The organism is Streptomyces phyllanthi (genome assembly GCF_009377205.1).
GTDB lineage: Bacteria > Actinomycetota > Actinomycetes > Streptomycetales > Streptomycetaceae > Streptomyces > Streptomyces phyllanthi.
Window position 1 is genome coordinate 1 of the sequence record NZ_VJZE01000022.1, and the last position, 43,512, is coordinate 43,512.

The 43,512-nt window shown below is 69.7% G+C and carries 32 protein-coding genes and 13 pseudogenes; 31 read left to right on the forward strand and 14 right to left on the reverse strand.

The features are described 5' to 3' along the window. Positions 1-30 precede the first annotated feature (30 nt). Positions 31-1,263, forward strand: a complete 1,233-nt coding sequence (locus FNH04_RS05765) for a DUF1015 family protein (RefSeq protein ID WP_152780970.1) — start codon at positions 31-33, stop codon at positions 1,261-1,263. Positions 1,264-1,310: 47 nt separating this feature from the next. Next, a pseudogene (locus FNH04_RS49325) lies at positions 1,311-1,601 on the forward strand (transposase); the annotation flags it as partial. An 81-nt stretch (positions 1,602-1,682) separates the two neighbouring features. Here the strand turns inward: FNH04_RS49325 and FNH04_RS05775 are convergent. After that, entirely contained in the window at positions 1,683-2,381 is a 699-nt protein-coding gene (locus FNH04_RS05775) for an HNH endonuclease family protein (RefSeq protein ID WP_228031171.1), read from the reverse strand. A gap of 155 nt (positions 2,382-2,536) precedes the next feature. Further along, positions 2,537-2,842, reverse strand: a pseudogene (locus FNH04_RS05780) (CorA family divalent cation transporter); the annotation flags it as partial. On the opposite strand from FNH04_RS05780, the pseudogene FNH04_RS05785 reads away from it, so the two are divergent. Both FNH04_RS05785 and FNH04_RS05790 read left to right on the forward strand, forming a co-directional pair. Further along, positions 2,833-3,264: pseudogene (locus FNH04_RS05785) on the forward strand (transporter associated domain-containing protein); the annotation flags it as partial. The pseudogenes FNH04_RS05780 and FNH04_RS05785 sit on opposite strands and share 10 nt — an antisense overlap. A gap of 442 nt (positions 3,265-3,706) precedes the next feature. Beyond that, positions 3,707-4,123: a hypothetical protein gene (locus tag FNH04_RS05790; RefSeq protein ID WP_152780974.1), complete on the forward strand. Its 417-nt coding sequence runs from the start codon at positions 3,707-3,709 to the stop codon at positions 4,121-4,123. Between the two features lie 10 nt (positions 4,124-4,133). Here FNH04_RS05790 and FNH04_RS05795 read toward each other — a convergent pair whose 3' ends face one another. Next, positions 4,134-5,099 carry a helix-turn-helix transcriptional regulator gene (locus tag FNH04_RS05795; RefSeq protein WP_322722634.1) on the reverse strand — a complete coding sequence of 322 codons (966 nt, stop codon included), beginning with the start codon at positions 5,097-5,099 and terminating at the stop codon, positions 4,134-4,136. A gap of 93 nt (positions 5,100-5,192) precedes the next feature. Between FNH04_RS05795 and FNH04_RS05800 the strand changes: the two genes are divergently transcribed. The 6 genes and pseudogenes from FNH04_RS05800 to FNH04_RS05825 all read left to right on the forward strand — a co-directional run. Then, positions 5,193-5,558, forward strand: a complete 366-nt coding sequence (locus FNH04_RS05800) for a VOC family protein (RefSeq protein WP_152780976.1) — start codon at positions 5,193-5,195, stop codon at positions 5,556-5,558. A 255-nt stretch (positions 5,559-5,813) separates the two neighbouring features. Then, on the forward strand, positions 5,814-5,936 hold the full coding sequence (locus FNH04_RS48550) for a hypothetical protein (RefSeq protein WP_265580006.1): 123 nt from the start codon (positions 5,814-5,816) through the stop codon (positions 5,934-5,936). 303 nt (positions 5,937-6,239) lie between these two features. After that, positions 6,240-6,728, forward strand: a complete 489-nt coding sequence (locus FNH04_RS05805) for a hypothetical protein (RefSeq protein WP_228031172.1) — start codon at positions 6,240-6,242, stop codon at positions 6,726-6,728. A 469-nt stretch (positions 6,729-7,197) separates the two neighbouring features. After that, on the forward strand, positions 7,198-7,608 hold the full coding sequence (locus FNH04_RS47385) for a hypothetical protein (protein WP_228031173.1): 411 nt from the start codon (positions 7,198-7,200) through the stop codon (positions 7,606-7,608). Positions 7,609-8,178: 570 nt separating this feature from the next. Beyond that, positions 8,179-8,823 carry a Mu transposase domain-containing protein gene (locus FNH04_RS05820; protein WP_228031174.1) on the forward strand — a complete coding sequence of 215 codons (645 nt, stop codon included), beginning with the start codon at positions 8,179-8,181 and terminating at the stop codon, positions 8,821-8,823. A gap of 25 nt (positions 8,824-8,848) precedes the next feature. Continuing rightward, positions 8,849-9,208: pseudogene (locus tag FNH04_RS05825) on the forward strand (ATP-binding protein); the annotation flags it as partial. A gap of 21 nt (positions 9,209-9,229) precedes the next feature. On the opposite strand, the gene FNH04_RS05830 reads toward FNH04_RS05825, so the two are convergent. After that, positions 9,230-9,619, reverse strand: a complete 390-nt coding sequence (locus FNH04_RS05830) for a DUF6069 family protein (RefSeq protein WP_322722635.1) — start codon at positions 9,617-9,619, stop codon at positions 9,230-9,232. Continuing rightward, a complete protein-coding gene (locus FNH04_RS05835; RefSeq protein WP_152780978.1) occupies positions 9,616-10,227 on the reverse strand; it encodes a TetR/AcrR family transcriptional regulator in 612 nt (203 codons plus the stop codon). Before FNH04_RS05835 ends, FNH04_RS05830 begins: the two co-directional genes overlap by 4 nt. A gap of 348 nt (positions 10,228-10,575) precedes the next feature. Here FNH04_RS05835 and FNH04_RS47390 point away from each other — a divergent pair. Both FNH04_RS47390 and FNH04_RS47395 read left to right on the forward strand, forming a co-directional pair. After that, positions 10,576-11,226, forward strand: a pseudogene (locus FNH04_RS47390) (ISL3 family transposase); the annotation flags it as partial. Between the two features lie 220 nt (positions 11,227-11,446). Beyond that, the gene (locus FNH04_RS47395; RefSeq protein ID WP_228031175.1) at positions 11,447-12,139 is read left to right on the forward strand and encodes a transposase; all 693 of its coding nucleotides are present in this window, start codon (positions 11,447-11,449) and stop codon (positions 12,137-12,139) included. 9 nt (positions 12,140-12,148) lie between these two features. Here the strand turns inward: FNH04_RS47395 and FNH04_RS05845 are convergent, their stop codons facing one another. After that, the gene (locus FNH04_RS05845) at positions 12,149-12,427 is read right to left on the reverse strand and encodes a hypothetical protein (protein ID WP_194236569.1); all 279 of its coding nucleotides are present in this window, start codon (positions 12,425-12,427) and stop codon (positions 12,149-12,151) included. Between the two features lie 125 nt (positions 12,428-12,552). Here FNH04_RS05845 and FNH04_RS05850 point away from each other — a divergent pair. After that, positions 12,553-12,828: pseudogene (locus FNH04_RS05850) on the forward strand (Tn3 family transposase); the annotation flags it as partial. 55 nt (positions 12,829-12,883) lie between these two features. On the opposite strand, the gene FNH04_RS05855 reads toward FNH04_RS05850, so the two are convergent. Both FNH04_RS05855 and FNH04_RS05860 read right to left on the reverse strand, forming a co-directional pair. Then, positions 12,884-14,104: an MFS transporter gene (locus FNH04_RS05855; RefSeq protein WP_152780982.1), complete on the reverse strand. Its 1,221-nt coding sequence runs from the start codon at positions 14,102-14,104 to the stop codon at positions 12,884-12,886. Between the two features lie 143 nt (positions 14,105-14,247). Continuing rightward, positions 14,248-15,221, reverse strand: a pseudogene (locus FNH04_RS05860) (tyrosine-type recombinase/integrase). Between the two features lie 85 nt (positions 15,222-15,306). On the opposite strand from FNH04_RS05860, the pseudogene FNH04_RS05865 reads away from it, so the two are divergent. Next, a pseudogene (locus FNH04_RS05865) lies at positions 15,307-15,957 on the forward strand (CBS domain-containing protein); the annotation flags it as partial. Positions 15,958-16,252: 295 nt separating this feature from the next. Here the strand turns inward: FNH04_RS05865 and FNH04_RS05870 are convergent. Then, positions 16,253-17,311 carry a PucR family transcriptional regulator gene (locus FNH04_RS05870; protein ID WP_322722636.1) on the reverse strand — a complete coding sequence of 353 codons (1,059 nt, stop codon included), beginning with the start codon at positions 17,309-17,311 and terminating at the stop codon, positions 16,253-16,255. 254 nt (positions 17,312-17,565) lie between these two features. Here FNH04_RS05870 and FNH04_RS05875 point away from each other — a divergent pair, with 254 nt between their 5' ends. The 7 genes and pseudogenes from FNH04_RS05875 to FNH04_RS05915 all read left to right on the forward strand — a co-directional run bounded on the left by FNH04_RS05875 (position 17,566) and on the right by FNH04_RS05915 (position 26,437). Further along, positions 17,566-18,057 (forward strand): hypothetical protein, encoded by a 492-nt coding sequence (locus FNH04_RS05875; protein ID WP_152780986.1) that lies wholly within the window; start codon positions 17,566-17,568, stop codon positions 18,055-18,057. A gap of 133 nt (positions 18,058-18,190) precedes the next feature. Next, positions 18,191-18,886 (forward strand): annotated as a pseudogene (locus FNH04_RS05880) (flotillin family protein); the annotation flags it as partial. Positions 18,887-19,035: 149 nt separating this feature from the next. After that, a pseudogene (locus tag FNH04_RS05885) lies at positions 19,036-20,072 on the forward strand (DNA repair ATPase); the annotation flags it as partial. A gap of 877 nt (positions 20,073-20,949) precedes the next feature. Further along, positions 20,950-22,080 carry a site-2 protease family protein gene (locus tag FNH04_RS05895; protein ID WP_152781030.1) on the forward strand — a complete coding sequence of 377 codons (1,131 nt, stop codon included), beginning with the start codon at positions 20,950-20,952 and terminating at the stop codon, positions 22,078-22,080. Positions 22,081-22,239: 159 nt separating this feature from the next. Next, positions 22,240-24,189: a potassium channel family protein gene (locus tag FNH04_RS05900; RefSeq protein ID WP_228031176.1), complete on the forward strand. Its 1,950-nt coding sequence runs from the start codon at positions 22,240-22,242 to the stop codon at positions 24,187-24,189. 415 nt (positions 24,190-24,604) lie between these two features. Further along, positions 24,605-24,964 (forward strand): hypothetical protein, encoded by a 360-nt coding sequence (locus FNH04_RS05910; RefSeq protein WP_152780991.1) that lies wholly within the window; start codon positions 24,605-24,607, stop codon positions 24,962-24,964. A 162-nt stretch (positions 24,965-25,126) separates the two neighbouring features. Then, entirely contained in the window at positions 25,127-26,437 is a 1,311-nt protein-coding gene (locus FNH04_RS05915; RefSeq protein WP_152780993.1) for a hypothetical protein, read from the forward strand. 157 nt (positions 26,438-26,594) lie between these two features. Here FNH04_RS05915 and FNH04_RS05920 read toward each other — a convergent pair. Further along, positions 26,595-27,554, reverse strand: a pseudogene (locus FNH04_RS05920) (Na+/H+ antiporter NhaA); the annotation flags it as partial. Positions 27,555-27,756: 202 nt separating this feature from the next. Between FNH04_RS05920 and FNH04_RS48555 the strand changes: the two are divergent. The 10 genes and pseudogenes from FNH04_RS48555 to FNH04_RS05970 form a co-directional block, all read left to right on the forward strand. Next, a pseudogene (locus FNH04_RS48555) lies at positions 27,757-27,992 on the forward strand (NAD-binding protein); the annotation flags it as partial. A 105-nt stretch (positions 27,993-28,097) separates the two neighbouring features. Next, positions 28,098-28,343 (forward strand): cation:proton antiporter regulatory subunit, encoded by a 246-nt coding sequence (locus tag FNH04_RS47405; protein ID WP_228031177.1) that lies wholly within the window; start codon positions 28,098-28,100, stop codon positions 28,341-28,343. Positions 28,344-28,703: 360 nt separating this feature from the next. After that, complete coding sequence (kdpF, locus tag FNH04_RS05935) at positions 28,704-28,793, forward strand: K(+)-transporting ATPase subunit F (protein WP_016434100.1); 90 nt, start codon at positions 28,704-28,706, stop codon at positions 28,791-28,793. Positions 28,794-28,801: 8 nt separating this feature from the next. Next, positions 28,802-30,502: a potassium-transporting ATPase subunit KdpA gene (gene kdpA, locus FNH04_RS05940; RefSeq protein ID WP_152780997.1), complete on the forward strand. Its 1,701-nt coding sequence runs from the start codon at positions 28,802-28,804 to the stop codon at positions 30,500-30,502. Continuing rightward, positions 30,499-32,637, forward strand: a complete 2,139-nt coding sequence (kdpB, locus tag FNH04_RS05945; RefSeq protein ID WP_152780999.1) for a potassium-transporting ATPase subunit KdpB — start codon at positions 30,499-30,501, stop codon at positions 32,635-32,637. The genes kdpA and kdpB overlap by 4 nt, the downstream gene beginning before the upstream one ends. Before the next feature lie 5 nt (positions 32,638-32,642). Continuing rightward, positions 32,643-33,254: a potassium-transporting ATPase subunit KdpC gene (gene kdpC, locus FNH04_RS05950; protein WP_152781001.1), complete on the forward strand. Its 612-nt coding sequence runs from the start codon at positions 32,643-32,645 to the stop codon at positions 33,252-33,254. Positions 33,255-33,375: 121 nt separating this feature from the next. Then, positions 33,376-34,059 (forward strand): response regulator, encoded by a 684-nt coding sequence (locus tag FNH04_RS05955; protein ID WP_152781003.1) that lies wholly within the window; start codon positions 33,376-33,378, stop codon positions 34,057-34,059. 78 nt (positions 34,060-34,137) lie between these two features. Continuing rightward, entirely contained in the window at positions 34,138-36,690 is a 2,553-nt protein-coding gene (locus tag FNH04_RS05960; RefSeq protein ID WP_152781005.1) for a sensor histidine kinase, read from the forward strand. A gap of 613 nt (positions 36,691-37,303) precedes the next feature. Further along, the gene (gene ctaD, locus FNH04_RS05965) at positions 37,304-39,031 is read left to right on the forward strand and encodes an aa3-type cytochrome oxidase subunit I (protein ID WP_386573763.1); all 1,728 of its coding nucleotides are present in this window, start codon (positions 37,304-37,306) and stop codon (positions 39,029-39,031) included. 3 nt (positions 39,032-39,034) lie between these two features. Beyond that, entirely contained in the window at positions 39,035-39,595 is a 561-nt protein-coding gene (locus FNH04_RS05970; RefSeq protein ID WP_322722637.1) for a hypothetical protein, read from the forward strand. Between the two features lie 127 nt (positions 39,596-39,722). Here the strand turns inward: FNH04_RS05970 and FNH04_RS05975 are convergent. The 4 genes and pseudogenes from FNH04_RS05975 to FNH04_RS05990 all read right to left on the reverse strand — a co-directional run. Further along, a pseudogene (locus FNH04_RS05975) lies at positions 39,723-39,890 on the reverse strand (short-chain dehydrogenase); the annotation flags it as partial. A gap of 199 nt (positions 39,891-40,089) precedes the next feature. Beyond that, positions 40,090-41,703: an oleate hydratase gene (locus FNH04_RS05980; protein WP_322722638.1), complete on the reverse strand. Its 1,614-nt coding sequence runs from the start codon at positions 41,701-41,703 to the stop codon at positions 40,090-40,092. A 157-nt stretch (positions 41,704-41,860) separates the two neighbouring features. Continuing rightward, the gene (locus tag FNH04_RS05985) at positions 41,861-42,232 is read right to left on the reverse strand and encodes a hypothetical protein (protein WP_152781012.1); all 372 of its coding nucleotides are present in this window, start codon (positions 42,230-42,232) and stop codon (positions 41,861-41,863) included. A 32-nt stretch (positions 42,233-42,264) separates the two neighbouring features. Continuing rightward, complete coding sequence (locus tag FNH04_RS05990) at positions 42,265-43,479, reverse strand: globin domain-containing protein (protein ID WP_152781014.1); 1,215 nt, start codon at positions 43,477-43,479, stop codon at positions 42,265-42,267. Positions 43,480-43,512: the final 33 nt, after the last annotated feature.

A 43,512-nucleotide genomic window follows, 5' to 3' on the forward strand; every position in this document is an offset into this window, starting at 1 on the left:
TGCCGGACCGCGCCTCAAGAGGAGTGATCAATGCCCACCCCTGCCGTTCCGGGACAGCAACCGACACCGCTGCGGCTCCGCTCCTTTCGAGCGGTGCGCTACGACGAGGACCGTGTCGGTGACCTGTCCCGTCTTCTGGCCCCACCCCACGACGAACTCAGCCTGGAACAGGTACGAGCTCTGCGCGCCCACCCTCACCACATCGCCCGCCTGATCCACACCCACGAGCCGCGGGCCACCGCCCGCCACCTGCGACGCTGGCTCAACCGCGGCGTCCTCCGGCGGGACGAGCGGCCCGCCGTCTACGTCTACCAGCAGCAACGGGGCGCCCGAATCCTGCAGCGCGGCCTGATCGGCGACCTCGTGCTGCCGCCTCAAGGAGGCAACGCCGAAGGCGTGTTACTGCCCCACGAAGGCGTGTCTCCCCACGTGGTGCGGCAGCGCGCCGCGCACATGTCCGGTCTGCGCGCCCAGTTGGAGCCGCTGCTGCTGACGTACCGCGGTACGGAGTCGACGGCGGCACAGGTCATGGAGCACGTCACCCGCCGCACGCCGACGGCGGTCGCCCGGCTCGGGGACATCACCCACACGCTATGGGCCTGCCACGACGAGGAGGAGGCCTCGCTGGTGACCAGCGGCCTGCCCCGGGGCGGAGCCCTCATCGCGGACGGCCACCATCGATACGCCGCCCTCCGGCACCTGGGCGCGAAGCCCGGGGGCTTCTGGGGGAGCAGCCTCGCGCTTCTGGTCGACACCGTCACGTATCCTCTCCGGCTCTCCGCGATCCACCGGGTCATACCCGGGCTCGACCCGGAGAAGGCGGCCTCCGTGGCGGCCGAGGTGGCCCGCGTCCGGCCCCTGCCCGAAGGACCACGACCACCTTGCCCGGGCGAGCTCGTCCTCGCCGGCGCGGGACAGGCGTGGACGGTCACCGACCCCCAGCCCGAGGCGCTGCGCGAAGCCCTGGCCACCCACCCACCCGAGTGGGCCACGCTCCCCGCCGCCGTCAGCGACCACCTGCTGCTGGCCGACGCCTGGTCGGTGACTGATCTGCCAGGCGCTGTGCGGTACGTCCACAACGCCGGCAGGGCGGTCGAGGACGTGGCCACGCCCGGCAATGGCGTCGCCCTCCTGCTACCCCCGATCACGGAGGACCAAGTGCGCGAACTGGCCGGTGCCGGAGTGCTGCTGCCCCGCAAGTCCACCTCGTTCGGTCCGAAGCCGGCGGCGGGGCTGGCGCTTCGCGTCCTGGATCCGCAGTGAACCGCCCCGGGTGAAGTGGAGACTCGATTCCATGTAGGGATTGAGCCATGGCACGACCCTCCCGTTACCCGCTTGAGCTGCGCCGTCGCGCGGTGCGCATGGTCGCCGAAGTCCGCGGTGACTACCCGAACGAGACAGCCGCTTTGCAGGCGGTCGCGGACAAGCTCGACATCGGTTCCCGCGAGACGCTGCGGAACTGGGTGAAGCAGCACGACATCGACGCGGGGACACGTCCGGGGACGACGACGGAGGAGCCTGCCCAGCTCAAGGCGTTGAAGAAGGAGAACGCCGAGCTGAAGCGGGCGAACGAGATCCTTAAGGGCGCGGCGAGCGGGCTCAACGAACACTGGATGACTTCCGGTCGCGCCGCCGGGTCCGGGAGGCCGCAGTCGCTGCCGCACCGCGGGTGGTCCCGGCCGTCAGGGGCAGGTGTCCAGCATGGAGTTCAGCGCGGCCTTCTCCTTCTCGGTGACCGAGAGCCCGTAGGTGAACTTCACATGGGTCCAAGCCCTGCTGTACACGCAGTGGTAGGCGGCGTTCGGCGGGACCCACTGGTCGGGAGACTTATTCCCTTTGGACCAGTTGGCATGGGTTGAGACGGCGAGGAGTTGCGTGGTGGAGAGGTCGTTGGCGAACTTGTGGCGCCGTGCCGGGCTCCACTTGTCCGCTCCCGAGCGCCATGCGTTGGCCAGCGGCACGACGTGATCGACGTGAACCTCTGAGGCGGTGGTGAGGATCCGGTCGTCGTAGGGGCTGTGCCAGTGCTGTGATGCCGTCCGGGCGCGCGTGTCCGGGCTCACGGCCTTGGCGTCGCGACGGAGCACGGCTTCCTGGATTTTGGGCCAGCGGTTCTCGGCGGCCCAGTGCTCGAACTTGTCTCTGCTGTAGCCCTCCAGTGGGTGCGGAGCCTCGACGGTGAGGGCCGCGAGCTCCTTGCGGACCACCTCGGCAGGTGGCGGCTCAGGGACTACTTGCGGCAGGTCGGACAGTGAGGTCGAGTGTGGTGCGGGAGGTTGGAGCAGGGCCACGGCCAGTGCGACCGGGATGGGAAGGAACGCAGCAGCCAAGGCGCAGGTCACGGCGAGGCGGCTTGACGGCATGATGCGGAATGTGCTCATACAGCGATTTTTATACCCTTCCTGTCAATCAGTCCCCGTGGCTCACTCGAAGTGATGAAAAGCCATGAAAGCTGAACAATGGTGCAGTGGTGAGAAGTGGTAGGTCGATGCGTCGAGGCCGAACACCGGGACCCTGGGCCGCGGTCGTGGTCTGGTCAGAGGCAGTTGTGACGCTTGAAGGCGATGTAGATGCCTCCGGAGATCGCCGCCATCAGCGAGATGGCGAACGGGTAGCCGAAAATCCAGTGCAGCTCGGGGATGTTGTCGAAGTTCATGCCGTAGATCGCCCCTACCAGCGTCGGTGCGAGCAGAACGGGGTCGACACGCTCACTGGTCTGACTGACGTGGTCGGCCACGTCGCGAAGATATCGCTGGAGTTCCTCACTCGCGTCGCGGTGGGCGAACTCGGCCATCAGTTCCTTGAGCGCGCTGACAAGTGGGCGGGTCGCGTGCTGGAACTCTCGTACCGGAGACACCGCCCGTCGACCGACTCCATGTGCGGTTGCGCAACAAGTCCACCATGGCCGTCGTCATCGATGAGTACGGCGCCACTGCCGGAGTCGTGACCGTCGAGGACATCGTCGGTGAGGTCCGCGACGAACACGACCGGGAGGAGCAACCCGAGCTGGTGCTCACCGGTCTTTCCCCCGACGGCCGGACGGGATGGGACGTGGATGGGGGTGTGCGCCTGGACCAGCTCACGCACGTGATCGGCCTGACAGCTCCGGACGGGCCGTACGAGACAGTCGCAGGCCTGATCGCCACCCGCCTGGAGCGCATCCCCGTCGAGGGAGACACCGTCCACATCGATGGCTGGGAGCTGACCGTGCTCGGCATCGACCACCACCGGGCGGACCGCGTCCGCATCACCGCTCCACCCCCGGTCGCCGACGAACGAGGAAGGCGTCCGATGACCACCATCCAGCTGGCTGATCGGCGCGCTCACCCTGCTGACCAACCTTCTTCGTCGGTGCCGAGCGAGAGAAGCGGGCCCGCACCGTACTGTGGGGCCTGGAACACCTCACCGCGGTGCTGGCCACCGCCCAGCTCGGCATCACCGTCTCGTCGCTGCGCGTTCGCCGGGCTGGTTGGTGCTTTGACCTGGGGTGATTGAGCGTCAGAGCCTTCGCGGGTCGTTATTGTCGATCTTCGGAGAGCTGTTGTGGCGGTCGAGTTCCTGACGGATGAGCAGGCGGTTATCTGGACCTTTCTGGTTCACCAACCGTGCTGAACTGGCCTCTTACGTGGCTGACGGTGTCAGCTTCGTCTCCGTAGAGTTGTCCACTACGGGAGCCGACACCGCACGAAAGGGAGGATCCGCCTGCATGACGACCCAACCGTCTGAACGCACCCTCACCTACGCAGAAGATCTGAGGCCCGAGGACGTCCGGGCTCTGGAGACGTTCCTCAACGCACAGCTGGGACGGGTGTACGAAGAGGTCGGCGAGACGGGTGAGACGTCCTTCGCCATGCGGTCTCTGCTCCGCCTGGTCTGCGACTCGGCCGGGCTCCTGCACGAGCTGCTCGTGGTGGAGCGGCCCGAGAGGTGGCAGCGGGCCACAATCGTGCGCGAGTGGCAGCGGCTACGCAGTACGGCCCATGAGTTCAACCACTGCGAGGGCTACGTCCATGGGCGCTGGTGGAACCAGGTACGACACTTCAACGCCTCCGACGAGACCGCGGAACAGGACCGGATCCGCCTGTTCGCCGATGCCGGGCCATACCCCGAAACCGGACACTAGCTGTTGCGGGTCAGGACGTTGGTGACGGCGCATAGTGGTGGGCAAGATTGGTGGCGAGGTCGCGGAGGTGAGCCCTGGCTTCGGTGGGGCCGTGCACAGTGATGGCGCTCCCGAACGGCAGTAGTGCTCGCACGTCCTCCAGATGCAGGAAGCGGATCGTTACCTTGCGGCCGGTGGCGGATTCCTCATGGTCGTCCCAGACGAGTCGTAGGCCAAAGATCCGTTGCGCCCGCTCGATCTGGGTCTGGTCGATGGTGGCGCTGACCTCTATCGCGTGGTTGTGTTCCCACTGATCAATGAGCGCTGCAGCGACGGTGGCCAGGGTCTGGCTCTCGCGGATCCGTCGTGGCTGGTCGGCTTCTTTCCACGTCGTGATGCGTTCGAGTCGGTACATCCGTGGCACTCGGGCGCAGTCGGCGACGAGGTACCAGATGCCGGCCTTGGCGAGCAGCCCGTAGGGATCCACGACCAGGTCGCGTGGGCCTGACTCGCGTGGGCTGTCGTACTCGATCCGTAGCCGGCGACCTCGCCGCACTGCGCCGATCAGCGAAGCCGGAGTCGTGCCGAAAGCTCGTGCCTGACGCCAGGGACGGCTGTCCACGTGCACTACGTCGGTGAGCGGCAGGAGCTCATGAACTCGACGTGGCTGTGTAGCGGCGATCTTGGAGAGCGCGCGCCGGCTTTCGACCGATGCGTTGAGCTCCGCACGTTGCTTCTCATCCAGCCCGGTGAGCGACAGATGATCACGCTCGCCCGGTGTGAGTCGCGTGAGGTCGAGTCCGGATCCGGGCAGCATGGTCACGCCTCCGAGGCGGCCCCGGTGTGCGGTCACCGGCAGACCGGCGTCGCGGAGCCAGTTCAGATCTCGGGTGATGGTTCGAAGGGACACCCCGAGCGCTGAGGCGAGCTCCTGTGTGGTCACGGCATCCCTCGATGTGAGGAGCAGCATCAGGGCGAAGAAGCGATCCGGGGTCACCCACCAATTTTCTCAGCGAATTGCGACACGATGCGGCGCATATCCCGGTCAGGCTGGTGGATGCGTACCTACGACCTGTGAGAAGGAACAACCATGACCAGATCCGTCGTGTCCATCGTCTACGTGAACGACGCTCCCACCGCAGCTCGTTTCTACGGCGACCTCCTCGGCATGAGCCCCTCGTTCGAGACTTCGGGATACATCACCTTCGACCTCGGGCCAGGCGCTGACCTCGGTGTGTGGTCCGGCCAGTTCGAGGATCTGTCACCGGACGTCCCGCGCACCAGTGAGGTGTGCCTGGCCATCGGCGGTGGACCCGACGAGGTCAACGCGATCTTTGAGCAGTGGAAGTCCAAGGGGGTCACGATCCTGCGGGAGCCTCATGATGCGGGGTTCGGGCTGACCTTCGTCGCAGCCGATCCTGACGGGAACCGTATCCGCGTCGCACCGCGGGGCTGAAAGGCCGCAATGCGGCAGGCGCGCACGGTAGGTGTCGCGCCTGCCGTCGTCCGACGTTATCTAGGGTGCAGAGACATTCCGCGCAGGTCAGGCACCCTGATCTGGTGTCAGGCAAGTAAGGCAAGTGCGGCTTGGCATGGTCCGGGAGGGTGTTTCGACCGAGACAACGGTCCGCGCCTCCGGGCTAGTCTCCGGCGTGCCCATTCCGGCCGCCCTTTTGGAGTCCTCATGCCGCCCACACCCGACCGCACTCACGTGATCGTCACCGCCGGCCTTTCGGCCGTCGTCGCAGGCCTGGCCGTTGTCATTGCCCCTGAACTGCTGCCGGTGCTAGCCCTGGCCGTCACCGTGTTCGCGGTGATGATCTCCCTGCTGTAGGTGCGCTCCGGGCGGTCGCGCCGACTACGAACGCGTCGTAGTCATCAGCCGGGAAACCCAGATCCGCGCGAGGCCCGCCAGGCCCCCTAGCCGGAGGCAGCAGCAACAGGGAGGCCCGTGGGTCACATCGTCACCAACGTGCCGAACATGCCTGAACACCCCGCTGATACCTGTCAGGCAGGGTCTTGTCGGCGGTCAAGGAATTTCCCAGTTGTGAGGGGTTGAGCGTCACGGAATTCCTCACCCTCACGGTCACGAGTCCCCATGGGGATGGCGGTCGCGGGGAGTTGAGAGACTCCCGGTATGGGATCTTGGGGAACCTTGGGGCCGGCATTGTTGTCTCTGGCCGGTGTCGCACTCGGCGCCGGCGGGTCGATCTTCGGCCAGTACCTCGTGTCGCGAGCGAGTACCCGGCAGCTCGAAGTACAGGAATCAGCCGCGCACCGTGCAGAGTTGAAGAACGCGGTCCTGAAGTTCCTCGGCATTGCGTCGCAGGTGGAGAAGGCAGCGCTCACTCGCCTGGTCAGTGATGGCACGCCAGACGATGCGGTGCTCGACCGACTCGTCGATGACCTGTGGCTCGCACAGGCGGAGATCGACCTGGCGGCCAGGAGTGAGCCCCTGCGAGGCTCTGCCTATCGCTATGCGTTTTCCCTGGTGCAGGCAGCCCAGGGCGAGATAGCAGACTCCTCTGCGCTGCGCGGGCCGCAGGCGCAGTTCATGGACGCCGCGTATGACGACATGTGGCCCGGCCAGCGGCGGGCAACCGGGGATTCGGTCGCACCTCGGTGAGGCGGACAGAGGGATTCCGCATGTCGGGCGGTTTGAGCGCCATGTGGGCATTCATGAAGATTCCTCCTGATTGACCATGGGTAGCGCGGAGGTCGGGATCGAGGGACCTGGTCGTCGCGGAGCTGCTCATGTTCCTCGTCCCGTGGTTCTGATGGCCGATGGGCAGCCCGGATGGCGAGGAGAACGTTCGTCGTGGTCGACATCACCGAGATCTACGTCCACTGGTACGCAGGCCGCTCGAAGAGCGCGCTGGCCGCGTCGCTGGGGGTGGACCGCAAGACCGTCAGGAAGTACCTGGCCCCGGCGGAGGGGTCCGGGATCACCCCGGGCGGCCCGCCGATGAGCGAGGCCGACTGGGCCGGGCTGATCGAGGGCTGGTTCCCCCGGCCTCGTCGACAGGAGACTGCGGCAGGTCACCTGGTCCGACATCGACGAACACCGCGACTACATCAAGGACTTGCTGGGGACCGTGACGGTCTCCACGATCCACCAGCGGCTGCGGGACGAGCACAAACTCGCGTGGACCGAGGCGCACGTCGCGGCCTTCCGCGCACGCATGCAGCCTGGGGCGGACTACCTGGTCGCTCGCCGCCCTCGTCTGGGCATCGTGCTCGCGCGCACGGAGCCGGAACTGCACCTGCGGTTCATGGAGACCGCCCGCACGCTTGGCTTTCGCGACACCGTGGCCATGACGCAGTTCAACCTGTTGGCGCACTTCATCGCGCTGTTCGGCAGGCAGCCACACGAGCTGCAGCAAAGCGACTGGGACGAGGGACGTCGCAACTGCTGGAAGCAGCTCGCCGCATCCCAAACCGTGGCGTCAAGGCTCTGTCGACCGCCTTGTTCAACCTGGAAGCGACCCTGTTCCACTGCGAGTTGAGCGACCAGCTGCCTCGCCGACGCTCGCCGGACCGCGCCGACATGCGGGCCCGAGAATGGGGCCGTGTCCCAACTGGGATGGCGGACACGATGCAGCACTACCTGGGGCAGATCGCCGGAACGATGCGGCCGGGCACCGTGAAGAACGCCGAGCTGACGCTGCGGGAGTTCGCCCTGCTGATCGCTGCCGAAGACACGGGCGTCACCTGCGTCGCCGAGCTGAGGCGAGGGCACATCAAACGCTACCGGCAGTGGCTGCTGGAGCGTCCGGCCGCCCGCGGTGGCCCGCTACATCGGCACACCGTCCGTGACCGCCTCAGCAAGCTCCGCGGCTTCTTCCACCGCCTGGACGCGTGGGATGCTCCCGACCGTCCACCCCGCCAGCTGATCTTCGACAGTGACTTCCCGATCGCGGAAGAGCCGCTGCCCCGCATCCTCGACGACGCCGCGGCCGCCAAGCTGCTGGCCGCCGCCCGCCAAGACCCCGATCCGTTCGCCCGGCCGGCCATCGAGATCCTCGCCCGGACCGGGATGCGTCGCAGCGAGATGCTCGGCCCGGTCCAGGTCGCGGGTGGACCGCTACGGGCAGGTCAGTGTCCGTACCAACCGCTACTCGGTGCCGGTGCGGCTGATCGGACGGCGAGTGCGGGTCTTGCTGCACGCCTCCGAAGTGGTCATCTACGACGGCCGCGTGGAGGTTGCCCGGCACGAGCGCCTGGTCGCCAAGGGCGCCGTCCGGCTGGAGCGCGACCACTACCTGGAGGCCCTGGTGCGCAAGCCCGGCGCCCTGCCCGGGGCGACGGCGCTGGAACAGGCCCGCGCGGCAGGCAAGTCCACCCCGGTTCACGACGCCTGGTGGGAAGCGGTCCGCAAGGCTCACGGCGACGCCGAGGGAACCCGCGCGTTGATCGATGTCCTGCTGCTGCACCGGCACATGACGCACGATCACGTGGCGGTCGGCATCGCCGCCGCCCTGAAGGCCGGCGCTCTGACCGCGGACGTGGTCGCGCTGGAGGCCCGCAAGGCCGCCGACGCCGACCACCCCACCGCGGACGGCCCGCCGGATGACCCGCAGCCGTCGCCGGTGGCGTCGCTGACCGTCCGGCGGCTGGCCCGGCTGCCTGCCGACACCCGGCCGCTGCCGTCGCTGGCCGCCTACGACGCGCTGCTTCGACACCCTCCGCCCACCGCTCGTCAGAAGGGAGAACAGCCGTGACCGTCCAACGCCACCGCGGGCTGACAAGTACGTCCTGGCCACCAAGCTCGTCAACGAACTCGTCGAAGCCGCCGACGACAAGCAGCTGACCAAGATTGTCGCCCGTTACGGCCGCGTGGACCTTCTCGCCATAGACGAGCTGGGCTACATGGAACTGGACCGCCGCGGCGCCGAACTGCTGTTCCAAGTCCTGACCGAGCGGGAGCAGAAAGCCTCCGTGGCCATCGCCTCGAACGAATCGTTCGGAGGCTGGACGAAGACTTTCACCGACCCCCGGCTCTGCGCGGCAATCGTGGACCGGCTCACCTTCGGCGGCAACATCATCGAGACCGGCACCGACTCCTACCGCCTTGCCCATACCAAGAACCAGCAGGGCAGCGGCTAACCGCACACACGAGAACCCGGATTACCGGCCCGGGACCGCCCCTACCAGCCCCGGGATCAGCACCGCCGCCACCGCCAGGTGCATCAGAGCGAGGGAGATCCGGGTGCCGCCGTCCATGCCGTCGCCGATGAACGGCAGGAAGGACACGGCCAGTACGGCGCCGGCGACCCCGGTCCAGATGGCGCGGGCGCGCCCCGCCCCGAACCGTTCCAGGGCGGCCAGCAGTCCCCAGCCGGAGAGCGAGGCGAGCAGTGCGACGACCGCCACGGGCACGGCGCCGATGTCGAGCGTCTGCTCGCCGTCGGCGATCCGCAGCCGGTGCCCCAGCAGTGGGTCCGCGACCAGCCACACCAGGACCGGGGCCAGGACGGCCAGGGCCGTAACCCCCAGGCGCCTGCTCCGCGCGCTCACTTGGCGCCCCCCGAGAGCGCCCCGTGCAGGAAGACCTCCACCAGCTCCTGCGGGGTCAGGTCGGGCTCGTCCTCCGTACGCGGCTGGGTGAAGAGCAGTCCGAAGAAGAGGGCCGCAATCTGCTCCGGCGGTCGGCGCAGGGCGGCCTTGTCGGGCTCCAGCAGCTCCGCGAGGGCCGCGCGGATACGGGTCGTCGACTCGTCGCGGCCGGCGCCGCGCACCGTGCCGGGGTGCTTGCCGCCGCGATGCCCCAGCGAGCCGGCGATCGCGCCCATCCTGGACATGTGCGCCTGCAGCGCCTCGGCCGCCTCCGCGAGCCGGTCGGGCAGCGGCTGGGATACGTCGATCGCGTCGAGCTCGCGGACCGCGTGCTCAGGGGAGAGCGCCTCGGCCATGCACGCCTGCAGCAGCTCGTCCTTGTCGGCGAAGACCCGGAAGATCGTGCCCTCGCCGATGCCCGCGGCGCGGGCGATCTTCGCGGTCGTCACCGCGGCGCCGTACTCGGCGATCAGCGGGATCGCGGTCTGGATGATCATTTCGCGGCGCTGCTCCGGTGACATGCCAGGGGCGCGGCGGCGGGTGGTCTGGTTCTCCTTAGGTGCTGTCATGACCGCGAGAATACGGAGTGAGTACTCACTCCGTCAATGAGTGAGTACTCACTCCGCTCGCTTTTCCTGCACTCGGCTGCTTGTCGATGGCAGCCCACCAAGATCACAACTACGGCTGGAGTACTTAAACCACACCCCGCGACGCGACGGTGGGGCCAAAATACGGGTCTGGCACAAGTTCCGTGCGTCGGTGACGCCTTGTAATTGTTGATCTTCCTTCGTGTGGTGTGCAAGTCGCCTCGAAATCGTTCCTCGTACGGGTGACACGGCGGACATTCGGTGGCCGTGAACGAGGTGCGGTCCTATTTGCAGGAGTTGTTGTTCCCATCGGTCTCCGGCGTCGCCGTCGTGGCCGTCCATGCGGACGGCGCGGCGATACACGTCGAGGCCCGGTGCACGCCCACCGGGGCCGCCTGCCCTGACTGCGCCCACTGGACGGAACGCGTTCACAGCTCCTACCTGCGGTTTCCCGCAGACCTGCCCGCTGCCGGACGGAGCGCGCAACTCGCGTTGCGGGTCCGGCGGTTCTTCTGCACGGCCACGGCATGCGGTCGGCGAACGTTCGTGGAGCAGGTGCCGGGGCTGACCCGCCGCTACGGCCGGGTCACCGAGCGGCTACGGCAGACGATGAGTGCGATCGGGCTGGCCCTGGCCGGCCGGGCCGGTGCCCGTCTCGCCCAGGTCATGGGTATCGCGACCAGCCGCACCACGCTGCTGCGCCGGGTGATGGACCTGCCCGACCCGGCCGCGACGCAGCCCCGCGCCGTCGGCGTGGACGACTTCGCGCTCCGACGCGGTCACGTCTACGGAACGGTCGTGATCGACGCCGAGACCCACCAGGTCCTCGACCTGCTGCCCGAGCGCGACGCCGCCACCCTCGCCCCGTGGCTCGCGGCCCATCCCGGAATCGAGGTTATCTGCCGCGACCGCGCGGGCGCCTACGCCGAGGCGGCCAACACCGCCGCACCCCAGGCCCTCCAGGTCGCCGACCGGTTCCATCTCTGGCAGAACCTCACCTCCGCGGTCGAGAAAACCGTCGCCGACCACCGCTCCTGCCTGCGCGACCTGCCGCCACCCCACCCGGAACCCGAAGCCCGCATGGGAGACGCCCGCCGAGGCGGCACCCGGCCAGGACGCCGAAACGGACGACCCGACCGGCAAGTTCGCCGAACGGGCCCGCGCCCACCACGCCCTCGTCCACGATCTCCTCGCCCAGGGCATGGGCATCCGCCACATTGCCCGCCATCTGGGCTGGGGACGGCACACCGTCCAGCGGTACGCCCGCGCCGCCCGCTGGCAGGACATGGTCAAGGGCCGCAAGCGTCAACTCCCCAGCAAACTCGATCCGTTCAAGCCCTACCTAGCCCAACGTTGGGCCGAAACCGACGGAAAGGTGACCATCCTCGATCTTCACCGAGAGATCACCGCACGCGGCTTCCGCGGCCACTACTCCACCGTCCGCGACTGGGCCCGGCGCGACTTGCCCCGGCAGGAAGGCTTCACACCCGCCCCGCCACCGCCGTCGGTACGGAAGGTGACCGGCTGGCTCACCCGGCACCCCGCCACCCTCACCGAGGAGGAGAAGCTGCACCGCAAGGCCGTACTCGACCACTGCCCGGAACTGGCGTCCGCAGCTGAGCTGACCGGCTCGTTCGCGGAGATGCTCACGACACTCAGCGGCTCCGGCCTGCCCGCATGGATCATCGAGGCCACAGAGGCCAACCTGCCCGGCATTAGCAGCTTTGCGGCCGGCCTGAACAGCGACCTTGAGGCGGTGACCGCCGGACTGACCACCGACTGGAACTCCGGCCCGGTCGAAGGAGCCGTCAACCGGATCAAGATGCTCAAACGGCAGATGTTCGGCCGCGCAGGCTTTGGCCTCCTGCGCAAGCGGGTCCTGCTTGCCTCCTGAAGATCCCGGTCAGACCGCGTCCTCCACGAGCCCGAAGTCGTCCGGAAACTCTTCCAGAAACGCTCGCCGAGACGGATCGGCCTCCTCGCGCGCCATAGTGCCCAGCAGGTCGAGGAACTCGTCCCGCTGTTCACGCGACAGGTTGCTCACGATGTAGGCGACGCCCTCCAGGACCTTGACGGCATCATCCGGATCCATTTGCTCGTCTTCACAGCCGTCGATGAACCAGAGAACATCCACCAGGGCCTCGGCCAGGGCCCGCGTCAGGGAGGGGTATGCAGCAGGCATTGAGACGATCTCCCGGCAAGGCGGCGAACAAGGTCTGGCCATCTCATCACATGCCGCTGATGTCACGGCCAGTGACCGCCGCACGAAACTTGTGCCAGACCCCAACTCACGCTGTCGAAACCACCGGCCAGCTCTATCAGCGCTACCAGGACGGCATGGAGGACCAGATCGGCGCCTTGGGCCTGGTCCTGAACGCCCTCGTACTGTTCAACACCCGCTACATGGACGCCGCCCTCACTCAGCTCCGCGCCGACGGCTTCGACGTCCGCGACGAGGACGTCGCCCGCCTCTCCCCGTTCGTCCGCCACCACATCAACGTGCTGGGCCGGTACTCCTTCCAGCTCCCCGATCTGCCCGGCGGAATGCGGCCCCTCCGTGCCCTGGACGCTGTCGACGAGTAGCGAGACGCGGCGGGCGCGTCTGGCCGCGCCCGCCGCTCGCACCGTCGTGGGAACTCTATGCGTTGGCCGCCTGGACGCGGACGGCTCGGGCGCGGACCACGAAGGGCCGGGAGAAGACGGTGATGGCGATGGAGACGGCGGCCACAAAGGTGATGGCCGTGCCAGAAGTGAACTGCTGGGCAATGCCGCCAGCGATCGCGGCTCCGATACTTTGCCACGTCATCCGGCCAGCGGACTCAACTCCCTGGACCTGGCCACGGACCGGATCAGGGGTCAGCTCCAGAAGCTGCTCCTGGAGCGGCAGGGTGGCAGCGAAGCCGGCACTGGCGATGAACACCGCTGCTGTCGCCACCAGCACGGGCGGGTGGACGGCGAACAGCAGGTAGGGGCCGGCGAGCAGCAGTCGCAGGGCGAATGCGTAGCGGCGCCGCTGCTCGGCGCTGAACAGCCGCCCGACCGCAAGGTCACCGAGGAGCATGCCTGCCGATCCGGCGGCCAGGAAGACGCCGGCGTGATGGGGGGCGTAGGAGATGAACAGGGCCTCGCAGCCAACGATCAGGCCATTGGGGACCCACAGGTTCAGCAGCAGCGCGCGTTGGCCGGAGTGGGAGAAAAGCTCGATGTTCGTCGTCCAGGTCTGGCGCAGTCCAGGGCGACGGGTCAGACGGATCGAGCGTTCCCGGACCGTCACCGCCACAATGATCAATCCACCGCCGGTCAGGGCTGTCGCGACGGCGAAGACCTCCTGCGGGCTCAGGTACCGCAGCAGTACGGCGCCGATGGCATAGCAGAGAATGGCCATGCCTCCCGAGGTGATATTCATCAGCGAACGTGCCAGTGCATAGGCGGAGGTCGGCACCACCTCGGCGAGCAGCCCCATCCGTGTGCCCGTTCCCAGGGACTGGAAGAATCCCAGTACAAGGAGCAGACCGAACCGGGCGGCGAGCGGCAGCCCTGGAACCGCCTGTGCGGCAACACCTGCGAGCGAGACGCACTGGAGCGCGACGAGGGTCCGGCGAGGACGGCTTCCGTCCGCGACCGACATCAGTGTCAGCGCACCGAGTACCGTCGCGAAGGTGGCGCCGTACATGCTCACAGCGGTCAGGAACGGGGACTTGGTCTGCTGGTTGACCAGTGTGCCGAGCGCGAAGCCCGACATGGTGCTCGCGGCGACCGTCAGTGTGAAGCTGGCGTACAGGCCGACGAATTCACGGTTGCGGAGCAGGTCACGGTAGGTGGTGGGAGGTTTGCCGGAGGCAGATGTGTCAGAAGGCATGAAAAAAGCCTTCGCGCGCACCCAACTTGGGGCGCCGAAGGCCGACTGGTGGATTATAGCAAGTGCCCCAGTCCCACCACGGCCCGTATCGGACCGGGGAGACTCAGACGCGGATACGCACCGGTCTCGGCAGCACCGCACGTTCACCGGCGGCTGTCGCCAGGTGCGAGCAGACTGGTCAACTCCGAGATCGCCTCGGGGGACGGCTTGAAGTAGCGGCGCACGTTCTCCGGCTTCTTGTGCCTCGACTTCGCCATCAGCGTCAGCAGGGAGGCGCCCTGCTCGCCCAGGTGGGTCAGGGCGGAATGACGGTACTCGTGCAGGTCCCAGCCCGTCCCCGGCCCGCGCACGGCGGTGTGCTCGTCGAGCAGGGCGCGGGCCTGGCCATAGGAGAGTCGGGCCAGGCCGGTGTCCGGGCACACGTCGCGCGGGCTGACCACCTTCCCCGGGCAGGGGCGGCGATGGGTGACGAACACCGGCCCCCGGATACGGCCGCGCAGCAGCCGGGGCAAGAGCCGTGCGGTGCCGGCGTCCCAGTAGACGGTCTCCAACACGAAGTCCTCGCGCGCCTGCCCGCGGCGGCGGGCCTTGCTCCGGGCACCCTTGGCCTTCACCGGGCACCGGCGGGCGGCGAGGTCCAGGTCCTCGATGTTCACGCCGAGGATCTCCTCCGCGCGGGCGGCGGTCTCGTAGAGCATCCGCCACAGCGTCTTCTCCCGCAGATGGACCTCGCGCCGGGCGACGAGCCGGTCCAAGCCATCTTCGAGCGGGCCGGGATCTCGGAGTCGGGTACCGCCAGTCGCTTCGTCCAGGCCGGGACCGCCGGGCCGTCGTAGCCGTACTCCGCGCACCAGCCCAGCCAGGAGAGCACCGCCGCCCGGCGGGCGTTCCAGGTGTTGACCGCCGCAGTGCCCCACAGCAGTTCCAGGGCTTCGCCGATCTCGTCGTCTGCGACCGACCCGAGCGGGCGGGCCTCCCCGATCTGCTCGGCGGTCTTGCCGACGCCGGTCGAGTAGCTGCGGGCGGTGTTCGGGTTGCGGAGCGAGTCGAGGAAGGCGTCGGCCGCCGCACGGACGGTCAACGCCTTCCCGACCGGCAGCTGTACGGCGGTGGGCACCACTTCCCCCTTGCCGCAGATAACAGGGCCGCTTCACGTACGACCCGGAGAACGTCACCGCAGGTGACGAACCAAGCTCCCGCAGGCGCTGGCTGCGCCTGTCCAGACCTCACTCCTACTGGCGCCCGCGTTGGTGACTCTCACTCAGGCGCTGCAGCCGGTCGTCTTCGGCATCAACGCGTTCGCCAATGTTCTCCTGCGACTGCTCAAGGTCGAGACCAGGGACCATGTGGCCGTCGTCTTCACGGACGACCAACTCGCCCGCCTGGTGGAGGACTCCACCAAGGCCGGACTGATCGAGCCCAGCGGCAGCGAATGGCTACGGGACGCCCTCGAACTGGGCGGCCGACCCGTTGGCGAGATTCCCGCACCCGTGGAGCAGATGGTCACCGTCGACTGCTTCGTCACGCCGGACCAGCTCGAACGCGAGGCCGTCGCGACCGGCTACTCCCGTCTGCCCGTCACCGGCCCGGCCGGGAGCGTCCTGGGCTACCTCCACATCAAGGACACGATCGGCCTCGCCGGCCGCGACGAACCCTTCCCGCACGGCACACTGCGCCCGATCACGCGGGTCCAGGTCGACACCCCGCTGGATGACGCGCTGACCGCCATGCGAGCAGCCGAAACCCATAGGGCAGTCGTGGTCGGCAACACCGGTGCCGTCTTCGGCTTCGTCACCATGGAGGACGTCCTGGACGAACTCCTCGGGCCGGAGCCCGCGCCGGAAGCCGCCTGACCCGACCGAAGCCGGCCGCGCGGCGAAGTCGCTGAGGGGGAGACGGCCACTGTGGGCGGGAACCACCGCCGGTGTGTGGGCGGTTGAGCCGCACCGGGAAGCGTCCCGTGCGGGCGGTGGGCCGGTTGGTGATTGCGCTTGGTGCTCTCAACCATTGCGCGGGATCCGGTAACCGAGGGACGGGGAGAGAGGCATGATCGTGCGCAGGAGTTTCGTCCTGCCGATGTAGATCTCGGCCGCCCCGGCTATCGGGGCGAGGGCCGGGTGTCGGGGCGAGGGCCGGGTGTCGAGGGTGTCAGAGGTCCTTGGCGGGCCAGTCCAGCAGCCGGGCGCCGATGACCGCGGTCTGGAGCATGTAGCGGTGGGCGGGGTCGGCGGGGTTGGCGCCGGTGAGTTTGCGGATGCGTTCCAGGCGGTAGGTCAGGGCGCGCACGCTGAGGGTGAGGCGGCGGGCGGCCTCGGCGGCGACGCAGCCGGAGTCGAAGTACGCGGTGAGGGTGTCGAGGAGGGGCTGGGCGCCGCCGCGGGCCGTGGTGAGCGGGCCCAGGCTGTCCACGACGAGGTCGGCCATGGCCTGACGGTCGCGCGTCAGGACGGGATAGACGAGCAGGTCGGCGGCGCGCAGGACCGGGTCGTCTAGGTCGAGGCGCTCGGCGAGTTCGAGTGCGTTGAGCGCCTCTTCGTAGGACTGGACGACTCCGCCGGGGCCGGGCTGGGGGCGGCCGATGGCGACCCGCCCGCCGTCGGTCGAGGCGTGTGCCTGTTTGGCGAAGTAGGCGAGGACCTCGTCCTGGTGGCCGGGGGCGACGCACAGCAGGCGGCCGCCCTTGGTGGTGAGCAGGACGTTACGGTCGCCGAAGCGGGAGATGAGCGCCCGTTCCACCTGCCGGGGCACCGGGGCGCCCTCGTCGTAGGTGACCGGGCCCTGCGCGACGGCGACGGCGTGCGCGTGGGACAGGCGCAGGCCGAAGCGTTCGGCGCGTTCGGCGAGGCGGCCGAGGTCGCTGCGGCCGTAGAGGAGGTCGTCGATGAACTCGCGGCGGGCGGCCTCTTCCTGGCGTACGGCGAGAAGCTGGGCGCGTTCGTATCCCTCGGCGAAGGCATCGATGACCTGCTGCACGGCGGCGAGCGCGCCGTCGGCGGAGCGGGGCGTGCCGGGCCAGGCCGTGCGGGCGGCGGCCAGATGCGCGCTGACGAGGGCGCGCAGTCCGTGACCGGCCTCTGCGGCCTGCTCACCCAGGGCGCGGCGGGAGGCGATCTCGTCCCGGGTGAGGCGTCGCCCGGTGGCCGACACCTCGGCAAGGATCTCGGCGTAACCGTCCAGATACTGCTCGGGAAGTTCCCGGTCCGTCACATCGTCCCCCGCATCCTTGACGCGCCGGTAACGGCTTCTTGGCGGCCACCGGCATACAGACCCTAATGAACACTGCCGGGAACCGGCAATGCGCGGCCGGGACCGGATCGTGCAGCATGGCTGTGGGGAGCACGGCGGATGGAATCGGTGCCGGACACCGGCAGGTGCCCGGCACCGAGGCCCGGAACGACCGTGCACCGCCGGAGACGACTCATGCGCGCCGCGGGCGGAGACGAGAGGAGGGGGACCGGGAGATGCGGACATTCCTGGCAGCGGCCACGGGCCTGCCCACGATCCTGCTGACCACTGCCCTCGTCGTGGTCGTCTGCTTCTGGCTCCTGGCCGCCGTGGGTGTCGCCCGCGTCGACAGCTTCGACACGGACGTCGATCTGCGGGCATGGCGGATGGGCGGCGTGCCCGTGACGGTCGCCCTCTCGCTGCTGACGGTGCTCGCCTGGCCCCTGAGCACCGGTGGGGCGGTTCTCGTGGCCGTGTTCGTGCCTCCGGGACCGGTCGCCGGGACGCTGCGCCTGGGCGCATCCGTGGGGGCGCTGTTCGTCGCCTGGGCCGCGACCCGCACGATCGTACGGCCGCTGCACCGCCTCTTCCCGGACGAACCCGGGCCGTCCGTGCCGAGCGAGGCTCGCACGGGCGATGCCGCCACACTGCCGCACGCCCGCGGCCGGCATCCCCACGGGGGCGTGCCGCGCGACGCCGCGCTCCCTCCACGGGACCGCGCCGCCTGAGCCGCGCCGGCCGCCGGATCTCACCTCCGGCCTCTCTTCTTCGCGATCAACTTCCTTACGCCTGAAGGACGTATGCCATGGTCACCGTGATCGTGGGCATCGGCGTGCTCGTCGCCGTCTGCCTGCTCCTCCCGCCGAGGGCCTGGCCGCCGTCCGGGTCCGCGACAAGGAGGCCGACGTCATCGAGAAGGCCGGCCGCGCGGAGGCCGAGGCCACCGAGGCGCGCATGCGGGCCGAGGCGGAGGGAGCCCGGGCCAAGGCGCTCGCAGAGGCCGAGGGCATCAGCGGCAGGCTGAAGGCCGAGGCCGCCGGTCTCACCGAGAAGGCGGCGGCGATGGCCGCTCTGGAGGACGCCTCCCGCGGCCACGAGGAGTACCGGCTGCGCCTGGAGGCGGAGAAGGACATCCGCCTGGCCGGGCTGGACGTGCAGCGGCAGGTCGCCGAGGCACAGGCCACGGTGCTCGCGACCGGGCTGGAAAACGCCGACATCGACATCGTCGGCGGCGAGTCGGTCTTCTTCGACCGGCTGGTGTCCTCCATCGCCCTCGGCAAGGGCGTCGACGGCTTCGTCCAGCACTCCCAGACCGCCCAGGCGCTCGCGCAGCCGTGGCTGGACGGCACGTCCAGCTTCACCGACGACCTCAGCCGCGTCCTCGGCTCGGTCTCGACGGCCGACGTGCAGAACCTGACCGTCTCCGCCCTGCTGATGAAGCTCATGAGGAACGGCGGCGCGAACGCCGGACAGTTCCAGCAGCTCCTGGACAAGGCCGGTGAGCTGGGACTCGCCGACACCTCGCGGGCCGCGCTCAACGGCAGCGTCAGGGCCTGACCCGCGCCGCTGGGGCTCCACGCACGCCAGCCCCATCCGCGCCGCGACGGCCCAACCGCCCCGGCCCGTGGTCCGGAGCTGCCGCACAGGGGACGGCAGCTCCGGACCACGTTTCTCCGACTTCTCTCCGACCATCCGAGAGGGACCCCATGACCACCGGGACCAGCGGTCTGGACACCGGCACGTACGAGGTGCTGCGCGACCGCCTCACCGCGCAGGCCGCGGAGCTCGCCCGCCGCGCCGAGGCGCTCAACGCCCGCCGGACCGAGGAGTTCGGCTCCACCCCGCTGGAGCTGACGAGCACCGAGCGGCTGCGCACCGAGCACAACTGCGTGCCCCGCGACATCGTCTCCGTCGGCGACACCCTGCTCTTCGGCCACAACGTCTTCCTCGGCCTCAAGCCGGAGACGACCGTGGGCGACGTCTTCGCGCTGTACGACCGGGCCCTGAACCGGCTGCCCGAGGACGCCGTGCCGGGCCTGCTCGACGACCCCGCCTTCGTCCGCGAGTTCGCCGCCCTCTACCGCTACTACTGCCAGGCCCACCTCCTGCAACTCCGCCGTGTCGACGGCAAGTTGCTCGCCGTCTTCCAGACGGGGGAGAAGGGAGACCTGCACGCGCCGCTCAGACAGATCCGGGCCACCGCCGAGCAAGTGCTGTCCGAGTTCGAGACCGTACAGGCCCTCACCCGGCAGGCCGCCGACGCGCTCGCCGAGGCCACCGCACGGGTGGCAGCGGTCGTACGACGCCTGCGCGGCGAGGCCCCGCGCAGCGCCGCAGCGCCGCAGCCCGGGTGACCGGGCTGACCGAACTGCGGCACGCCCAGGGCCACCTGCTCACCCTCAAGGAGATGCGGTACGCGGACACCGCCCGCATCGACCACCTCGCCGCCGACGCCGAGGCCGACCTCGCCTTCTTCGGTCGGCGGGCCGTCGCCCACCTCGCCCGCGAGGACGCCTTCGCCGACCACCAGACGGACATCGAGCAGCTCGTCGCCGACGCCGAGGCGATCACCACCGTCGCCGAGGCCGCGCCCGTCGCCGCCCGCCTCGACGAACTCGCCGACGGGCTGCGCACCGTGACCGAGGTCGTCGCCGGCCTCGACATCGGCGACGCCACCGTCCGCACCTCCATCCTGGAGCGGATCGCCGAGGTCCTCGGCGGCGTCAACCGCGCCCGCGCCACGAGCGCACCAGGCCCGGGAGCCGGTGCTCGGCCGTCGTTACTTGCCGGCGCGGTAGAACTTGATGTCCTTGTTCACGAAAAGGTGCACGTATCCGCACTGCCAGCAGATGAGCCCCCTCGCCGTCTCGTCCGCCCACGCCAACTTCAAGAACTCCAGGCCGACGCTGTTGAGCATCACGTGCCGCTCCCGGAACAGATCACCGCGGCAGACCTGACAGGTGATCCAGACATCCCCGATCGCAGCCCGAACCGGCTTGCGCGCCATGGCGGTTCTCCTCCTCGTGCGGTTCACCGGTATCCGGAAGAAGACCGGTGCTCGTGCTGGTAGCGCCATGACGCAGGGCGCCGTCGGCCAGTGAGCGCCCGCCCGGCATCGGGTGGCGGTGTACGGTGCCCTGCTGCCAGGGGCGTCCCAGGAGGTAGCGGAGCCAGGTGCCGGTGTCGGCGGTCCCGCTCGGTGCGGGTCCGTGGCTGTGCCGACCGGGCTTGTGCCTGACCTGTCGCTCGACGACGCCCGTGCGTGGCGTATCGCATAGTGAGCCACAGTGCATCCCTCTGCAGGTAGGCGGGGGCACGGCACGGTCCGCGCAGGGATCATTGCCAGAGCCCGGCAGCATGAGACACACAAGCACCCCGGCCCCGGCGCCCCTCCGAGCGTCGGCGGAGAGGGCTACGACCTGGCCTGGGGCCCTGCCCGATCGCGAAAGGTGACGTGCCCGTGCCCGCCCGTGCCCGTGCCCGGGAAGCCGTGCCCTCCGACAGCCGCTCCCGGTGAGTGAGACTGTCAGTGGGTGGACGCCCTGCTGGTCCGGTCCGTGGACGTCCCGGTCTGTCGGCTCGGGCACCGGACCGTCGGCTTCAGTCCGCAGGAGATCGTGATGAACGGCTCGGTACGGATGGGACGAGTCCTCGGGGTGCCGCTGCGCATCCACTGGACCGTGCCCCTGCTGGTGATGCTCTTCGGGTACAGCCTCGGCAGCCGGACGCTCCCCGCCGCGGTCCCGGAACAGTCGAACGCCGTCTACACGGTCGCCGGCCTGGCCGGAGCCCTGCTGCTTCTGGGGAGCCTGCTGGCCCACGAGGCCGCCCACGCCATCACTGCCCGGAGGAAGGGCATCGAGGTCCAGAGCATCACGCTCTGGGCGCTGGGCGGGATGACCGAGATGGGCAGACCGGGCGCCGCACGCGCAGTCTTCCTGGTGGCTGTGAGCGGGCCACTCACCAGCATGGTCGTCGGCGCGGCGGCGTTCGGCGCGGGCATCGGGCTGGACGCGGCGTCCGGCTGGAGGGTACCCGCGGCCGTCCTGGTCTGGCTCGGATGGGTGAACGGCGTCCTGGGCGTGTTCAACCTGCTGCCGGCCGCGCCGCTCGACGGAGGGCGGGTGGTGCAGGCACTGGTGTGGTGGCGTACCGGAGACCGGGACCGGGCCGAGCGAGCGGCCGCACGCGGCGGGCAGATTCTCGGCATCCTGCTGATCGCCCTGGGATGGATCTCCGTTCTCCGTGGCGTCTTCGCCGGTCTGTGGCTGGCGGTCATCGGCTTCTTCCTCGTGGTCGTCGCCGGTGCCGAACGCCGGCGCGCACGGCTGGCCCCGGCTCTGCGCGGAGTGCGAGCGGCCGATGCCATGTCCGGTCCCGTGGAGACCTGCCCGGAATGGTTCACCGTGGAACGCTGCGTCGAGGACGTGGCCCTGCGGACCCACCACTCGACGCTCGTCCTGAGCGATTTCGAAGGGCGTCCCAGCGGCCTGCTGCAGCTGCCCCGGCTTGCCCGGATTCCTGCCGGGCAACGGCCCACACTGCGCGTACGTGACGTGGCGACCCCGTTGTCGCAGTGCACGACCTGCGCACCGGACTACCTCCTGCAAGACGTGCTCGACAAGCTCCGCCCAAGCAGCGGCCTGCCCATCCTTGTCACCGACGACCGGCACGTGGTCGGCATCATCACCGCGCGGGACATCTCCCGGATCGTCCAGCGCTACGGACTCCGCAGGCCGGAGAGCCAGTAAGGGGAGTCTCCACAGCCGTCTCACGTCCCCTGTCTCCTTCGACCGGTCGACGCGGGACGCGCGCCCTGCCGAGGGGCGGTCCTCCGTTACACCGTGCCGCCCTGCTGTTCGTCGCACAGGCATGGAAACAGCTCCCGGACTGCGGCAAAATGATCTTCCATGTCGTCTCTCCCGCGCCAGGTACCGCCCCGCAGCGGGCACATGATCGTCTGCGGTGATGACGGGCTGGCTCACCGGCTGTCCGACGAACTGCGCGACGTCTACCGCGAACACGTCACGCTCGTGGCCCCGGCCCGAAGCGGTGTCGCGGCGGGTACGTCGCCGGCCGGCCGGGTCCGGGCGACGGCGCTCTTCGGCCGGGTGTCCTCGGTGATGACGAGGGCTGCGGGCACCGCGCCGGACGCCGCCGATGCCGGACAGGTCCTGGAGGCATCGGAGGTCACCGACGAGGTGCTGGCCGCGGCCGGTGTGGCACGGGCCGCGGCGGTCGCGCTGCTGTACGAGGACGATGAGGTCAACATCCGCACCGCACTGATCGCCCGGCGCCTCAACCCGCAGGTGCGGCTGGTGATCCGGCTGTACAACCGCAAGCTCGGCCAGCAGTTGGAGGAGCTGCTGGACCAGGCCGCCATCGTCGCCTCACCGGGGCTGGACCCGGTGACTCTGGACGCCTACACCACCGTCCTGTCCGACGCGGACACCGCTGCCCCGGCGCTGGCCGCCACCGCCGTCGCGGGCACCAGCAAGGTCGTGCAGGCGGATGGACTGCTGCTGCGAGCGGTGGAGCGTACTCCGCCGAGCCGCGGCGAGGCAGCCGACCCCGGCCTGTGCACCCTGGCTCTGCTGTCGGCGACCGCCAACGATCCTGCGGGGGCGGAGGGTTCGGACCGCAGCGGTGCCGAGGCGCCCCAGCTCCTGCCGGACGAGGACGCGGTGACCGCGGCGACCGGGCACGGCATGGTGGTGCTGGAAGCCGTCTCGTACAGCGGACCGGTCCTGCCCGCCGGTCGGCTGGTCGGCCGGGGAGCCCCACTCGGACAACTGTTCTCGCGTCGGCTGCGCTGGTCGCTGGCCGGCCTGATCGCCTGCGTCCTCGGCCTCGCCGTCGCCTCCTGGCTGACCACCGGCGACGACCTCCTGCACGCCACCTACCTCACGCTGCTCGACCTGTTCGCCATCGACGACCCGGCGATCGGCGAGCCGCTGAGCCGTCAGATCATCCAACTCCTCTCCGGGCTGGCAGGGTTGCTGCTGCTGCCGGTGATGACGGCTGCCGTGCTGGAGGGCCTGGGCACCTTCCGCAGCGCCTCCGCCCTGCGCCGCCCGCCCCGCGGCCTGTCCGGGCATGTCGTGCTGCTCGGTCTCGGCAAGATCGGGGCCCGTGTGCTGGCCAGACTGAGGGAACTCGACATCCCCGTCGTCTGTGTGGAGTCGGACCCCGAGGCACGCGGCATCCCACTGGCCCGCCGCCTGCGTGTCCCCGCCGTGATCGGCGACGTCACCGAGGAGGGCGTCCTGGAATCCGCCAAGATCCATCGCGCGCACGCCCTGCTCGCCCTGACCAGCTCCGACACCACCAACCTCGAAGCCGCCCTGTACGCCCGCTCCGTCAAGCCCGACCTGCGTGTCGCGCTGCGGCTGTACGACGATGACTTCGCCACCGCCGTCTACCGCACCCTGCGCGCTGCCCACCCGCGGGCCCTCACCCGCAGCCGCAGCGTCTCCAGCCTCGCGGCCCCCGCCTTCGCCGGCGCGATGATGGGCCGCCAGATCCTCGGCGCCATACCCGTCGAACGCAAGGTGCTGCTCTTCGCCGCCCTCGTCGTCGCCGGGCACCCGCACCTGGAGGGCCGCACGGTCGCCGAAGCCTTCCGCCCCGGGGCCTGGCGCGTCCTGGCCCTGGACGCCGCCGCCCCCGCCGACCGCCGCCCCGACCTCGCGGCGTCCCATCCGGCCGACGGCAACAACCGGCCTCCCGGCCTGGTCTGGGAACTGCACCCCGGATACGTCCTACGCCCTGAGGACCGGGTCGTGCTGGCCGCCACCCGCCAGGGTCTTGCCGAACTCCTCGGCCGCCACCCGCGACCGGCCGACCCCGCGACACCGTAGACCTGTTTCCGTCCCTTTTCCGTCCCTGGTGGCATCGAGGCGGCTGCGTGCCGCTCCAGCCATGCTGTGCGGAGAGCGGCATCAAGAGCGCGTAAACATTGCCGGACCCAGGCAGTGTTTTTGTCGGCGTCCCCATGTGAGCATGCGTGCACCGGCCGCCGGCTTCGTGACCGTGCTCGGCTTCTCCGGTGCGATCGTCATGGGCACCACCGGGCCGGGCAGCCGGTGAAGCCGGCGGCGAAGAGTCCGGTTCCGGTGGCGCGAGGCGCGGAGGTCCGGGTGGAGGAGGCGCTGTCGCAGACAGCGATCTCCGTGCGCCGGGTGGAACGCTGACTCGCGCTCCCGATGTGGGGCGCCGCGACGAGGTGACTGTGCATTCTTCCGCCGCTGGTCGGCTTTCCGTAAGGAGGTGTGAGTGGTGTTCCTGTGGTTCTGGCTGGTCGGCTGGTCGGCATTCGCGCTGCCCCTGGCCATCTCTTCGCTGAGGGGCTGGGCGCCGAAGCGAGTGCGGCGTCGTACGAGCCCGTGGGGCATCCGCGTGCGGGGGGTCGCGCTGCTGGTGATCTGGTTCGGCGGGCTGACCGTCCCGCTGCTGCGGTCGAGTGGCCTGGACGCCGAGGACCGCATTTTCCTCGCCTCCGTCATGCAGGTCGGGTTCCTGATGTTCGCGTCAGGGCTCATGGCCGGCTCGCAACTGGGCGAGTGGTTCCACCGGCGGGTAATGCGGGACCAGGCGGTCGATCAGGCCCGCGGCAGCGGTGGGCGGCCGTGGTGATCCGGACCGGCCCGGCGGTTGACGGAACCCCGGCCGCCCGGATCGCCCGGCACATCACAGAGCGAGGAGAAGGGGAGCCCCCCATGGCAGGAGCCCTGGCCGTCGAATCGGTCCGGAGCGGACTCGCGGCGACCGTCGGTGGTCGAAGAGGCGGTGGCCCGCATGCGTAGGTCCCTCCCGATGCCGGACGTGCCGGTCGCCATGGCCCTTCCCAGGACCGCGCTCGGTCTCGCCGGACACCGGCGGCATGCCTGGCTCTGGATCGGGGCGGGCCTCAGCGCCGTCGTCATCGGGCTGGCAGTCGGTCCGAGCGCCGACGAAGCCGGTATCGGCTGGCTGAGCGACATGGCCGTCTTCTGCGTCGGAGGCGGGCCGGTCGCTGTCGCCGTCGGAGGGGCGACACTCGTCAACTGCCGCCGTATGCGGCGGGTTCTTGCCGCCCACCCGTGGACTGCCTGTGCCGCTGTTGGCATACCGCCTGGTCTGGGCTCGCCGCGCGTGGTGCTGCGTCACCCCGCGAGCGGCGATCTGATCCTGCTGACGGTGAGCACGGTGGCCCCGCGCTATCACCTGGCCAACCCCGACCCCGGTGGGGTGCTGTGGTGGTGCGGCGACCCGCGCACCGGAGGCGTCCTCGCACAACCGGGCGGAGAGGGGTTGCTGTGGGCCCGCCGCACTCGTACGGCGCGGACCCGCCGCAGCGACGTCCAGGCGGCAGAACAGCAGGGACTCATGGACCGGCCCAGCCCCGTGCAGCCACAGACCCCTGCCGGTGACATGGCCGGTCACGGCAAGGCCCTTGATCTTTCGTACGCGGCCATGGTGGAACCAGCCGCCCGTCGCGGCTTCCCGGGCCCGGACGGGGCGTCGCCGCCGCACGCCCCTGACATCCGTGTGCTGCCGCCGTGGTGGCGGGTTCGCGCCCTGCTGGAGGTCTCACAGCTCTGGCCGACCGCGGTCAACGCGGCCTTCGCTGTGGCGATGCTGCTGACGTGGTGGCTCCTGGCCAGGGACGCCGAAATCGACGTGCCCTTGATCCTCGCGGCTCTCTCGGCGTTCAACGCCCTGCGGTTCGGTCGCCGGGCGGTCCACGGCGTACCCGCGGTGAAGGCCCTGGTGCGGGCCGCGCGTGCTCCTGTTCCCGTCCCCAGGCGCTACGTTCTGTTGCCCGGCCTGGACGACGGGCTGGTCCTGGTGTTCTTCCCGGCCCACGGCGGCCCGGACGACCTGCCGGAAGCCGCCATGGAGGTCAATCCGCCGGGCACGTCCAAACACCCCTGGCGAGGCATGCCGCCCCAGGTGGGCATCGCCGACCTGCGCGGTTGGCTCGACGACGGCCCGACCGTCGTCCCGTGGATCGAGGGCCGCCCTCTGTGGCCGCGCCACCGGTACGAGACCGTGAACCTCAACGACCAGCAGGACAGGGAGTACTTCGCAGCCCTGGTGGGGGGCGCGAGCGCGCAGGTGCGATGACTCGGCCCGGTCAGGACGTTCACACTCGCTGCGACCAGGACCGGCAGGGCGGGCAGCGACTGTCCCGCCGGCGTGCGCGCCCCGTCGACGGCGTCGTCGTCCGTGGTCACGAAGGGGTAGGGCTCGGCGAGATCCCGTGCGCGCATGGGGGTCCTCCTCAGCCGTCGCCCGTGGCGCTGCCGCGTCCGGGGCTGGTCCGCTGGTAGATGTCGGGGATGCCGTCGGCGTCCTCATCCCGCGTCTCCTCCTCCCACAGGCGGCGGTAGATCCCGTTGCGGCGCTTGATCAGCAGCGCTGCCAGGGTCGCGGCGATCAGCGAGCCGAGGAGCACGGCGGCCTTGATGTGCTCGGCATCGGCCGGGTCGGGGAAGGCGAGTTCTCCGATCAGCAGGGCGACGGTGAACCCGATTCCGGCGAGCACCGCCAGGGCGAACACGTCGGCCCAGGCCAGGTCGGGGTTGAGGCGGGCCCGGGTGAAGCGCGCGGCGAGGTAGGTGCCCGCGAAGATGCCGAAGGTCTTTCCGGTGACCAGGCCCAGCACCACGCCGAGCGGCTCCGGCTGGGTGAACACCTCACCCAGCGACGCGGCGGAGACTGCGACGCCTGCGGCGAAGAGAGCGAAGAGCGGAACCGCGACTCCTGCCGAGACCGGGTGCAGCAGATGGGAGGTCCGCTCGGCAGGGGAGGCGTCCTCGCCCTTGTCACGGGTGGTGCGCAGGATCAGACCCATGGCCACCCCGGCGACGGTGGCGTGGACGCCCCCGTTGTACATCAGGGCCCAGATGGCGATGCCGAGAGGTACGTACCACCACCAGCCGCGCACGCGGTACCGCTGGAGTACGTAGAAGACGACCAGCCCGGCGAGGGCTCCGCCGAGGGCGGCGACATTCAGATCACTGGTGAAGAAGACCGCGATGACGAGGATCGCACCGAGGTCGTCGACGACGGCGAGGGTGAGCAGAAAGGCGCGGAGGGCGGACGGTAGATGGGTGCTGAGGACGGCCAGCACCGCGAGGGCGAAGGCGATGTCGGTGGCCATGGGCACGGCCCAGCCCTCCAGGCTGCCCCCGCCGACGGTGACGGTGGCGGCGTACACCACGGCCGGCACCACGTCACCCTGGTTTCGGCGCTGGCCCTGCGCGAGCGCGTCCGCCGCTACGAACCGCCCGAGGAGCGACCCGCCATTGGTTAACCACCTGCACTCCCTGCGCCGACGCCGCCGCAAGCGCCTCGCCGACCAGCCCACCAAGCCCGCCGGAGACCAGCGGGTCGCGGTGATCGGCCTCGGCCGTTTCGGCAGCTCGTTGGCCAACGAGCTGATGCACCGCGGCTGGGACGTCCTCGGCATCGACAGCGACGCCCGCCTCGTGCAGAGGCACAGCGACGGCCTGCCCACTCGGCGGTCGCCGACTGCACCGACCCCGAGGTGCTGCACCAGCTCGGCGTCCACGAGTTCACCAGCGCTGTCGTCGGCATCGGTACCGACATCGAGGCGAGCATCCTGGTCAGCTCCAACCTGCTGGAGGCGGAGGTGCCCAACATCTGGGCCAAGGCCATCAGCCGCCAGCACGGCCAGATCCTCGAGCGCCTAGGCGTCCACCACGTCGTCCTGCCCGAGCATGAGATGGGTGAGCGTGTAGCCCACCTGGTCACCGGACGGATGCTGGACTTCATCGAGTTCGACGACGACTACGCCCTGGTGAAGACCGTGGCCCCGGACATCGCCACCGGCGTCCCGCTCGCCCGGAGTCAGGTTCGCAGCACGTACGGGGTCACGGTCGTCGGCATCAAACGCCCCGGCGAGGACTTCACGTACGCCACCGCCGAAACGGTCGTCCAGAAGGGCGACGTCATCGTGGTCACGGGCAAGACCCACGCGGTGGAGACCTTCGCCGAGCTCAGCTGAGGCGCGCGAGACAGGGGGCGACCGAGGCTGCCGGAACGGTCCCGCAGGCCGGAGGCCCGGCGCGACGGGGCTGCGCGGGGTGTTGTGCCCCCTCCAGGGGTGGGCGGCAGGAGACGGTCGCGTGCGGCTGGCGCGGGGCGGGGCGTATGGACCGCGTCAAAGGTCAGCACATCGCCGTATGGAGGGCGTCAAGGGCTGCTGACGCCGAGAGCCCGGACGGGTTTCCTGAGGTGGTCCGAATCCTCTCGGGGATTTCCCGCACCTCATCCAGGAGCTTGCGATGGCCGACGTGGCCTTCGTCATCACCACGATCGCGGTGTTCGCAGTGGTGGTCCTCGTCGCCAAGGGGGTGGCGAAGCTGTGACCGCCGAGAACATCGTCGGACTGGTCGTGGCGGTCGCCCTGCTGGGCTACCTCGTCCTCGCCCTGATCTTCCCGGAGAGGTTCTGAGTACGCCGATGAGTCCCGTACTTGCCGACCTGCTCCTTGTCGTCGCGCTGATCGGTGCGCTCGCGCTGGTGCACCGCCCGTTCGGCGACTACATGGCCGCCGTCTACTCTTCCGAGCGGCACCTGCGCGTCGAGAAGTGGATCTACCGAGCCGTGGGTGCCAACCCGGACGCGGAGATGCGCTGGCCCGCCTACCTGCGCGGTGTGCTGGCCTTCTCCGCGGTGAGCGTGCTGTTCCTGTACCTGCTTCAGCGGGTGCAGGACAAGCTGCCGCTGTCACTCGGCTTCGAGCCGATCAGCACGGACCAGGCGTTCAACACGGCCGTGTCGTTCGTGTCCAACACCAACTGGCAGTCGTACTCGGGTGAGACGGCGATGAGCCACGTCACCCAGACCGCCGGTCTGGCCGTGCAGAACTTCGTCTCCGCGGCCGTCGGCATCGCCGTCGCCGTGGCGCTCGTGCGCGGCTTCGCCCTCCCCCACTCTCGGCTCCGCTCGAGCGGGGGGACCCCCATCCGCACCGGGGACCTGGGAAACTTCTGGACCGACCTGGTGCGCGGCACCGTCCGCATCCTGATCCCGATCTCCGTGGTCGCGGCCGTGCTGCTGATCGCCGCCGGTGCCATCCAGAACTTCGGCGACATCCACACCATCACCACCCTCACCGGTGACAAGCAGGCCATCAGCCCCGGCGCCGTGGCCTCGCAGGAGGCCATCAAGGATGTCGGCACCAACGGAGGCGGTTTCTTCAACGCCAACTCCGCCCACCCGTTCGAGAACCCGGGCGGCTTCACCAACCTGCTGGAGATCTTCCTGCTGCTGGTGATCCCGTTCTCACTGCCGCGCACCTTCGGCAAGATGGTCGGCAACGTCAAGCAGGGCTACGCCGTCGTCGCCGCCATGGGGATCATCTGGCTCCTCGCCGTGGTCGCGGTGACCTGGGTCGAGTACGCCCACCCGGGTGCCGCCTCACAGATCGCCGGCGGTTCGATGGAGGGCAAGGAACAGCGCTTCGGCGAGGGCCCGTCATCGCTGTTCGCCGTGTCGACGACCATGACCTCGACCGGGTCGGTCAACTCCTTCCACGACTCCTACCAGGGCCTGTCGGGAGGCGTTCTGCTGCTCGGCATGATGATCGGTGAGATCGCGCCCGGCGGTGTCGGCTCCGGCCTCTACGGCATGCTGATCATGGCGATCATCGCCGTCTTCATCGCCGGACTGATGGTCGGCCGTACGCCCGAGTACCTGGGCAGGAAGATCGGCACCCGAGAGATCAAACTGGCCGCCTGCTACATCCTCGTCACCCCGGCGCTGGTCCTGACCGGCACCGCGGTGGCCATGGCCCTGCCGGACGGCAAGGACGCCATGACCAACATGGGCGCCCACGGTTTCTCCGAGGTCCTGTATGCCTACACGTCCGCGTCCAACAACAACGGCTCCGCGTTCGCGGGCTTCGGTGCCGACACGGAGTTCTTCAACACGACGCTGGGCCTGTGCATGGCGCTGGGCCGGTTCGTGCCCATGGTGTTCGTGCTGGCGCTGGCCGGCTCGCTCGCCGAGCAGAAGCCCGTCCCGGCCACGGCGGGCACGCTGCGCACCGAGAAGCCGCTGTTCACCGGGCTGCTGGTGGGCGCGATCCTGATCATCACCGGTCTGACGTTCTTCCCGGCCCTCGCCCTGGGCCCGCTCGCGGAGGGGCTGGCGGCATGACCACCGACACCAGGAAGCACGAGGACCCGATGCCCACGGCCCTCCAGAGCCGAGCGCCGCACCAGGACGTACCGACCGGGCACAGGCCGTCCGAGGGTCGCGTCGGCGCCGGCCTGTTCGACCCCGGGCAGCTGGTCACGTCCTTGCCGGACGCCTTCCGCAAGCTCGACCCGCGGGTGATGGTCAAGTCGCCCGTGATGTTCGTCGTGCTGGTCGGCTCGGTGGTCACCACCGCGCTGGCGGTCAAGGACCCGGGGGACTGGTTCGGCTGGGTGATCGCCGCATGGCTGTGGCTGACCGTTGTCTTCGCCAACCTGGCGGAGGCGGTTGCCGAGGGCCGCGGCAAGGCGCAGGCCGACACCCTGCGCAAGGCCAAGACCGACACGGTCGCGCGCCGGATCACCGGGGACTCCGAAGAGCGTGTTCCCGGCACCGAGCTGCGGATCGGCGACATGGTCGTCTGCGAGGCGGGCGACATCATCTCCGGCGACGGTGACGTCGTCGAGGGCGTCGCGAGCGTCGACGAGTCGGCCATCACCGGTGAGTCGGCGCCGGTGATCCGCGAGTCGGGGGGTGACCGAAGCGCCGTGACCGGCGGTACGAAGGTGCTGTCCGACCGGATCGTCATCAAGATCACCACGAAGCCCGGCGAGACCTTCATCGACCGGATGATCAACCTGGTCGAGGGTGCGGCCCGGCAGAAGACGCCGAACGAGATCGCGCTGAACATCCTGCTCGCCTCGCTGACGATCGTCTTCCTCCTCGCGGTCGTGACGCTGAAGCCCTTCGCGATCTATGCGGGCGCCGACAAGCAGACCTCGATGATCGTGCTCACCGCGTTGCTGGTCTGCCTGATCCCCACCACCATCGGTGCGCTGCTGTCGGCGATCGGTATCGCGGGCATGGACCGGCTGGTGCAGCGCAATGTGCTCGCCATGTCCGGACGTGCGGTCGAGGCCGCCGGTGACGTCTCCACGCTGCTGCTCGACAAGACCGGCACCATCACGCTCGGCAACCGGCAGGCCGCCGAGTTCGTGCCGGTACGCGGTGTGACGGCCGCCGAGGTCGCCGACGCCGCCCAGCTGTCGTCGCTGGCCGACGAGACACCCGAGGGCCGCTCCATCGTCGTACTGGCGAAGGAGGAGTACGGGCTGCGCGAGCGGCACCAGGGCGAGCTGGCGCACGCCGAGTGGATCGCCTTCACCGCCCAGACCCGGATGTCGGGTGTGGACGTCGACGGGCGCAAGGTCCGCAAGGGTGCGGCCGGTTCGGTCATCGCCTGGGTACGGGAGCAGGGCGGCACCGTGTCCGAGGACGCCGACGGCATCGCCGACCGGATCTCCGAGGCGGGCGGCACCCCGCTGCTGGTCGCCGTCCAGGACGACCGGGGCGTCCGCGTCCTGGGCGTCATCCACCTCAAGGACGTCGTCAAGGACGGCATGCGGGAGCGGTTCGAGGAGCTGCGCCGCATGGGCATCAGGACGATCATGATCACGGGCGACAATCCGCTCACCGCCAAGGCGATCGCTGACGAGGCCGGGGTCGACGACTTCCTCGCGGAGGCCACGCCCGAGGACAAGATGGCGCTGATCAAGCGGGAGCAGGCGGGCGGCAAGCTGGTCGCGATGACCGGCGACGGCACGAACGACGCCCCGGCCCTGGCACAGGCGGACGTCGGCGTGGCGATGAACACCGGTACGTCGGCCGCCAAGGAGGCCGGCAACATGGTCGACCTCGACTCCAACCCGACCAAGCTCATCGAGATCGTCGAGATCGGCAAGCAACTCCTCATCACCCGGGGCGCGTTGACGACCTTCTCCATCGCCAACGACGTCGCGAAGTACTTCGCGATCATCCCGGCCATGTTCGCCGTCGCCTACCCGTCCCTCGACAAGCTCAACATCATGGGCCTGGCGAGCCCTGAGTCGGCGATCCTGTCCGCCGTCGTCTTCAACGCACTGATCATCATCGCGCTCGTACCGCTCGCCCTGCGCGGCGTGCAGTACCGGCCGATGAGCGCGGACCGGATGCTCCGCCGCAATCTCGGCATCTACGGACTGGGCGGGCTCATCGCCCCGTTCATCGGCATCAAGCTCATCGACGTACTCATCTCGCTGATCCCCGGGATCGGGTGAAGGACATGAACACTTCTGTGGTGAACACCGCGCGGATGCTCTGGGCGGCCCTGCGCATGCTGCTCGTCCTCACCGTGGTGACCGGCATCCTCTACCCGCTGGCTGTGACCGGCATCGGACAACTGGCCTTCCATGACAAGGCCAACGGCTCGATGGTGAAGGTGGACGGCAACGAGGTCGGCTCGAGACTGATCGGCCAGAGCTGGAACATCAAGGGCACGGACAAGCCGGACCCGAAGTGGTTCCAGGGCCGTCCCTCCAACAGCGGCTACGACCCGCTGGCCACCGGCTCCAGCCAGCTCAGCGCCGACAACCCGAACCTCGTCAGGGACGTGAAGGAGGCCAAGAAGCAGGTCGCCCGGTTCAACGGCGTGCCCGAGTCCGAGGTGCCTGCCGACGCGGTCACCGGCTCCGCCTCCGCCATCGACCCGGACATCTCCCCCCAGTACGCGGACATCCAGGTCAGGCGGGTCGCCGAGGCCAACGGGCTGCCCGTCGCCCAGGTGGCCGAGCTGGTCAAGGAGCACACGCGGGCCCGTACGCTCGGCTTCCTGGACCAGCCGCGCGTCAACGTCCTCGAACTCAACATCGCACTCAGGGAACTGGCCACGAACTGATGGCCTCGGCAGGAAGGGCCGCGACCGAGGGCGGGCGGGCCGGGAGCCCGCGGCCCCCAAGCCCCCGGCGCGGCTTCGAACGCCTGACCCCGTCCGCCGAAGACAGGAAGGCCGCACGCCGATGACCCGGGTGCTGGTGGTGGAGGACGATCCACAGCTCGTACGAGCCCTTGTGATCAACATGCAGGCCCGGCAGTACGGAGTGGACGCGGCGCCCGACGGCACCACGGCCCTGCGCCTCGCCGCCGCTCGCCGGCCCGACGTGGTCCTTCTCGACCTCGGTCTGCCCGACATGGACGGGGTCGAGGTGATCAAGGCGCTCCGCGGCTGGACCAGGACGCCCATCCTCGTCCTCTCCGCCCGCCGGGCCTCCGAGGAGAAGGTCGCCGCTCTGGACGCAGGCGCTGACGACTACATCACCAAGCCGTTCAGCATGGACGAGTTGCTCGCCCGGCTGCGCGCCGCCGTCCGCCGCACCGAGACCGTGCCACTGGCTCCCGAGACGACCCTGGTCCGCACGGGCGACTTCACCATCGACCTGCTGGCCAAGAAGGCCGGCCGTGACGGCCGTGACATCCGGCTGACCCCGACGGAGTGGCACCTGCTGGAGATCCTGGTCACCAACCCCGGCCGCCTGGTCACGCAGAGGCAGCTCCTCCAAGAGGTCTGGGGCCCCGCATACGCCACCAAGACGAATTACCTTCGGGTGTACATGGCCCAGCTCAGGCGCAAACTCGAGACGGACCCCGCTCACCCCCGCTACCTGATCACCGAGCCGGGCATGGGCTACCGCTTCGAGACCTGAGCCGACTGGCGACCCGCCTCATCCCGCACGACAGATCCCGCACAACAGCGACAGATCCCGCACGACAGAGACGAGACGATGGCACGCGGCAAGCTCCGGATCTACCTCGGCGCGGCACCTGGCGTCGGCAAGACCTACGCCATGCTGTCCGAGGCGCACCGACGCACCGAGCGCGGCACCGACTGCGTCGTCGCCTTCGTCGAGCACCACCACCGGCCGCGTACCGAGGTGATGCTGCACGGCCTTGAGCAGATCCCGCGCAGGGACGTGGAGTACCGGGACACCACGTTCACGGAGATGGACGTGGAGGCGGTCCTGGCGAGGCGTCCGCAGGTGGCCCTCGTGGACGAACTCGCCCACACCAACGTCCCCGGCTCCCGCAACACCAAGCGCTGGCAGGACGTCGGGGAACTGCTGGACGCCGGGATCGACGTCGTGTCGACCGTGAACATCCAGCACCTGGAGTCACTGGGCGATGTCGTCGAGTCGATCACCGGCGTACGGCAGAAGGAGACGGTCCCGGACGAGGTCGTGCGCCGGGCGGACCAGATAGAACTGGTCGACATGTCGCCGCAGGCGCTGCGCCGCCGCATGGCCCACGGCAACATCTACAAGCCGGACAAGGTCGACGCCGCCCTGTCCAACTACTTCCGGCCCGGCAACCTCACCGCGCTGCGGGAGCTGGCGCTGCTGTGGGTGGCCGACCGGGTCGACGAGTACCTGCAGCAGTACCGCAGCGAGCACCGGGTGTCGAAGATCTGGGGTTCGCGCGAGCGGATCGTGGTGGGCCTGACCGGCGGGCCGGAGGGCCGCACGCTGATCCGCCGCGCCGCCCGCCTCGCGGAGAAGGGCGCAGGCGGCGAGGTCCTGGCCGTCTACATCGCCCGCAGTGACGGACTGACCTCGGTCTCCCCGAAGGAGCTGGCCGTCCAGCGCACCCTGGTGGAGGACCTGGGCGGCACCTTCCACCACGTGATAGGCGACGACATCCCCGAAGCGCTGCTGGCATTCGCGCGTGGGGTGAACGCCACCCAGATCGTGCTGGGCGTCTCGCGGCGCAAGACCTGGCAGAACGTCTTCGGCCCCGGCGTCGGCGCCACGGTCGCCCGGGACTCCGGCCCCGACCTCGACGTCCACCTCATCACCCACGACGAGGCGGGCAAGGGCCGCGGGTTGCCCGTCGCCCGGGGCGCCCGGCTCGGCAGGGTACGGATCATCTGGGGCTGGCTGGTCGGCGTGGCGGGTCCGCTGCTGCTGGCCCTCACGCTCACCCACACCGCCGCGGATCTCGGCCTCGCCAACAACGTGCTGCTGTTCCTGTCGCTGACGGTGGCCGCGGCCCTGCTCGGCGGACAGCTCCCGGCGCTGGCCTCGGCCGCCTTCAGCTCGGCGCTCCTGAACTGGTTCTTCACAGAGCCCCTTCGTACCTGGACCATCTCCGACCCCAGGAACATCGTCGCCATCGCCGTCTTCTTCGCGGTGGCCGTCTCGGTCGCCTCGGTGGTGGACCTCGCCGCCCGGCGCACCCAGCAGGCAGCCCGGCTGCGCGCCGAGTCCGAGATCCTCTCCTTTCTCGCGGGCAGCGTGCTGCGTGGCGAAACAAGCCTCGAAGCCCTGCTGGAACGCGTCAGGGAGACCTTCGCCATGGAGTCGGTGGCCCTGCTGGAACGCGAGAACGACGTCGCCGCGTGGACCTGTGCGGGCCGTGTGGGAAGCGCGCGGCCGGTTGAGCGCCCGGAGGACGCGGACGTGGACATGCCCGTCGGCGACCACATGGCGCTCGCCCTGTCCGGCCGGGTCCTGCCCGCCGAGGACCGCCGCGTACTCGCCGCCTTCGCCGCCCAGGCCGCCGTCGTCCTGGACCGCCAGCGCCTGCAGCACGAGGCCGACCAGGCCAAGGAACTGGCCGAGGGCAACCGCATCCGCACGGCGCTGCTCGCCGCCGTCAGCCATGACCTGCGCACACCTCTCGCCGGCATCAAGGCATCCGTCTCCTCGCTGCGCTCCGACGACGTGGAGTGGTCCGAGGAGGACCAGGCAGAGCTGCTGGCCGCGATAGAGGAGGGCGCCGACCGCCTCGACCACCTCGTCGGCAACCTCCTCGACATGTCCCGCCTCCAGACCGGCACCCTCAACCCGCTCATCCGCGAGGTGGACCTCGACGAGGTGGTCCCCATGGCACTCGTCGGCATTCCCGACCCCGAGTCGGCCGTCGTCCTGGACATCCCCGAAACCCTGCCGATGGTCGCCGTCGACAAGGGCCTGCTGGAGCGCTCCGTCGCCAACGTCGTCGAGAACGCGGCCAAGTACAGCCCCGAAGGCGAATCGGTGACGGTGTCGGCGAGCGCCCTCGCCGATCGTGTGGAGATCCGCGTCGTCGACCGCGGCCCCGGCGTCCCCGACGAGGCCAAGGACCGCATCTTCGAACCCTTCCAGAGATACGGCGACGCCCCGCGCGGAGCCGGAGTCGGCCTCGGCCTCGCCGTCGCCCGCGGCTTCGCCGAGGCCATGGGCGGCACCCTGAACGCCGAAGACACCCCCGGTGGTGGCCTCACCATGGTCCTGACCCTCGCGGCCGCCCCCAGCCACGCGCCGTCCCCCACGGACCTTCCGGCCACCGCCACGCAGTAGGTCCCATGGACGGTGTTCCGGCCGGGGCCGGGCGACCGGCCGCTTCGGCGTCAGGGATCCGTCAAGGCAACGCGCCCTGTGCGGCCGGGCGGATACGGCAGCGGCATCCTGAGTCCTGCCGGCCGCCGACCGCATCGACCGTCGTCCCGCGGCCCGCATCGACCGTCGTCCCGCGGCCCCTCGGACAAGGGGGCGCCCCCTGTACGGTCTGCTCCAGTGCCTCGGTGAGCCACTGCCCATACCAGGCCGACCGTCCGCGACGCGGACGGAGGGGCGCGCTCAGACCGGGCTGCCCGGGCACATCGAGCACCACCGTGGACCACCGGGCGGCCAGAGCCCGCGCGGTATGCCGGTAGACGGCGCTGCATTGGTGTTGGTGCCCGGCACCAGCTTCACGCTCGGCACGGCCGGCGTCGGGTCCGGGCCCAGGACGTCCGGAGTTGGTATCGGCCCGGCCTGGATCAGGGCGGAGAAGGGCCGTTGGACCCAACCGGTGGCTGATGCTGGGGCCGTTCGACCCTATCCGGCCAGGGGGCCCCGCCAACGATCATGTCGAGGCCGGGAAGCGCCGCGCCCTCCACCGCACGCGCGCGCTTCCCGGTCTGTGAGCGACATGAGCAGATGGGGAGGACGCCGTCCGATGGACGAGGCGCAGCTGGACCAGGTGAAGCACGCGGGAGAGGCGCTGATACGCCCCGCGGTCCGCAGAGAGGCCGGTACAGCCGTGCGGACGGCGGACCGGCCGTCCTGGGTGGAGTGGCTGACGACCACCGACCACAAGAAGATCGGAACGCTGTACCTGGTCAGCGCGTTCGTGTTCTTCGTCGTCGGGGGCGTGATGGCCCTGATGATGCGTGCCGAACTCGCCCGCCCCGGGCTGCAGGTGATGTCGAACGAGCAGTTCAACCAGGCGTTCACCATGCACGGCTCGATCATGCTGCTGATGTTCGCGATGCCGCTGTTCACCGGCTTCGCCAACTGGATCATGCCGCTGCAGATCGGCGCCCCGGACGTCGCCTTTCCCCGCCTGAACATGCTCGCCTACTGGCTGTTCCTGTTCGGCTCCTCGATCGCCGCGTTCGGCTTCCTCACCCCTGGTGGGGCCGCGGACTTCGGCTGGTTCCTGTACGCCCCGCTGTCGGACGCCGTCCACTCGCCGGGCCTCGGCGCCGACATGTGGATCATGGGCGTGGCGCTCTCCGGTTTCGGCAGCATCCTCGGCGCGGTCAACTTCATCACGACGATCATTTGTCTGCGCGCGCCGGGCATGACGATGTTCCGGATGCCGATCTTCACCTGGAACGTGCTGCTGACCGCACTGCTGATCCTGATCGTGTTCCCGGTCCTGGCGGCGGCGCTGTTCGCGCTGGAGTGCGACCGCAAGTTCGGCTCGCACATCTTCGATCCGGCCAATGGCGGTGCGCTGCTGTGGCAGCACCTGTTCTGGTTCTTCGGCCATCCCGAGGTGTACATCCTGGCGCTGCCGTTCTTCGGGATCGTCAGTGAGGTCATCCCGGTCTTCGCCCGCAAGCCGATGTTCGGGTACATGGGTCTGATCGGGGCGACGATCGCCATCGCCGGCCTGAGCGTGACGGTGTGGGCGCACCACATGTACGTCACCGGGGGAGTCCTGCTGCCGTTCTTCTCCTTCATGACCTTCCTGATCGCGGTCCCGACCGGGGTGAAGTTCTTCAACTGGATCGGAACGATGTGGAAGGGCAGCCTGTCCTTCGAGACGCCGATGCTGTGGACCACCGGCTTCCTCATCACCTTCGTCTTCGGTGGTCTGACGGGCGTGATACTGGCCTCGCCGCCGATGGACTTCCACCTGTCCGACTCGTACTTCGTCGTGGCGCATTTCCACTACACGGTGTTCGGCACGGTCGTGTACGCGATGTTCGCCGGCTTCCACTTCTGGTGGCCGAAGTTCACCGGCAAGATGCTCGACGAGCGCCTCGGGAAGATCACGTTCTGGACGCTCACGGTCGGCTTCCACCTCACGTTCCTGGTCCAGCACTGGCTGGGCGCGGAGGGCATGCCGCGCCGGTACGCCGACTACCTCGCTGCCGACGGCTTCACGGCCCTCAACACCCTGTCCTCGATCGGGGCGTTCCTGCTGGGCCTGTCGATCCTGCCGTTCCTCTACAACGTCTGGAAGACCGCGAAGTACGGCAAGCGCATCGAGGCCGACGACCCGTGGGGCTACGGCCGCTCGCTGGAGTGGGCCACCTCGTGCCCGCCGCCGCGGCACAACTTCCTCACCCTGCCCCGCATCCGCAGCGAATCACCGGCCTTCGACCTGCACCACCCCGAGATCGCCGAACTCGAGGCGGCGAGGTAGGCCGTGTTCCACGCTGTCCTGGGGATGGGGGTCGCGGTGGTGACCGCGTCCGGATGCGTCTGGTACGTGCCCGCACTCGCCGACCTGCGCGCAGGAGCCGACCGGCCCGTCTCCCGCCGGATCACCGCGGCCGCTTGTGTGACGGGCTGGGGTACGGCTGCGAGCTTTGTTCCCCTGCTCATCGTTCACCTGGCGTGGTGGGCGCTCGGCGCCGTGGCCGTGGTGGGCGCCACGGCAACAGCCGGGCTTCGGATACGCGCCGGCGCGCAGCGCCGATACGAGGCGAGGGAGATCGCCCGCCACTGGGCGGCACTGAGCGACACCTCGCCTCCCGGCCACCGGAGCCATGCCCGTTCGCGGTACGTCTTCGCAGCCCTCACCGGCTCCGGACTGGTTGCCGCCGTGGTGACCGCGGCCGTCCTGCTGGCCGCCGGACCTGAGGACGGGCTGGACTGGCTGTTGGCCGCTGTCGCCCCGGCCGTGATCGTCGGGGTGTTCCTCGCCGTCGCGTCCATGTACACGCGCGCGGCCCGCCGCGATGTGGCGGGTCACGCGGGGCGGTGACGGTCGAGAGCACCCCGCTCGGCCTTCTTCATCGGCCCAAGCCCACGCGGCGGACGCCTGACCTGTCGACGGGCCGACTGGGACACGAGGTGACCCTTCCGCCCGGTGCCACCACGGCGCCGGGTCCGGGCGAGACGCCCGTGTTGTTGACCAGGACGTCCGGGCGGTCCATCAGGGCCGCGGCCTCCCGGATGCTGTCGGCGCCCGTCACGTCGAGGACCAGTGGCCGGGTGTCGCCGCCGATCTCCTCGGCGGCCCGCTGCCCGCGCCCGGCGTCGCGGGAGCCCATGTACACCCACGACGCGCGGCTCGCCGCACTGCCGGCTGAGCGGATCCTGTGCGGGCTCGCCGCGCGGGCAGCCTGACGCGGTGGGGTGCCTGCGCCCTCAACCGCCCGAAGCGGGGGCGCGGTGTCACACGAGTTACGAGACGATCGGCACCGCTTGCCTGGCAGGACTCCACATCGCGGGTGTCTTCCCTTGTCCCGCTCCGGGTCACCGACGATGCATGGTCTCCAGAGCGGCGGCCAGCACGTGGGGGTCGTGATGGCCCTTGTAGACCGCGGGCGGTCGTTCGGTGAGCTCGAGGAGTTGGGACACCGCGGTCCAGGCGGTGCGGACCGAGTACTCGACGGTGAAGACGACGTCGTCGGGCACCTCGGCGAACTGGCCGATGAAGGCGAGGTTCACCGAGCCCTCGGGTACGACCTTCGGCCGGTCGTCGCGGCGGCGTGCCAGGAACTGGCTGGTGATGTACGGCATCAGGCAGGGCACGACGGTGGACGTCCGCAGTACGCGGGCCGCGAGCGACTCGTCGAAGGGCAGGTGGTGCAGGACCTCTTCGAGGATCTCTCGGCCGGAGCACATGGTCATCGGCTTGGGTGTGTGGTTGCCGGAGCGTCCGGGGCGCAGGCCGTAGCCCCACCAGACCGAGACGCCTTCGGGCTGGTTGCGGTAGACGGGCTGGCGCGGCGCCACGATGGTGAGCAGCCAGTTGGAGTCGGTGAAGGTCATCAGCCCGCCCCGGCCGGTCTCCCGGCCGCTGAACTCCGCGAGGGCGTCGAGGAAGAGCGGGTCCTCGGCGGTGACCGTGAACGACTCCCAGCGGGACTCCTTGACGCGCTTGTCGAAGGCGTCCGGGTTCCCGAAGTCGTCGCGGCCCCTGGACAGCCGGTGCCAGAGCAGCCAGGGGTCCGATTTCCGGGGAGGGGGCGGCGGGGCGGCGAAGTGGGAGCCGAGGCTGGTTGAGTCGGTCATGGAACCGTTGGTGACCAGGACCAGGTCGTCGGGGGCCACGTCGATCTGTTCGTCACGGCCGTCGCGGGTCAAGTAGATGCGCTCGACCGTGGTGGACCGGTGCCCTGGCGCGAAGGCGAGGTCGGTGACGTGGCAGCGGGTGTGGACGGTGACGCCCCGTTCACGGAGCCAGGTGGTCAGGGGGCGCACGATGGAGTCGTACTGGTTGTAGCGGGTGCCGTAGGCGCTCGTCATGGAGGCGAACTCGGGGGCCAGGTGGATGAAGCGTTTGAGGTAGCGGCGGAACTCGATGGCGCTGTGCCAGGGCTGGAAGGCGAACGTGGTGCACCACAGGAACCAGAAGGTGGTGGTGAAGAAGTGCTCGCTGAAGCAGTCGGTGATCCGCTTGCCGTCCAGATGCCCCTCGGGAGTTGCCAGGCAGCGGACCACATCCATCCGGTCGCGCTCTGAGAACCCCATCGAGCGGGTGTCGACGATCTTCCCGTCGCCGTCGATGAGGCGTGCCATGTCGTCCCAGGCGAAGTCCTCGTGGCCGGCCAGGATTTCCTGCGTCACCGACACGGAGGGGTCGTCGAGGGTGGGAATGCCGGAGAGCAGGTCGTACGTGCAGCGGTACTCGGCCTCGAACATGCGCCCGCCGCGCATGGTGTAGCCGGCATGCGCCGTGCCACCCGCGTCCAGGCTGCCGCCGGTGTTCCGCTGCTCCTCGAAGAGGTGGATGTCCGCTCCGTCGAACCCGCCGTCGCGGATCAGGAACGTGGCCGCGGCGAGCGCCGCGATACCGCTGCCCACCAGATACGCCTTCGCCATCGCACAACTCCTCGTTCTCGCCCGTCGACCGGGAAACCGCACATCCCACTGTTTCCGGTTCCTGGGGCGTCGTCAGTGGGCCGTTGGTCACCCACCTGGTCCGGACGGCCCCATCGGACGGGCTGCCGCGGTGGGTGGGCAGAGACGACGACGGCCCGGTCGGTGGACCGTCACCGAACGGGCCGTGCTCATCGTGGACTTACGCGGACTGCCGACCGCCACGCCACGGCGGCGCGGCCGCCCGGTGGCCGTCGTCCCAGGCGTGGGCGGCCTTGTCGGTCTGGCGGCGCAGCCGGTCCTGCAGTTTGTCGACGACCTCCCGGCCGGTGGCCTCCTCGGCGAGGACCACCACCTGGTGGCCACCGACACGCAGGTCGGCCGTGGCCAACCAGGGGTGCTCCGCGTGGCGGGCCGCCCGCACGATCCGCACCTCGCCGGTGACGGCGGGCAGCCCCGGCCGGCTGACGACGGCGTCGACCTTCGCGCGGGCGTAGTCGAGAGTGTCCTTGTCCACCGGGCCGTCGGAACGCAGCCGCACCGTGGGCGTGGCCTGGGCCTTGTCGCTGGTCATGGTGATTCCCTTTCTGGAGGGGGCAAGGTCGTTCAGGCAGCCGGGCCAGGCAGCCACAGGTCGGGGCCGAAGACCTCGTAGCGGATGCGCTGTGCCGGAATCCCGGCGCCCAGCAGCTGTCCGCGCACCGCCCGCATGAAGGGCAGCGGCCCGCACAGGAACACCGTGGCGCCGTCGGGCAGTTCGATCCCGTCGAGGTTCATCAGGCCCTCGCGCGTGTCGGGTTCCTCCGGGCCGGGCTGCTCGTACCAGAAGACCGCGCGGGCGTCCGGCAGTTGGCCGACGAGCTCCCGGGTCTCGGTGCGCAGGGCGTGGTCGGCGGGGGAGCGGTCGGCGTGCAGGACCAGCAACGGCCGGGTCGAACCGAGGGCGGCCAGATGGGCCAGCATGCCGGTCATGGGGGTGCAGCCGATGCCCGCGGAGACCAGCACGATGGGGGTGGTGGCGTCGGCCGGGTCGTCGAGGACGATGTCGCCGAAGGGGGCGGAGAGCGTCAGTTCGTCTCCTTCGCGCACGTGGCGGTGGAGCAGGTTGGAGACCTCGCCGTCCGGCGTGTCGTCCGTGGCGGCGACCCGCTTGACGGTGATGCGGCGCAGGTCTCCGCCCGGGTCGGAGGACAGGCTGTACTGGCGCAGCTGGTGGATGCCGTCGGGCATGCGCAGGCGCACGCTGACGTACTGGCCCGCCCGCGCTCGGGGTGCCGGTTCGCCGTCGGCGGGGCGGAGCAGGAAGGACATCACGTCCGGGGTTTCGGTGTGGCGTTCGACGACCGTCCACTGCCGCCAGGTCTGGCCGGGCTGGAGGCCCGCGTCCTGGTAGAGGCGTGCCTCCTGGGCGATCAGGGCACCGGCCATCAGCCAGTACACCTCGTCCCAGGCGGCCGCCACCTCAGGGGTGACCGCGTCGCCCAGTACTTCGGCTATCGCGCCGAAGAGGTACTTGTGCACGATCGTGTACTGGTCGTCGGTGACTCCGACGGCGGCGTGCTTGTGCGCGATGCGGGACAGCAGGGCGTCGGGCCGGACGTCCGGCTGTTCGAGCAGCGCGGTCGCGAAGCCGGCGATCGAGCCGGCCAGGGCTTGGCGCTGGGCTCCGCTGGCCTGGTTGCCGCGGTTGAACATCCCGTCGAGCAGTTCCGGCCGGTCGCGGAACATCGCGCCGTAGAAGCGGGTGGTGATCTCGTCGAGCGCTCCGGCGACGGCGGGCAGGGTGGCACGGACGACGGCGGCGGATTCTGCGGACAGCATGGAGCCTCCCAGGCAGGGGGGTGAGGGGGGGAT

What these genes read in the sequence shown, in the direction of transcription:
- FNH04_RS05765 (WP_152780970.1), top strand. Translation starts at nt 31, where the DNA reads ATGCCCACCCCTGCCGTTCCGGGACAGCAACCGACACCGCTGCGGCTC.
- FNH04_RS05775 (WP_228031171.1), bottom strand. Translation starts at nt 2,381, where the DNA reads ATGAGCACATTCCGCATCATGCCGTCAAGCCGCCTCGCCGTGACCTGC.
- FNH04_RS05790 (WP_152780974.1), top strand. Translation starts at nt 3,707, where the DNA reads ATGACGACCCAACCGTCTGAACGCACCCTCACCTACGCAGAAGATCTG.
- FNH04_RS05800 (WP_152780976.1), top strand. Translation starts at nt 5,193, where the DNA reads ATGACCAGATCCGTCGTGTCCATCGTCTACGTGAACGACGCTCCCACC.
- FNH04_RS05805 (WP_228031172.1), top strand. Translation starts at nt 6,240, where the DNA reads ATGGGATCTTGGGGAACCTTGGGGCCGGCATTGTTGTCTCTGGCCGGT.
- FNH04_RS05835 (WP_152780978.1), bottom strand. Translation starts at nt 10,227, where the DNA reads ATGACAGCACCTAAGGAGAACCAGACCACCCGCCGCCGCGCCCCTGGC.
- FNH04_RS47395 (WP_228031175.1), top strand. Translation starts at nt 11,447, where the DNA reads ATGGGCATCCGCCACATTGCCCGCCATCTGGGCTGGGGACGGCACACC.
- FNH04_RS05845 (WP_194236569.1), bottom strand. Translation starts at nt 12,427, where the DNA reads ATGCCTGCTGCATACCCCTCCCTGACGCGGGCCCTGGCCGAGGCCCTG.
- FNH04_RS05855 (WP_152780982.1), bottom strand. Translation starts at nt 14,104, where the DNA reads ATGCCTTCTGACACATCTGCCTCCGGCAAACCTCCCACCACCTACCGT.
- FNH04_RS05875 (WP_152780986.1), top strand. Translation starts at nt 17,566, where the DNA reads ATGCGGACATTCCTGGCAGCGGCCACGGGCCTGCCCACGATCCTGCTG.
- FNH04_RS05895 (WP_152781030.1), top strand. Translation starts at nt 20,950, where the DNA reads ATGAACGGCTCGGTACGGATGGGACGAGTCCTCGGGGTGCCGCTGCGC.
- FNH04_RS05900 (WP_228031176.1), top strand. Translation starts at nt 22,240, where the DNA reads ATGTCGTCTCTCCCGCGCCAGGTACCGCCCCGCAGCGGGCACATGATC.
- FNH04_RS05915 (WP_152780993.1), top strand. Translation starts at nt 25,127, where the DNA reads ATGCGTAGGTCCCTCCCGATGCCGGACGTGCCGGTCGCCATGGCCCTT.
- FNH04_RS47405 (WP_228031177.1), top strand. Translation starts at nt 28,098, where the DNA reads ATGCTGGACTTCATCGAGTTCGACGACGACTACGCCCTGGTGAAGACC.
- kdpA (WP_152780997.1), top strand. Translation starts at nt 28,802, where the DNA reads ATGAGTCCCGTACTTGCCGACCTGCTCCTTGTCGTCGCGCTGATCGGT.
- kdpB (WP_152780999.1), top strand. Translation starts at nt 30,499, where the DNA reads ATGACCACCGACACCAGGAAGCACGAGGACCCGATGCCCACGGCCCTC.
- kdpC (WP_152781001.1), top strand. Translation starts at nt 32,643, where the DNA reads ATGAACACTTCTGTGGTGAACACCGCGCGGATGCTCTGGGCGGCCCTG.
- FNH04_RS05955 (WP_152781003.1), top strand. Translation starts at nt 33,376, where the DNA reads ATGACCCGGGTGCTGGTGGTGGAGGACGATCCACAGCTCGTACGAGCC.
- FNH04_RS05960 (WP_152781005.1), top strand. Translation starts at nt 34,138, where the DNA reads ATGGCACGCGGCAAGCTCCGGATCTACCTCGGCGCGGCACCTGGCGTC.
- ctaD (WP_386573763.1), top strand. Translation starts at nt 37,304, where the DNA reads ATGAGCAGATGGGGAGGACGCCGTCCGATGGACGAGGCGCAGCTGGAC.
- FNH04_RS05985 (WP_152781012.1), bottom strand. Translation starts at nt 42,232, where the DNA reads ATGACCAGCGACAAGGCCCAGGCCACGCCCACGGTGCGGCTGCGTTCC.
- FNH04_RS05990 (WP_152781014.1), bottom strand. Translation starts at nt 43,479, where the DNA reads ATGCTGTCCGCAGAATCCGCCGCCGTCGTCCGTGCCACCCTGCCCGCC.